Origin of the sequence: Winogradskyella algicola (assembly GCF_005869935.1) — a bacterium.
GTDB lineage: Bacteria > Bacteroidota > Bacteroidia > Flavobacteriales > Flavobacteriaceae > Winogradskyella > Winogradskyella algicola.
Map to the genome: position 1 here is coordinate 1 of NZ_SZQF01000011.1, position 57671 is coordinate 57671.

General features: G+C 34.5%; 46 protein-coding genes and 2 tRNA genes (1 of these 48 running past the window's edge). 20 read left to right on the forward strand and 28 right to left on the reverse strand.

The features are described 5' to 3' along the window. Positions 1-185: 185 nt before the first annotated feature. From FC091_RS14490 to mraZ, 15 genes are all read right to left on the reverse strand, one after another. A tRNA-Arg gene (locus tag FC091_RS14490) sits at positions 186-259 on the reverse strand. 7 nt (positions 260-266) lie between these two features. Further along, positions 267-719: a GatB/YqeY domain-containing protein gene (locus FC091_RS14495; RefSeq protein ID WP_138435020.1), complete on the reverse strand. Its 453-nt coding sequence runs from the start codon at positions 717-719 to the stop codon at positions 267-269. Positions 720-866: 147 nt separating this feature from the next. After that, a complete protein-coding gene (gene ftsZ, locus FC091_RS14500; RefSeq protein WP_138435022.1) occupies positions 867-2789 on the reverse strand; it encodes a cell division protein FtsZ in 1923 nt (640 codons plus the stop codon). 46 nt (positions 2790-2835) lie between these two features. Continuing rightward, a complete protein-coding gene (ftsA, locus tag FC091_RS14505; protein ID WP_138435024.1) occupies positions 2836-4167 on the reverse strand; it encodes a cell division protein FtsA in 1332 nt (443 codons plus the stop codon). 3 nt (positions 4168-4170) lie between these two features. Beyond that, the gene (locus tag FC091_RS14510; protein WP_138435026.1) at positions 4171-4890 is read right to left on the reverse strand and encodes a cell division protein FtsQ/DivIB; all 720 of its coding nucleotides are present in this window, start codon (positions 4888-4890) and stop codon (positions 4171-4173) included. Continuing rightward, positions 4880-6289: a UDP-N-acetylmuramate--L-alanine ligase gene (gene murC, locus FC091_RS14515; protein WP_138435028.1), complete on the reverse strand. Its 1410-nt coding sequence runs from the start codon at positions 6287-6289 to the stop codon at positions 4880-4882. The genes FC091_RS14510 and murC overlap by 11 nt, the downstream gene beginning before the upstream one ends. Continuing rightward, on the reverse strand, positions 6286-7431 hold the full coding sequence (gene murG / locus FC091_RS14520; RefSeq protein WP_138435030.1) for an undecaprenyldiphospho-muramoylpentapeptide beta-N-acetylglucosaminyltransferase: 1146 nt from the start codon (positions 7429-7431) through the stop codon (positions 6286-6288). Before murG ends, murC begins: the two co-directional genes overlap by 4 nt. 97 nt (positions 7432-7528) lie before the next feature. Then, on the reverse strand, positions 7529-8725 hold the full coding sequence (locus FC091_RS14525; protein ID WP_138435032.1) for an FtsW/RodA/SpoVE family cell cycle protein: 1197 nt from the start codon (positions 8723-8725) through the stop codon (positions 7529-7531). 45 nt (positions 8726-8770) lie between these two features. Beyond that, positions 8771-10102: a UDP-N-acetylmuramoyl-L-alanine--D-glutamate ligase gene (gene murD / locus FC091_RS14530; protein ID WP_138435034.1), complete on the reverse strand. Its 1332-nt coding sequence runs from the start codon at positions 10100-10102 to the stop codon at positions 8771-8773. Then, a complete protein-coding gene (mraY, locus tag FC091_RS14535) occupies positions 10102-11343 on the reverse strand; it encodes a phospho-N-acetylmuramoyl-pentapeptide-transferase (RefSeq protein WP_138435036.1) in 1242 nt (413 codons plus the stop codon). Before mraY ends, murD begins: the two co-directional genes overlap by 1 nt. Then, the gene (locus FC091_RS14540) at positions 11344-12807 is read right to left on the reverse strand and encodes a UDP-N-acetylmuramoyl-L-alanyl-D-glutamate--2,6-diaminopimelate ligase (RefSeq protein WP_138435038.1); all 1464 of its coding nucleotides are present in this window, start codon (positions 12805-12807) and stop codon (positions 11344-11346) included. It abuts the gene before it with no gap. Further along, entirely contained in the window at positions 12804-14765 is a 1962-nt protein-coding gene (locus FC091_RS14545) for a penicillin-binding protein (RefSeq protein WP_138435149.1), read from the reverse strand. Before FC091_RS14545 ends, FC091_RS14540 begins: the two co-directional genes overlap by 4 nt. Before the next feature lie 57 nt (positions 14766-14822). Next, on the reverse strand, positions 14823-15146 hold the full coding sequence (locus FC091_RS14550) for an FtsL-like putative cell division protein (RefSeq protein WP_138435040.1): 324 nt from the start codon (positions 15144-15146) through the stop codon (positions 14823-14825). A gap of 77 nt (positions 15147-15223) precedes the next feature. Beyond that, positions 15224-16120 (reverse strand): 16S rRNA (cytosine(1402)-N(4))-methyltransferase RsmH, encoded by an 897-nt coding sequence (gene rsmH, locus FC091_RS14555; protein ID WP_138435042.1) that lies wholly within the window; start codon positions 16118-16120, stop codon positions 15224-15226. After that, positions 16107-16577, reverse strand: coding sequence for a division/cell wall cluster transcriptional repressor MraZ (gene mraZ, locus FC091_RS14560; RefSeq protein WP_076617928.1), 471 nt, complete (start codon positions 16575-16577; stop codon positions 16107-16109). Before mraZ ends, rsmH begins: the two co-directional genes overlap by 14 nt. Before the next feature lie 284 nt (positions 16578-16861). Here mraZ and FC091_RS14565 point away from each other — a divergent pair, with 284 nt between their 5' ends. Continuing rightward, the gene (locus tag FC091_RS14565; protein WP_138435044.1) at positions 16862-17626 is read left to right on the forward strand and encodes an alpha/beta fold hydrolase; all 765 of its coding nucleotides are present in this window, start codon (positions 16862-16864) and stop codon (positions 17624-17626) included. An 83-nt stretch (positions 17627-17709) separates the two neighbouring features. Beyond that, a complete protein-coding gene (gene yihA, locus FC091_RS14570) occupies positions 17710-18324 on the forward strand; it encodes a ribosome biogenesis GTP-binding protein YihA/YsxC (protein ID WP_138435047.1) in 615 nt (204 codons plus the stop codon). A 2-nt stretch (positions 18325-18326) separates the two neighbouring features. On the opposite strand, the gene FC091_RS14575 is transcribed toward yihA, so the two are convergent. Both FC091_RS14575 and FC091_RS14580 read right to left on the reverse strand, forming a co-directional pair. Beyond that, positions 18327-19421: an ABC transporter permease gene (locus FC091_RS14575; protein WP_138435049.1), complete on the reverse strand. Its 1095-nt coding sequence runs from the start codon at positions 19419-19421 to the stop codon at positions 18327-18329. A gap of 50 nt (positions 19422-19471) precedes the next feature. Beyond that, positions 19472-21649, reverse strand: coding sequence for a carboxy terminal-processing peptidase (locus FC091_RS14580; RefSeq protein ID WP_138435051.1), 2178 nt, complete (start codon positions 21647-21649; stop codon positions 19472-19474). Between the two features lie 169 nt (positions 21650-21818). Here FC091_RS14580 and surE point away from each other — a divergent pair, with 169 nt between their 5' ends. The 7 genes from surE to FC091_RS14615 all read left to right on the forward strand — a co-directional run bounded on the left by surE (position 21819) and on the right by FC091_RS14615 (position 30052). Next, entirely contained in the window at positions 21819-22589 is a 771-nt protein-coding gene (gene surE / locus FC091_RS14585) for a 5'/3'-nucleotidase SurE (protein WP_138435053.1), read from the forward strand. A 13-nt stretch (positions 22590-22602) separates the two neighbouring features. Next, positions 22603-22917, forward strand: a complete 315-nt coding sequence (locus FC091_RS14590) for a hypothetical protein (protein ID WP_076617944.1) — start codon at positions 22603-22605, stop codon at positions 22915-22917. A 2-nt stretch (positions 22918-22919) separates the two neighbouring features. Continuing rightward, entirely contained in the window at positions 22920-24038 is a 1119-nt protein-coding gene (gene lpxB, locus FC091_RS14595) for a lipid-A-disaccharide synthase (protein ID WP_138435055.1), read from the forward strand. A gap of 24 nt (positions 24039-24062) precedes the next feature. Then, on the forward strand, positions 24063-24575 hold the full coding sequence (locus tag FC091_RS14600; RefSeq protein WP_138435057.1) for a C40 family peptidase: 513 nt from the start codon (positions 24063-24065) through the stop codon (positions 24573-24575). A gap of 142 nt (positions 24576-24717) precedes the next feature. Continuing rightward, positions 24718-26172, forward strand: a complete 1455-nt coding sequence (locus FC091_RS14605) for an alkaline phosphatase PhoX (protein WP_138435059.1) — start codon at positions 24718-24720, stop codon at positions 26170-26172. Position 26173: 1 nt separating this feature from the next. Further along, the gene (locus FC091_RS14610; protein ID WP_138435061.1) at positions 26174-27979 is read left to right on the forward strand and encodes a cytochrome-c peroxidase; all 1806 of its coding nucleotides are present in this window, start codon (positions 26174-26176) and stop codon (positions 27977-27979) included. A gap of 45 nt (positions 27980-28024) precedes the next feature. Next, on the forward strand, positions 28025-30052 hold the full coding sequence (locus FC091_RS14615; RefSeq protein WP_138435063.1) for a ComEC/Rec2 family competence protein: 2028 nt from the start codon (positions 28025-28027) through the stop codon (positions 30050-30052). Positions 30053-30057: 5 nt separating this feature from the next. Here FC091_RS14615 and FC091_RS14620 read toward each other — a convergent pair whose 3' ends face one another. The 4 genes from FC091_RS14620 to FC091_RS14635 all read right to left on the reverse strand — a co-directional run bounded on the left by FC091_RS14620 (position 30058) and on the right by FC091_RS14635 (position 36238). After that, entirely contained in the window at positions 30058-30627 is a 570-nt protein-coding gene (locus FC091_RS14620; RefSeq protein ID WP_076617959.1) for a thioredoxin family protein, read from the reverse strand. 107 nt (positions 30628-30734) lie between these two features. Further along, complete coding sequence (locus FC091_RS14625) at positions 30735-32510, reverse strand: peptide MFS transporter (RefSeq protein ID WP_138435065.1); 1776 nt, start codon at positions 32508-32510, stop codon at positions 30735-30737. A 70-nt stretch (positions 32511-32580) separates the two neighbouring features. Beyond that, positions 32581-33978, reverse strand: a complete 1398-nt coding sequence (locus tag FC091_RS14630; protein WP_138435067.1) for a peptide MFS transporter — start codon at positions 33976-33978, stop codon at positions 32581-32583. Positions 33979-34006: 28 nt separating this feature from the next. Further along, complete coding sequence (locus tag FC091_RS14635) at positions 34007-36238, reverse strand: S9 family peptidase (protein ID WP_138435069.1); 2232 nt, start codon at positions 36236-36238, stop codon at positions 34007-34009. Between the two features lie 137 nt (positions 36239-36375). Between FC091_RS14635 and FC091_RS14640 the strand changes: the two genes are divergently transcribed. Further along, positions 36376-37692, forward strand: a complete 1317-nt coding sequence (locus tag FC091_RS14640; protein WP_262708979.1) for a hydroxymethylglutaryl-CoA reductase, degradative — start codon at positions 36376-36378, stop codon at positions 37690-37692. Between the two features lie 49 nt (positions 37693-37741). Beyond that, positions 37742-39037 carry a GYDIA family GHMP kinase gene (locus FC091_RS14645; protein ID WP_138435073.1) on the forward strand — a complete coding sequence of 432 codons (1296 nt, stop codon included), beginning with the start codon at positions 37742-37744 and terminating at the stop codon, positions 39035-39037. Between the two features lie 114 nt (positions 39038-39151). Here the strand turns inward: FC091_RS14645 and FC091_RS14650 are convergent, their stop codons facing one another. From FC091_RS14650 to FC091_RS14680, 6 genes are all read right to left on the reverse strand, one after another. Further along, entirely contained in the window at positions 39152-41308 is a 2157-nt protein-coding gene (locus FC091_RS14650; protein ID WP_138435075.1) for a peptidylprolyl isomerase, read from the reverse strand. A gap of 94 nt (positions 41309-41402) precedes the next feature. Further along, positions 41403-42692, reverse strand: a complete 1290-nt coding sequence (locus FC091_RS14655) for a hemolysin family protein (protein WP_138435077.1) — start codon at positions 42690-42692, stop codon at positions 41403-41405. A gap of 233 nt (positions 42693-42925) precedes the next feature. Beyond that, positions 42926-43492: an LPS export ABC transporter periplasmic protein LptC gene (gene lptC / locus FC091_RS14665; protein ID WP_138435082.1), complete on the reverse strand. Its 567-nt coding sequence runs from the start codon at positions 43490-43492 to the stop codon at positions 42926-42928. Then, positions 43492-44856 carry a hypothetical protein gene (locus FC091_RS14670; protein WP_138435084.1) on the reverse strand — a complete coding sequence of 455 codons (1365 nt, stop codon included), beginning with the start codon at positions 44854-44856 and terminating at the stop codon, positions 43492-43494. The genes lptC and FC091_RS14670 overlap by 1 nt, the downstream gene beginning before the upstream one ends. 15 nt (positions 44857-44871) lie before the next feature. Continuing rightward, positions 44872-46200 carry a hypothetical protein gene (locus FC091_RS14675; RefSeq protein WP_138435086.1) on the reverse strand — a complete coding sequence of 443 codons (1329 nt, stop codon included), beginning with the start codon at positions 46198-46200 and terminating at the stop codon, positions 44872-44874. Further along, positions 46200-46928 (reverse strand): type III pantothenate kinase, encoded by a 729-nt coding sequence (locus FC091_RS14680; protein WP_138435088.1) that lies wholly within the window; start codon positions 46926-46928, stop codon positions 46200-46202. The genes FC091_RS14675 and FC091_RS14680 overlap by 1 nt, the downstream gene beginning before the upstream one ends. 102 nt (positions 46929-47030) lie before the next feature. Here FC091_RS14680 and FC091_RS14685 point away from each other — a divergent pair. From FC091_RS14685 to FC091_RS14710, 6 genes are all read left to right on the forward strand, one after another. Then, positions 47031-47106, forward strand: a tRNA-Phe gene (locus FC091_RS14685). A gap of 155 nt (positions 47107-47261) precedes the next feature. Then, positions 47262-49709, forward strand: a complete 2448-nt coding sequence (gene thrA / locus FC091_RS14690; protein WP_138435090.1) for a bifunctional aspartate kinase/homoserine dehydrogenase I — start codon at positions 47262-47264, stop codon at positions 49707-49709. Positions 49710-49715: 6 nt separating this feature from the next. Continuing rightward, positions 49716-50636, forward strand: coding sequence for a homoserine kinase (locus tag FC091_RS14695; protein WP_138435092.1), 921 nt, complete (start codon positions 49716-49718; stop codon positions 50634-50636). Beyond that, a complete protein-coding gene (thrC, locus tag FC091_RS14700; protein WP_138435094.1) occupies positions 50633-51937 on the forward strand; it encodes a threonine synthase in 1305 nt (434 codons plus the stop codon). The genes FC091_RS14695 and thrC overlap by 4 nt, the downstream gene beginning before the upstream one ends. Positions 51938-52085: 148 nt before the next feature. After that, the gene (locus tag FC091_RS14705; protein WP_138435096.1) at positions 52086-52424 is read left to right on the forward strand and encodes a P-II family nitrogen regulator; all 339 of its coding nucleotides are present in this window, start codon (positions 52086-52088) and stop codon (positions 52422-52424) included. A gap of 4 nt (positions 52425-52428) precedes the next feature. Continuing rightward, entirely contained in the window at positions 52429-53724 is a 1296-nt protein-coding gene (locus FC091_RS14710; protein ID WP_138435098.1) for an ammonium transporter, read from the forward strand. 94 nt (positions 53725-53818) lie between these two features. On the opposite strand, the gene FC091_RS14715 is transcribed toward FC091_RS14710, so the two are convergent. Then, positions 53819-56398 carry a phosphoenolpyruvate carboxylase gene (locus FC091_RS14715; protein WP_138435101.1) on the reverse strand — a complete coding sequence of 860 codons (2580 nt, stop codon included), beginning with the start codon at positions 56396-56398 and terminating at the stop codon, positions 53819-53821. A gap of 176 nt (positions 56399-56574) precedes the next feature. Here FC091_RS14715 and FC091_RS14720 point away from each other — a divergent pair, with 176 nt between their 5' ends. The 3 genes from FC091_RS14720 to arsS all read left to right on the forward strand — a co-directional run. Beyond that, positions 56575-57048 (forward strand): nucleoside deaminase, encoded by a 474-nt coding sequence (locus FC091_RS14720; protein WP_138435103.1) that lies wholly within the window; start codon positions 56575-56577, stop codon positions 57046-57048. A gap of 114 nt (positions 57049-57162) precedes the next feature. Then, positions 57163-57498: an arsenosugar biosynthesis-associated peroxidase-like protein gene (locus FC091_RS14725; protein ID WP_138435105.1), complete on the forward strand. Its 336-nt coding sequence runs from the start codon at positions 57163-57165 to the stop codon at positions 57496-57498. Between the two features lie 58 nt (positions 57499-57556). After that, positions 57557-57671 carry the beginning of an arsenosugar biosynthesis radical SAM (seleno)protein ArsS gene (gene arsS, locus FC091_RS14730; RefSeq protein ID WP_138435107.1) on the forward strand. It continues 941 nt past the right edge of the window, so only the first 115 of its 1056 coding nucleotides appear in the window; the start codon lies at positions 57557-57559; its stop codon lies beyond the right edge, outside the window.

Sequence of the window (57671 nt, forward strand, 5' to 3'; positions counted from 1 at the left end):
AGCTCCGCTTTGAACATACTTCAAACAAAAAAATGCTCAAGCAAGCTTGGCAACTAAACAACTTCATTAACAAATCAGAGCTCAATGGATTGCTGACGCATCCCTTGAGCTCCGCTTTGAACATACTTCAAACAAAAAAATGCTCAAGCAAGCTTGGCATTTTTTCTTATTGAAGTATGTATTCGTGACCACGGTAGGATTCAAACCTACGACCGCTGGAGCCGAAATCCAGTGCTCTATTCAGCTGAGCTACGTGGCCAATTACTTTAGTTAGATAGTTTTGCTTTTACGATTGTAGAAATGGTCTTTCCGTCTGCTTGACCTGCCAGCTCTTTACTCACAATACCCATAACCTTACCCATATCTTTCATGCCTTCTGCACCAATACTGTCTATGGTCATTACAACAACTTTCTCAATTTCTTCTTCGCTTAAAGCTTCTGGTAAAAATTGGCTTATTACTTCAGCTTGGTCTAGTTCCGGTTGTGCCAAATCGTCTCGTCCTTGTTCTTGAAAAATAGCTGCACTGTCTTTACGTTGCTTTACCATTTTAGAAAGAATCTTTATCTCTTGTTCTTCTGTTAACTCATCACTACCATCAGAAGCAGTTTTGGCTAATAAAATCTCAGATTTTACAGCTCTTAATGCTGCCAATGCTGTTTGATTTTTTTCTTTCATAGCTGCCTTCATAGCAGTCATAACGTTATCTTGTAAACTCATAATTACCTTAATCTTTTAGAAGTACGAAGATACTAAAAAAGTTAGGTTTCTTCTTGATTAGGAACCTTTGAAAACAAAAAGCCCAAAAAGTTTGAGGGTACTTTTTGGGCTTGACATTGGTGTGATAACACTAAACTGAATTTGCTATTAATCTACGTTATCGTGTAAAAATGAATTATTACTTCTTAACTGAATGTCATCATTATCATCTGTACCAACAGACAGTCTAGAAGCATTGGTCTCAGAAGAATGCTGCGCATCTTCTAAATTTACACCTTGTCTTTTGTAAGCAGGCTCTTTTTCTATTTCGTCAATCTTAGCTGTATTGAACTTATAGTTAAATTCTTTCATGTGCTTTCTGCGTTCGTCTGCACGTGCTTTTATTAAATCTGAAATTGGACTGTTCATTGGGTCAATTTCATCCTCTGAAATGGCTTCTGTTTCTTCAACAGGAAGTACTTTCTTTTCAAAAACAATTTCCTCTTTAACCTCTTTCTCTACCTTTGTATTAATTGAGGATTCATAGGTTTCTACATCATCTAGCGCATAACGCTTTTCTCCTTCTTCATTAACTTCTGTTACTGATATAATTTCTACAGGCTCATTAACTTTGATATCTTTTACGTCTTCATCTAAACTAAAAAACATCATCTCCTCACCAGACTCTGGCTCTTCAATTGTTTCTGGTTCATTATTCGATAAAGGCAAATCAAAAGTTAATGTAATCTGCTCTTCTTGTTCTTCAATAATAGGCTCAGCTTTATTTTCAATTGGTGTAATAATGAATTCCTCTGGCTCTACATTTAGTTCTGCCTTAGCATCTAACACTTCATCATATACTACATCCATATTTCTCAATAAATCTGTAGTAGCGATTATATCCATATTATGCGTTGCTGAAGTTTCTGTGTCATCCTCATCTAAAAGTGTATGACGCACTATCGGATCTTCTTTCTTTTCTTCAAGAACTATATCTGGTGTAATAATCGCTGGCTCTTTTTCTTGTGTACTTACTTCTTCAATTACCTCTTCTTCTAAAGCATGAATTACTTTTTTGGTTTCGGTATTTGAAATTTCGTTTTGCTGATCGATATCAAAACCAGTAGCAATAATAGTTACCGCAATAGATTCTTCTAATGAATCATCTTCGCCAACACCCATAATAATGTTAGCACCATGACCTGCTTCATTTTGAATATGGTCGTTAATCTCACCGATTTCGTCAATAGTAATTTCCTGAGAACCTGAAACGATAAGCAACAATACGTTTTTGGCTCCAGTAATTTTGTTATCATTAAGTAATGGCGAATCCAAAGCTTTCATAATAGCTTCTTGCGCTCTGGCCTGACCAGAAGCTGTAGCCGATCCCATAATGGCTGTTCCGCTGTTACTCAATACTGTTTTAGCATCACGTAAATCGATGTTTTGTGTGTAGTGATGTGTTATAACTTCCGCTATACCTCTTGATGCTGTTGATAAGACTTCATCTGCTTTAGAGAAACCTGCTTTAAATCCAAGATTACCATAAACTTCACGAAGCTTATTATTATTAATTACAATCAGCGAATCCACATGCTCTCTTAGGTTTTCGATACCACGTTGTGCCTGCTCATTACGCATTTTCCCCTCAAACTGAAATGGCATAGTAACGATACCTACAGTAAGTATGTCTAATTCCTTAGCCATTTTTGCGATGATTGGCGCTGCACCAGTACCTGTACCACCACCCATTCCGGCAGTGATAAATACCATCTTTGTGTTGGTATCTAGCATTCTTCGGATATCTTCTAAACTTTCTACTGCTGCCTGTTCACCAACATCTGGGTTAGCACCAGCACCTAATCCTTCGGTTAAGTTAACTCCTAATTGTATTTTATTTGGAACACCACTACTTTGAAGCGCTTGTGCATCTGTATTGCAGATTACAAAATCTACACCTTTAATACCTTGCTGAAACATATGATTAATGGCATTGCTACCACCTCCACCAACACCAATAACCTTAATAACGTTAGATTGGTGTTTTGGTAAATCGAATGCGATGTTTCCAAATTCGTTGCTGTTACTCATATTTTTTGAGATTATGGGATTTTATATTTCTTGATTAATTAATGCTCTACTCTGCGTTATCTAAAAATTCTTTAACACGCTCTGTTAACTTATCTAAGAATGAACGACGCTCTTTCTTAGGTTCTTCTGTTACAATGTCTTGTTGCGCTTCAGAAATTGTTCCTTCCTCTTCAGCCTCAACAACCTCGTCAGCAACTTGTTCAGCTTTTTTACGGTCTTGTCGTTTAAGACCATCCATTACTAAACCTACTGCTGTAGCAAATAATGGGCTGGCAATATCTTCATCGCTATCACCTGCTAAATGCTCATTAGGATATCCTATTCTGGTATCCATTCCGGTAATATATTCTACTAATTGCTTTAAATGTTTTAACTGGCTTCCACCTCCTGTTAAAACAATACCTGCAATCAGTTTTTTCTTTTGCTCTTCGTGTCCGTAGTTTTTGATTTCTACATATACCTGCTCAATGATTTCCACCACTCTGGCATGTATAATCTTCGACAAGTTTTTTAAAGTAATCTCCTTTGGCTCTCTTCCTCGTAATCCTGGAATAGACACAATTTCGTTGTCCTTATTTTCGCCTGGCCACGCTGAACCAAACTTTATCTTTAATAATTCGGCTTGCTTTTCTATAATTGAGCAACCTTCTTTAATGTCTTCTGTAATAACGTTACCACCAAATGGAATGACTGCAGTATGGCGAATAATACCATCTTTGAATACGGCTAAATCGGTTGTACCACCACCTATATCAATCAATGCCACTCCCGCTTCTTTCTCTTCCTGACTCAATACTGCATTTGCGGATGCTAAAGGTTCTAAAGTGATGCCTTCCAAATCTAATCCTGCACTTTTAACACATCGACCAATATTTCTAATTGATGACACCTGACCAACTACAACATGAAAGTTAGCCTCTAGCCTTCCGCCATACATACCTATTGGTTCTTTGATTTCTGCTTGACCATCAACCTTAAATTCTTGTGGTAAAACATGAATAATTTCCTCTCCTGGAAGCATTACCAGTTTATGAACTTGGTTTATTAAACGGTCAATATCTGTTTCATCAATGACCAATTCAGAATTTGGTCTGGTGATGTAATCACTGTGCTGTAAACTACGAATATGCTGGCCTGCAATACCTACGGTTACATCTTCTATCTTTTCTGATGCAGCAGCTTCTGCTTCTTGCACTGCTTGCTGGATAGATTGTATCGTCTGTGTAATGTTGTTTACCACACCACGATGCACACCTAAACTTTTAGATTTACCTACACCAAGTATCTCAACTTTACCATACTCATTTTTGCGACCAATCATGGCCACAATTTTTGTGGTTCCTATATCTAAACCTACCGAAATTTGATGCTTGTCCATAGTCTAAATTTTGGTGCAAATCACTTGTTCGTCAAATTTGAGATTTACAAGCTTATAGTTATCTAAAATCTTATCTTTTAAAGCCTTCTGATAAAAGGCTTTGAAATTATTTATCTTCTTTTGAAGCTGATTTAAGGTTCCTAAGTGAACTTTAAAATTGCTTTTTCTAATTCTAAAATCAATGGTTCCATCATCGTTTTGATGTATTTCAATGACATGCTTTTTTAAGAATTCGTCCTCATCTACAGCCTTTGCAAATTGAAATACTGTATTGAGGTTATTTTTCTTAATATTACCAGTAACTAATGGCACTCTAGCTGCAAAATTTGAAGACAAGGGCATATACGAGCCTTCATCATCAATGTAATACGATGCATTAGTATGCACTCTAGCGATAGGTCGTTTTTGTTCAATTTCTGCTGAAAGCTCACCTTTTACTGACATAAACACCTCTGCTTTCTTTATCATCGGATTAGAATTTAGGGCAGCTTCTAAATCGTTCAAATCTATAATTTCTTTAGGTTGTCCCGTAACTGCGGCTTGATTTTGTATTAACAATTTACTAACAGTTGACTCGGTAATAAATAACTTATTTTCACTTGTAAATTCTATGTTTGGCTCAGACACTTTTCGGTTGTCATTTCTGTAATTAGAAAACGCAAAAAGGAAGCTAACCAAAATCAGCAATACCATGATTTTTATGTAGTTAAGATTAACTCGCAATACTAAAGGCTTCTTTTATATATTTTACTTCTACTCCAATATCTCCTGCACCTATTGTTAAAACAACATGTGCATCAGAAACTTTAATTTCATCTATAATAGCTGACTTAGAAATCAGCTTTTTATTAGGATTTTCAATTTTACTTAATAGCCATTCCGACGTTACTCCTTCAATCGGTAATTCTCTTGCTGGATAAATATCTAACAGCAGTATTTCATCGAATTTTGAAAGACTTTGTGCAAAACCATCAACAAAATCCCTGGTACGACTGTACAAATGCGGCTGAAATATAGCCAACACCTTTTTATCAGGATACATTTCGCGAACTGCTTGGTGCACTGCATTTATCTCTTCAGGATGATGTGCATAATCATCAATAAATACAAAATCTTCAGTTTTAATCTGGTATGTAAATCGTCGTTTAACACCCTTGTAAGATGCTAAACCCTTGGCGAGCTGGTTGTAAGGGCAACCGTAGTCAGCAGCCATCGCCAAGGCGATTATTGCATTCGACAAATTATGTCTACCAGGTAGGTTAAATTGAAAATCTTTATGTGTTCCGTTAGGTGTTTTCAAATCAAACACATAACTACCATTTACTATTCTAATATTTTTTGCGCTATAATCAGCGTTGTCATCCACTCCGTATGTAATACCTTTTAGTGGCAACCCATTTTTTACAAAAAGCTTACCATGAGGTTTTATACATTCAGAAAATGCTTTAAACGTTTTTGTAAGTTCATTAGCATCACCATAAATATCGAGGTGATCTGCATCCATCGAAGTGATGCATGCCAAATCTGGTGATAAGGTCAAAAAAGAACGATCGAATTCATCCGCCTCCACTACGGTAACCTCAGTACCATTTAGGATTAAGTTAGAATTGTAGTTTTCGCTAATTCCACCTAAAAATGCTGTAACTGGAGTATTACACTCATTCAATAAATGTCCTAAAATGCTGGTTGTTGTAGTCTTGCCATGTGTTCCTGCAACAGCAAGACATGTCGTTTGCTTGGTAATTTCACCAAGTATTTGAGAACGTTTATACACCTTGAAACCATTACTCCTAAAGTAGTTTAACTCAGAATGATCTTTTGGAATTGCTGGCGTATACACAACCAATGCCGTTTCTTTATCTAAAAACTCTTGTTTAACCTCTGAAATACTATCACTAAAATGAACCTCAACACCCAACTCTTGTAAACTCGTTGTAATATCTGAAGGTGTTTTATCATAACCAGCAACCTGTTTCCCGTTAGCCACAAAATAACGTGCCAATGCACTCATACCGATACCTCCAATACCGATAAAATAGATGTTAGAAGCCCATCCCAAACCCTTCCCAGAAGGAAGGGCTTTTTTACTGATGCTTATATTTTTTTTGTCTTTTTTATTCATTTGCTTTGAGTTTCTTCCCTTTGGGAAGACGGAAGATGGGCTTTATTCAATAATTTTTCTACCTCATCAACAATATCATTGGTTGCATTCACCAATGCTAAGGCTTCAATATTTTTACTAAGTTCTGTCTGTTTTTCTTCATTAGTAATTAATTCAGAAAAATGCTTCTGAAAGTCATTATCTAAATCACTCTCCTTTATTAAAATCGCTGCATTTTTTTCCGCGACAGCAAGGGCATTCTTTGTTTGATGATCTTCTGCCACATTAGGCGATGGTATAAAAATGGTTGGCTTACCAACAATACAAAGTTCAGAGACTGAAATAGCTCCAGCTCTAGAAATAATAACATCTGCAGCCGCATACGCCATATCCATATTATTCAAAAAAGCATGCACCTGAACATGTTTTAAGTCATTATGTTGCTTGTATCTATCGTAATACAACTTACCACACTGCCAAATGAGCTGTACGTTGTGCTCTTCAAAAAAATCGAGATTCGCCTCAATTAACTCATTGATGCGTCTAGCACCAAGACTACCGCCTAACACCAACAATGTATGTTTACTATGAATAAGATTAAAAGCATCTTTACCTTCAATATGCTTTCCCTTTACAGCCAACAACTCTTTTCTTATTGGATTACCTGTGAGCTTTAATTTTTCTTTTGGAAAGAACTTTTCCAAACCATCATAAGCCACACAAATCGTGTCAACTTTCTTGCCTAACAGTTTGTTTGTAATTCCCGGAAACGAATTCTGCTCCTGTATTAAGCAAGGCACACCTTTGGACGTTGCCATTTGTAATAGTGGTCCGCTTGCAAAACCACCAGTACCTATTACTACATCGGGCTTGAAGGTTTTAATGATTTTTCTAGATCTCAATAAGCTTGTCATTAACTTAAAAGGAAAAATTAAATTCTTTAATGTTAACTTTCTTTGAATACCAGAAATCCATAGTCCTTCAATTTTATAACCTGCCTGAGGTACTTTATCCATTTCCATACGGTCAGAGGCACCAACAAATAAAAATTCAGCATTTGGATAACGCGATTTTATTTCATTGGCAATAGCGATAGCAGGATATATATGACCTCCTGTACCGCCTCCTGAGAGGATGAATTTGTATGGTTTATTGTTGTTCAATTTTTTAAAACACCCCTAAAGTCCCCTCAAGGGGACAATCCATTCAATTAATTTTTTGTTTCAACTTTAAGTACTTAAAACTTTAGACACTTTTAACTTAAATCGTTTCACTTAAAATATCTAAAGGATTATCACCTTCTAAAACTTCATTTTCTTTTATTTCTTGACGCTTTGCGCTCACACTTAATATTATTCCTATTGCCATACAGGTCATCCAAATGGACGTACCACCACTACTTATTAATGGCAAGGTTTGCCCTGTAACAGGAAATAATTCAACTGCAACAGCCATATTAATTAATGCCTGAAATACAATCGGCAACCCAACACCCAGCACCAACAACATACCGAAAGTGGTATCTGCTTTTTGTGACACCACAACAATTCTAAATAACAGCCAAGAGTACATTGTCAATAAAAATATTCCGCCAAACAAACCGTATTCTTCAATGATAATTGCGAATATGAAATCTGATGACGATTGTGGTAAAAAGTTTTTCTGAACACTCTTCCCTGGACCTAATGGCTTTATACCTGTTGCAATTGCAATTTTTGCTTTTTCAATTTGATAGTCTGCTTCTGTATCTTCACCATTTGCAAAATTTTCAATTCTGCTCATCCATGTATCCACACGATTTGGCATGGCATCTGGAAATGCCTTCGCTACCAAAATAAATAGCACTAAAGCCAACAATCCTGAACCAATAATTACTGCGAGATACTTTATTGGATAACCACCTATGAAGGCCAGCATCATTACCATAGTAAAAATGATTGCTGTTGTAGAAAAATTAGCAGGAAGAATGAGAATTAGAACAAAAAAAACAGGCCCCCAAAGTGGTAAAATAGTTTCTTTAAAACTTACACTTTTCTCTCTAATCTTAGAAAGGTATCGAGCCACATAAACCATTAAAACAACTGCCGCAAATGTTGATGTCTGAAACGACATATTTACAATTGGAATTTGTATCCAACGGCTTGTGTTTGTGCCTTGACTGTTAGTTGAGCCTTGTAAAATTGTAATTAAAAGAAGTACTAAAACTACAGGAATCAACACCATAGAAAGTCCTTTGAAATACCTATACGGAATTTTATGAACCGCATACATTATTGCAAAGCCTAATGAAAGATGCATAAAGTGTTTCACAAAAAAAGAAAAGGTATTACCTGTACCACCAACATATGCCAAATTACTGGCAGCACTATAAACTGGCAAAAATGAAAATATCGCCAATAGTGTTGCTATTGCCCATATTGCTCTATCTCCTTTTATTTGTGAAAAAATATTTTGCACGCTTAACCTTTTATCGTTGCCTCCCTAATTCAACGTTTTAAATTTTTATAGGTTTCTCACAGCATCTTTAAATTGACGCCCTCGATCCTCATAGTTTTCAAATAAATCGAAGCTGGCACATGCTGGTGACAACAACACATTATCACCTGCCTCAGCTACTTTGTAAGCAATCTTAACAGCCTCACTCATGTATTGGGTTTCTACAATAACATCTACCATATTACCAAAAGCTTCTATTAGTTTTTTATTATCTACACCAAGACAGATTATTGCTTTTACTTTTTCGTTCACAAACTGAAACAATTCTTTATAATCATTGCCTTTATCAACACCACCAACAATCCATACTGTTGGTGCATCCATACTCTCTAACGCAAAATATGTCGCATTAACGTTTGTTGCTTTAGAATCGTTGATGTACTGCACTTTATTAATTTTAAGCACTTGCTCTAGACGATGTTCCACACCTTGAAAGTTCTCTAAACTCTCACGTATAGTTTGCTTTCTTATTTTAAGCAAATGTGCTACTGTAGAAGCAGCCATAGCGTTTTTAACGTTGTGCTTACCTTCTAAGGCTATATTTTCTGTTGGCATAATTATTTTGTTGTTATCTATTGTTATTATTATTTTATTGTCTTTATAGTATGTACCTTCTTCGATTTCTCTTGTTAGTGAAAAAGGCAACTTTTTAGATTGAATTTGATTGTTTTGCAACCAGTCCATAATCACAACATCATCTGCATCGTAAATGAAATAATCATTTTCAGTTTGGTTTTTTACAATTCTAAATTTTGAAGCGATATAGTTTTCAAACTTATAATCGTAGCGATCTAAATGATCTGGTGTTATATTGGTTAAGACTGCTATTTTTGGTTTGAAATCATGGATGTCATCTAACTGAAAGCTACTCACCTCCAATACATAGTTATCATGGTCTTTTTCCAAAATTTGCTTTGCAAAACTGTCGCCGATATTTCCTGCCAACCCAACACCTAACTCTTGTTTTAACACGTGATGTGTTAGTGTTGCCGTTGTTGTTTTGCCATTACTACCCGTTATTGCAACCAATGTGGCATCTGTATAGTTTGAAGCAAATTCAATTTCGGACACTACTTTAATACCCGCTTCTCGAATCTGCTTCACCAAAGCCACCTTATCTGGAATACCAGGACTTTTCATTACGATGTCTGCATTTAGAATTTTAGTTTCTGTATGCTGTTCATCTTCAAATTCAATCTCATTATTTAAAAGAACGTTTCTGTACTTTTCTTTAATTTTTCCTTTGTCGGACACAAACACGTCATATCCTTTTGCCTTTCCTAAAAGTGCTGTACCTACACCACTTTCTCCACCGCCAAGAATCACGAGCCTTTTCATTACCTGATCTTCAATGTCACTATAGATATTATGGCTAATAGGATTCCTACAATCCAAAAGCGAGTGACTATTTTACTTTCGTGATATCCTGATTTTTGATAATGGTGGTGTAGCGGAGACATCTTAAAAATCCGCCTGCCTTCACCATATTTTTTCTTTGTGTATTTGAAATAACTCACCTGCATCATTACCGATAAGTTCTCAGCTAGAAAGATGCCACATAGCACAGGTATTAACCATTCTTTTCTTACCGCAATGGCTATTACAGCTATGATTCCTCCAATAGTTAAACTTCCTGTATCTCCCATAAATACTTGTGCTGGATAAGCATTATACCATAGGAATCCGACGAGTGCTCCCACAAATGCTGCGATGTATATCGTGATTTCCTCTACTTGAGGGATATACATGATGTTGAGATATTTAGAAAAAATGATATTACCAGATACCCAAGCAAAAATCCCCAAAGTCAATACTACTATAGCAGATGTTCCTGCTGCCAAACCATCAATACCATCGGTTAAATTTGCACCATTGGATACAGCCGTTACAATAATAATGCTCACCAACACGAAAATGATCCAAGCGTAGCTTTCTAAATCTGGGCTTATCCAAGTGATTAAATCAGAATAATCAAACTCATTATTTTTTACAAAGGGAATTGTCGTTTTTGTTGACTTTTCAGCCACATCAAACAATTGCGCTTCTGGTATATTAGGATTTTCAGCCAACAATTCTTGTTGTTGCTGAAGCGGCAATTCTTCTTTTATGGTTACATCGTCATGAAAATATAAAGTCAAACCAACGATAAGCCCTAAGCCAACTTGACCTAGAACTTTAAACTTTCCTTTTAGACCTTCTTTATCATTTTTGAATTTTTTGATGTAATCATCTATAAACCCAATAGTTCCCATCCATAGTGTCGTAATGATGAGTAGAATGATATAGATGTTTTCAAGTTTAGCTATTAATAATACAGGAAGTAACGTCGCCAGTATAATTATAAGTCCACCCATAGTTGGTGTACCTGCTTTTTCTACCTGACCTTCTAAGCCTAAATCGCGTATAGTTTCACCAACTTGCTTTTTACGTAAAAACTCTATAATACGTTTACCATAAATAGTAGAAATCAACAATGACAAAATAACTGCCATTGCCGCTCTAAAGGTTAAGAACCCAAACAGTGATGCCCCAGGAAATTGGAATTGTTTTTCTAAATATTCGAATAAATAATAAAGCATCTACTTCTGTAATTGTTTTAAAAATTCTTGCACTATTTTATAATCATCAAAATCAAAGCGTTCGCCTTTTATTTCTTGATACGTCTCGTGCCCTTTACCAGCAATTAGGATGATATCCTTAGCTTCCGCCATCTGACATGCTGTTTTTATGGCTTGTTTTCTATCTGTAATTGATAATGTCTTTTTGAAATTTTGAGGCTCTACCCCTTTTTCCATATCCTCAATGATTGCCTCAGGAACTTCTGTGCGTGGATTATCGCTCGTAAAAATCACTTTTGTGCTTAATGCCGAAGCAATATGTGCCATCTTTGGTCGTTTGGTTTTGTCTCTATCTCCTCCACAACCAACAACTGTAATTAGCTCTTCATTTTTAGTACGAATACTATTTACGGTTTCGAGTACATTCTTTAGAGCATCTGGCGTGTGCGCATAGTCAACAATAGCAGTTATTTTTTCGTCTGAAATAAAATATTGAAAACGACCAGAGACATTATCTAATTCGCTTATTAACCTTAAAATTTCATCTTTTTCTAAGCCTAATAATTCTGCTGCACCATAGATTGCCAAAATGTTGTATGCGTTAAAACTTCCGATAAGCTTTGTCCACAGCTCGCTATCATTCACCTTTAACAACAAACCACTGAATTCGTTTTCTAAAATCTGTGCTCTGTAATCTGAATAATTCTTTAAAGCATAAGTATATTTCTTCGCTTTAGTATTTTGAAGCATTATCAATCCATTTTTATCATCCATATTAGACAATGCAAATGCATTTTTTGGTAAGTGATCGAAAAATGATTTTTTTACATCTCTGTATTCTGCGAAAGACTCATGATAATCTAAATGATCATGAGATAGATTTGTAAAAATGCCTCCTGTAAATTTTAAACCTTCAGTTCTGCTTTGATGTATACCGTGCGAACTCGCTTCCATAAAGCAAAATTCCACGCCTTCTTCATTCATAAGTTTTAGATACTTATTAATGGTTAAAGAATCTGGTGTTGTATGGGTTGCCTTATATTCGGTATTATCAACCATAATTTTTACGGTAGACAATAAGCCAACTTTATAACCTGCTTTTTTAAACAACTGATACAACAAACTCGTTACTGTTGTTTTACCATTGGTACCTGTAACACCAACAAGTTTTAAATTCTCAGAAGGGTGCTCAAAGTAATTTGCAGCCATAAAAGCCAATGCTTGGTTAGAATTAGCAACTTCCACATAGGTAATTCCATCTTGCAAAGTTTCAGGCAACACTTCACAAACTACTGATGTTGCACCATCTGTAATTGCTTTATCTATATACTTATGGCCATCAGTAAGCGTTCCTCTTACGGCCACAAAAACATCATTGGTTTCAACCTTGCGAGAATCGAATTCAATTTTATTAACAGAAACGCTCGTGCTTCCTGCAACAGCATTTATAGTAACCTTATACAATATGTCTTTTAAAATCTTCATGATGCTTCAAGAACTATTGTTTGGTTAGACTTTAATTTTTGATGTTTTTCAACAGATTGTGATTTTATTGTACCACTACCTTTTAATTTCACCTTAACATCTACCTGAAGATTTTCCAATAATGCCATAGCATCCATCGCTGGCATTCCCACAACACCAGGCATTAACTCCTTGTACTTATTTACATTATCGAAATAATTTTCATAATCTTCATTAACGAACTTACTCTTAAAATCTAATGTTTTTACCTCGTCAACTAATGGTGTGTCTGTGTATATTTTTTGAGCGATTCGTTTAAAAACAGGGCCAGAAACATCTGCACCATAATAGCCTATTTTAGTACTTGGCTTATGAATTACTACAATGCATGAATACTTAGGATTTTCAGCTGGAAAATAACCCGCAAACGATGAGACGTATTTTTTATCTTTTTTCCACTCTTCAAAGTTGGCATAATCTGTCCAAGCAGTTCCTGTCTTTCCTGCCATAGAGAATGTCTCAGAATACATACTTTTACCAGTACCTCGAATAACAACATTCTTAAGAATATCTTGAATTTCATTCAAAGTTTTATCTGAACAAAGCTTCTCAACTAAAACCTCTTTTTGAAAGGTTTCAATGGCCTTATCAAAAGATTTTACTGAACGTATAAACCTTGGCTTAATTAGCTCTCCATCATTGGCTATCGCATTATAAAATGCTAAGGTTTGTAAAGGAGTCATTTTCATATTGTACCCATAAGCCATTGATGGCAAGGCATTTTTACTCCAATTAGCTGCACCTGGTCTTGGAATATCTGGCTTGCCCTCACCAATTATAGACACGCCAAGCGGCTGGTCTAGTTTCCACTTACTTAAGCGATCTAGAAATTTTTCTGGCTTTTTTGAATAATAATCATCTACAATTGTTGCCAAACCAATGTTTGAAGATACCTCTAAGGCTTTTGCAGCAGAAATTTTACCATAACCACCACGATGCGAGTCGCTAATAGTTCTGCCATAAAAATACTTTGTTCCGCTTTTTGTATCAATTATAGTAGCGGTATCTATCACTCTATCTTCTAAAGCAGCCATTAAGGCCATGGTCTTAAAGGTAGATCCAGGTTCATGGCTCTCACCCACAGCATAGTTTAGTTTCTCGTAATATGTTCCTTTAGAAGTTCTTGCCAAATTAGAAATTGCTCTAATCTCACCTGTTTTTACCTCCATAACAACAACGCAACCATGCTCAGCTTCGTAAGTTTCTAGCTGTTTTAAAAGCGAATGATGTGCAATATCCTGAATATTCACATCTATAGTTGTATACACATCATAACCGTCTTGCGGTTCAACTTGATCAAAATCAGCAATTGGTTTCCATTGCCCATTCCCTATTTTCTGTTTTAAGCGTTTTCCTTTAACACCTCGTAAATATTTTTCACCGAAAGCACCATCAATCCCAACTCTGGTTGCATACTGATTCTCATCAATACGCTCATAACCTATGGATCTTGCTGCTATCTCACCCATTGGATGCTCGCGCCTTGTAGTCTGCTCCACAATTAAGCCTCCGCCAATAGCACCTTTATTAAGAAGCGGAAAGTTTCTTAATCTTATATAATCTGAATAACTGATATTTCGAGCTAGCAAAAAGTATCTATTCTTATTTCTACGTGCCTTACGTATAATATCTTTATAGTAACTTGCTGATTTACCTTTGTAAGCTGAAAGCGAATCTGCCAAAGCACTAATATGCTCATCAAAAACGGCTTGCTGAGCTTGTACCGCATCAAGTCTTATATCGTACTTAGGTATCGACGTAGCCAATAAACTTCCATCAGCAGAATACACATTACCTCTATTAGGCTCAATATCAAAATCTTTTACCGTACGCTTTTCTGCCAATTGACGGTATTCTTCACCCTGAATAAACTGAATGCTAACCAACTTAAATACCACAGCAAGTGCAAACACAAACATGCTACCTGCCACAAAGTATAATCTGTTTAATATGTTAGTTTCTGTTGTTGCCAAAGTTTATTTTTCAACTGATGATTTAACTTTAATTTTTGTTGGTGGAATCTCAGAAATGTGGATTCCTTTGTCCGCTACTTTTCTTATTATAGTCGATTCCATTTTTAACCGCATTAGCTTTGAACGACCATCAACGAATGCAGATCTTAATTCTTTTACTTCATTATTCAATTTTGCAATTTCATGTACTTTTTTATCAGCACTATGAGAGCTCGCAATCATTATAATGGCGAGGAACGAAATAAAAATGATGATGCGCCAATTTTTAAACGAATCATCACTGATTAGAAACCTACCTCTTAATATGCTGTAGATACTTTTCTTCATACGACTTACTGCGTAGGCAGGAATCTTTTATTCTTTATTCTATTTCGTTGTGGCTTCGAGAGCCTCAGCCACCACTCTCATATTTTTTCAGCAATTCGAAGTTTTGCACTTCGCGCTCTATTGTTCATTTTTATTTCTGATTCTGTTGGTACAATTAAGCCACCTACTTTTTTTAATGGCACTTCAAAATTGCCAAACACATCGCGTTCTGGCTCTCCTTCAAACATGCCGTTTCTTATAAAGCGTTTTACCAATCTGTCTTCTAGCGAGTGATAAGAAATAAAACTCAACCTCCCACCTTTTTTTAAAATCTCTGGCATTTGCAAAAGCAACTCTTTTAAAACTTCAATCTCTTGATTGACCTCTATTCTTATAGCTTGATAGATTTGGGCTAAAATCTTATTCTCCTTCCTATGATTCAGAAACTTCTTCAACACCAATTTTAACTGCTCACTTGTTTCAATGGGATCATCCTTGCGTTCCGAAACTATCACTCTCGCCATTGCTGGCGCTTGCCTTAACTCACCGTACTGCAACAAAACATCTCTTAGCTGCTCTTCCTCATATTCGTTGATGACCTCATAGGCAGATAACTTCTTATCCTGATTCATTCGCATATCCAACTTTGCTTCAAATCGTGTTGAAAACCCGCGTTCAGCAACATCAAACTGATGCGAAGACACACCGAAATCCGCTAAGACTCCATCAACCTCTTTCACACCATAAAACCTCAAAAAACGCTTGATATACCTAAAGTTTTCATTGATAAGAACAAAACGGTCATCATCAATTTTATTTGCTAAAGCATCTTTGTCCTGATCGAACGCATATAGCTTTCCTTCATCACCAAGTCTAGATAAGATTTCCCGACTATGTCCACCACCACCAAATGTGACATCCACATAAACACCATCTGGTTTTATGTTTAAGCCATCAACCGTTTCTTTGAGTAAAACTGCATTATGATATTCCATTGTCATCATCATCTTGTCCCATTACTTCTTCTGCTAAATCCGCAAAATCAGACGCAGCATCATCAATAGCCTGTTCATATTTGTCCTTATCCCATATTTCAATGATGTTTACCGCAGAAGCTAACACTACTTCTTTTGTAATTCCGGAGAAACCAACTAAGTCTTTTGGAATTAATAAGCGACCTGCACTATCAACCTCTACCACCTTAACACCTGCCGTAAAACGTCTAATGAAGTCGTTATTCTTTTTCTTAAAGCGATTAAGCTTATTAATTTTCGCCATCAAAGCATTCCACTCAGACATAGGATACAACTCCAAGCAAGGTTGAAACACAGCACGCTTAAGCACAAAACCATCTTGTAAAGCAGCAGACATTTGCTTTTTTAGAGCAGCAGGAACCATTAACCTCCCTTTTGCATCTGCTTTACACTCGTATGTTCCAATAAATGAATTCAATACCCTTGATTTTCCACTTTAACGTTTAAGAATCAAATATATTGAAAATTTTACCACATTTTACCACATACTCCCACTTTTGTTGATAAGTTTTAAATTTTCGAATTGAGAAAAATCAAAAAGCACAATGAAATAAACCTCCAGCGCTTCAATTTTGAAGTGGTAATTGTTAACAACGCTCAGTCGCAAAAAATCACTTCAAAAGCATTCAATAGGAATAATTGTATTTATTTTAAAAAGGATTTAGTTATATTTGTTTTTAACACTAAGCACTGATATTATAGATGGCACACCTTTTAAAAAAAGAAAAGGATTATAGATATATTGAAGTAGGAGAAGGCACACCAATCATAGTGCTTCACGGTTTAATGGGAGGTTTAAGTAATTTTGATGCTGTAACTGGTTTTTTTAGTAAGAATGGCTATAAAATTATCATTCCAGAACTCCCAATCTACACAATGTCGCTTTTAAAAACCAACGTTAAAAGTTTTGCAAACTACTTAAAGGATTTTATAGAGTTTAAGGGCTTAGAAAATGTTATCCTTTTAGGAAATTCACTAGGTGGACATATAGGACTCTACCATACTAAATTATATCCCAAAAAAGTAAAAGCTCTAGTAATTACCGGAAGCTCTGGCTTGTATGAAAGTGCAATGGGAAGCGGCTACACAAAGCGCAGTGATTATGAGGTTATTAAGAAAAAAGCCCAAGATGTTTTTTACGATCCTGCTGTTGCTACAAAGGAAATTGTGGATGAAGTTTACGAAACTGTAAATGACAGAAATAAACTTGTAAAAACGTTAGCTATTGCCAAAAGCGCCATAAGGCACAACATGGCAAAAGACTTACCTAAAATGAATACTCCAACGTGTATTATTTGGGGAAAGAATGATAATGTAACTCCACCTGAAGTTGCGGAAGAATTCCACGAACTTTTACCAGATTCTGATTTATTCTGGATTGATAAATGCGGACATGCAGCAATGATGGAACACCCTGAAGAATTTAATAAAATTTTGAATTCTTGGCTTGAAAAGCGTGGATTTTGAACCTCTCGCAAAGTTGCTATGGCAAAGATTATAATTCAATAAGTTTAACTTAAAAGAGATTCCCACTTTCGTGAGAACTAAAGATGAAGATAAAATCAGCTGAGTTTGTAATGAGTAATTCTGATGTGGCAAAATGCCCTAAGAATCGTATTCCTGAATATGCTTTTATTGGTAGAAGTAATGTAGGCAAATCTTCGCTTATTAATATGCTTACGGACAGAAAAAGCTTAGCAAAAACCTCTGGACGACCAGGAAAAACACAATTAATCAATCATTTTATTATTAACGATGAGTGGTATTTGGTTGATTTGCCAGGTTATGGTTATGCCAGAGTTTCAAAAACTTCTAAAAAGACCTTTCAAAAGTTTATAACCAATTATTTTGAACAAAGACAACAATTGGTTTCTGCTTTTGTTCTTGTTGATATTAGACATGAGCCTCAAACTATAGATTTAGAATTTATGCAATACTTGGGTGAAAATGGAATTCCGTTTGGAATTATTTTCACCAAAGCAGATAAGCTAAAACCCAATGCTATAGATAATCATGTTGAAGACTATTGCAAAGAACTATTAAAAACTTGGGAAGAGTTGCCTCCTTATTTTATTACATCGTCTTCTAAGAAGATAGGTCAGGATGATGTTTTAAACTTTATTGAGGCTACTAATGAAGAGATTGAGGCTTTGAAAAACGAATAAGACTAAGTTTTTACATCCAAAGCATCTCGCAAGGCATTACCTACAAGCATAAATGCCATTACCAAAAGCATGATACAAATCCCAGGTATTAATGCCAAATACGGTTTCCCAAGAATGATGTAATTGTAATGATCTTTAATCATTGCTCCCCAACTTGCCATTGGCGGTTGTGCTCCAATACCTAGAAAGCTTAAACCACTTTCTATTAAAATTGCTGCAGCAAAATTAGCTGCGGAAATTACGATTAATGGCCCAAAAATATTTGGTAAAATATGCTTTGTAATAATTCTATAATCCGTGTAACCTAAAGCTCTTGCTGCAGTGACGTATTGCATTTCCTTTGCACTTATTATCTGCCCTCTAACAACTCTTGCAACCTCAACCCACATGGTTAAACCCACGGCAATAAATACTTGCCAAAAGCCTTTACCCAATGCTAATGTTATCGCTATGACTAAAAGTAAGGTTGGTATGGACCAAGTTACATTGATAATCCACATAATTACAACATCTACTTTACCTCCATAATAACCTGCTAAACTACCCATGAGCAATCCCATAACCAATGAAATAAAAACTGCAATAAAACCTATGAAAAAGGAAATACGAGAGCCTATTAATATACGGCTTAAGTAATCTCTACCATATTTATCTGTACCAAAAACGAAACTCCTATTTTCTATAAAAGATTTGTAATCGGAATTAGGAAAACGATCTAAATTTATTGACTTTTCCAAGCCCTGGAGACCATCTGAGGCATATTCAACGTAAGTCAATACGTCATCTTTTACAGCATAAGATTGTATCGGAATTTCGGTATCAGTATTTTCAGAACCAAAAAAAAGTTTAGATAAAAAACCTTGCTCAGATTTAATACTTGAGGGAAGTGTAAGCATCTGCACTTTAAATCCAGGAGGTTTTGAATGAATAGACAAATGCATTTGATTGGCATTCTTAGAAGCATCTGGCGCAAATATGTATGCAAAAACCGAAACCAAACCTATACAAACAATTATCCCCAAACTGAAAACGCCCCAAAAGTTTTTTTTAAACTTTTGAAGCGCTAGACTTGTTAGTGAGTTGGTTCTATTCAAAATTAGCTTATAAAAAATGCTTCGACAAGCTCAGCATGACATCCAAATTTTAATTAATTCTTTACTTCTGCTACTTTATTTTTTATAGCATAGGTCATTTTTAAATCGTGCAGTACATTTAGAGCCTCCTCGATATAAACATCCTTGGCTAAACTTTGATGCCAGCGATTACGCTTTTCTTTAAGCACAGAGTCTTGTTCCATAAGCTTAATTTCGTATGGCAATGAGGTAAAGGTTAGATTTGTTTGATACTCTGATAATTTTTCAAAACGCTTTGCCTCTTCTTCATTGAGCTCCATTTCTCTTTTGTAGTTTTCATAATTTAAAGAATAGCTCTCGCGATCTCTTATTTTCTTTACCCATTTAGCATTAGCATCGATTAACTTTAATTGTTCGTTAGCTGCCATACGTGCCTTGCTTTTAGCAATAGTAGTATCGTAATCAAAATAATTACCCCAAACATCATAATCTACAGCATCTATTTTATCCCAAGGCAGTGGGTTTTCTTGATCTTTTTCACCTATATCGATATAGCTATATCTATCTGGCACTACCACATCACTCTTAACACCTTCTAGCTGGGTAGAACCTCCATTTACTCTATAGAACTTCTGCGTTGTAAACTTTAATGCTCCTAAATCTCCATTGGAATTATTTCGAACCAATCGGTTTAGGTCTAACACATTCTGAACAGTTCCTTTTCCGTAAGTTTGCTTACTACCAATCACTATTGCACGTTTATAATCTTGCATTGCTGCCGCTAAGATTTCAGATGCTGAAGCCGATAATTCATTTACCAAAATCACCAAAGGCCCATCCCAAACAATAGATTTGTCTCTATCTTTTAAAACCTCTTTTGGCTGGCCAGTCTCTTTAACCTGCACCACAGGTCCTTCTTCTATAAATAAGCCTGCTATATCTACAACCGTCTGCAAAGATCCGCCACCATTATTTCTTAAGTCGAGCACTAAACCTTCAACGCCTTCTTGCTTTAATCTAATAATTTCTTGTTTTATATCTGATGCAGCATTTCTGTTCTTATAGTCTTCAAAATCGACATAAAATTTTGGAAGGTTTATGACGCCAAATTTTTTATCATCCTTTATAACAGTAGATGACTTTGCATAGGTTTCTTCCAATTCTACGATATCTCTAGTAATTGAAATATCTTCGATAGTACCATCAACTTTCTTTAGGGTTAAAACTACTGTTGTACCTTTTGGTCCTTTTATCAACTTAATAGCATCATCGAGACGCATACCAACAATATTCACTGGCTTTTCTTCATTTGATTGACGTACTTTTAAGATTTGATCACCTACTTCTAATTCATTAGCTCTCCAAGCAGGACCACCACTAATGATTTCATTTACCATAATAGCGTCCATTTTCTTTTGAAGTCTAGCTCCAATACCTTCAAAATTACCAGACATCGCTACATCAAAACGGTCTTTGTCTTCTGGTGCAAAATAGAATGTGTGTGGGTCAAACTCTTCAACAATGGCATTGATGTAAACCGCAAACCAATCTTTGCGTTGTCTGTCATCAATGAAATCGTATAACTCATCAAGAGAACGTTTTGTTGCTTCTCTTGCTTCCTTTTCTAGGGCTTTTAAAGATTTTTTTTCTTTTGGTTTTGATTTTTCATTTTGAGCTGAAAAGACACTTTCTGGAAGCGCATTGGCCTCTAGATCTGTATTTCGCTGTGAAATGGCATCATCATAATTAGCAATGGTTGAAAACTTAAGTTGTTGCCTCCAACGCTCTTTCATTTCGCGCTTGCTCTTAACGTACTCTAAGGTTTCATAATCAGCCGTATAACTTTCGTCTTTTGTAAAATCGAATGGCTTTTCTAAAATTTCTGCATAAATAGCTTTAGACTCTTCAATTCGCTTTAACAAACGCTCGTGCGTTAAATTGAAAAATGCCACATCGTAATCCTTAATCTGATCATCTAATTGTGTTCTAAAGGCCTCAAATTCCTTGATGTCAGACTCATAGAAATAACGCTTAAATGGATCTAACTGATTTAAGTAATCTTCAAATACATTTTCAGAAAAATTATCATTTAAATCTTGTGGATTAAAATGACCATTATCCAGTACATAGGTAATTAGCTGTATAAGCAATTTATCTTTATCTGGATTATCATCAAATTTCTTACTCGTAAAGCTACATGAGGCAAATGCTATTAAAAATGCCAACAGTAAAAACTTATAATTCCCTTTCATGTTTCTAATTTTTCTAATTACAATAAGTGGATAGTGATTAATGTTACTAAAATAGAAGAAAAAACCATGCCATAAAAAATCATGGCACTAATTTTTTGTTAAAGGTATAAATACTTCTACTTCTTAAGGTTTTTAGTATTTTTACGCTAGTTAAAACCTCTAGTAGATTATGGCAAATCGCCCTTTAATTTTAGTGACTAATGATGATGGCATAACTGCTCCTGGCATACGTACACTAATTAGTATAATGAACGCTATTGGAGATGTTGTGGTCGTTGCACCAGACAGTCCGCAGAGTGCCATGGGACATGCTATTACTGTAAACTCAACACTCTACATAGAAAAAGTAAATATTGACGGAAAACAGCCAGAATACAGCTGCTCTGGCACACCTGCCGACTGTGTTAAACTGGCAGTTAGAGAAATTTTGGATCGTAAACCAGATATTTGTGTTTCTGGCATTAATCATGGTTCTAACTCTTCTATAAATGTGATTTATTCGGGTACTATGAGTGCTGCTTTAGAGGCTGGTATCGAAGGGATTCCAGCGATTGGTTTCTCGCTTTTAGATTATAACTGGAATGCTAATTTTGAGCATTGCAAATCTTTTGTTGAAACCATTACCAGACAAGTTTTAGAACATGGCTTACCTGATGGAGTGGTATTGAATGTCAACTTACCCAACCTTCGCAAAAAAGATATTAAGGGTATAAAAGTTTGTAGACAAGCACGCGCCAATTGGGTTGAAGAGTTTGATAAACGTATTAATCCAATGGGTAGAGAATACTATTGGTTAGCAGGAAAATTTGTGAATATGGATAATGGTGAAGACACAGATGAATGGGCTTTAGAACATGGCTATGTATCAATTGTTCCTGTTCAGTTTGATTTAACTGCTCATCATACTATTCAATCCCTCAATACATGGAAATTGAATTAATCTTCAGAATGAAATGACATTAACACCAACTAAAAATGCAAATTTAAATAAAGATATAGCTATTGGGTTTTTAGTTGCTATTATTGGTACATTTTTAGGGCTTTTAATAACTACACAAATTTTTGGAAATGACGATGATTGGCTATTAGTGTTAAGGCAAAGTGTACATCGTGGTATTTTAACCAAGATGATTAGTCTCGGTGCTTTGCCTAATCTGGCGCTTTTCTTTTTCTTTTTAAGAAAGAAAAAAGATCATAGAGCGCAAGGTGTTCTTATAGCGACAATGTTAATTTTTATAATAACTATGATTATTAAATTTTTTAATTAATAATGAAATATTACATCATTGCTGGCGAAGCCTCTGGCGATTTACATGGATCTAACCTTATGAAAGCTTTATTAAAAGAAGATCGTAAAGCCGATATTCGTTTTTGGGGAGGTGATTTAATGAAAGAGGTTGGTGGTAAATTGGTGTTGCACTATAAGGAGCGTCAGTTTATGGGTTTTGCTGAAGTGATTATGAATCTTAGAAAAATTTCTGGTCATATAAAATTCTGCAAAAAAGATATTGCGCAGTTTCAACCAGATGTCATCATATTTATAGATAATTCTGGTTTTAACTTAAGAATTGCCAAATGGGCAAAAGAACAAAACTTTAGAACGCACTATTATATTTCTCCTCAGGTTTGGGCATCTAGAGCAAGTCGTGTTGAAAAAATAAAACGTGATGTGGATGCTATGTATTGTATCCTTCCGTTTGAAAAAGCGTTTTATAAAACGTATGATTATGATGTTAATTTTGTTGGCCATCCATTAATTGATGCCATTGCAGACCGACCACAAGTTGACGAAACTGAATTTAGAAAAACACATCGGTTAAATAATCAACCTATTATTGCATTATTGCCAGGAAGTAGAAAACAAGAAATCACCAAAATGCTTGGTGTTATGCTGAGCCTGGTTGATGATTTTAAAGATTATCAATTTGTAATTGCTGGTGCTCCGAGTCAAGATTATGAGTTTTACAAAACCTTTATCAAAAAGAACAACGTTAGTTTCATTTCCAATAAAACCTATGACCTGCTGAGCATTTCTTATGCTGCTTTGGTGACATCTGGTACTGCCACCTTAGAAACAGCATTATATAAAGTTCCGCAAGTTGTATGCTATAAAGCAAATGCTATTTCTTATCATATTGCAAAGCGCATTATTACTTTAAAATTTATTTCGCTCGTAAACCTTATTATGGACAGAGAAGTTGTTACTGAGCTTATACAAGGTAATCTCAACAAAAAGCGTTTAAAACAGGAGTTAAACGCTATTTTAAATTCAGATAAACGAGACCAATTATTTTTAGATTATTTTGAACTTGAAAAGAAACTAGGAGGTAAAGGAGCAAGTGCAAAAACGGCTAAACTTATTGTTGAATCAGTAAACAGTATTCAGTAGATAGTATTCAGTATATAAAATCTTATGAAAAAAATTATATTACTTATTTGTGTTATTACCGTCTTAACGAGTTGTAAAGCCAAAAAATCATATTCTACCGCAAACAAGCGACAAACACATACAGTAAAAGTAAACCCAAATATTAAACCTACACAAGAAGGAGTAGCTATTGCCAGATATGCTAAAAAGTTTAATGGCACACGTTACAAGTATGGTGGCACTACAAAGCGTGGTATGGATTGCTCTGGATTGGTCTACACTACATTTAAAAACAATAACGTTTCTGTACCAAGAACAACTGGTAGCCTATCCTCTTATGGAGATTGGGTAGATCTAAAAGAAGTTAATGTTGGTGACTTGGTCTTCTTTGCTACAAAAAAAAATAGCAGAAAAGTTAATCATGTTGGTATTGTAACCAATGTACAAACTGGTAATGTAGAATTCATACATGCCTCAACAAGTAGAGGAGTTATGATTTCTTCTTTAGCAGAAAAATACTGGTATTTTGCATTTGTGCAGGCTAGGCGCGTACTTTAATGATACGACTTATTTATTATCATTCTATTTATTAATAATTAAATAACAAAGTTTACGATAGAAATACTTTTTCTTAATGATGCATTGAAAATGTGTTAATACTGTCCAAGTAGTTTTGTATTAATTAATCAATATAACTACAATGAAAACATTAAAACACATTACATTATTAGTCATTTTTGCTTGTTTTGCATCGTGCAAAAACGATGATAACAACAGCCAACCTCAAAATTTGGTTGAGTTAAACTCTCACTCTCAGACACCAGTTTTTTTAAAACTAGAACCTGAGTTTTCTAACGTAAGTATCTATAATTTTTTATCTTCCGAAGATCAGCTAGCAGACACACCAAACTTTGTATATGGTTCTATGGCAGATGGTGCTGGCCTCTTAAAAAACTCAGACAACACTTACACGCTTATAAATAATATTGAGGCAGATTACTCTATTGCTAGAGTTACATTAGATGAAACTTTTAAACCTATCGCTGGCGAATATATACTTAATGCCGCTGCCACTGCTGCTACTGCTCAATGCTCTGGCTCTTTAATCACAATGGAAGAGCATGGATTTGGCCCACTATATCTTTCTGGTGGTGAATGGGGAGGTGCATCCAAAGGTGTATTTGCAACAGACCCTTATAAACCTGCAAACTCTGCCTCTTCTGCGTTAATGTTGCCTGCTTTTGGGCAATGGTCTACAGAAAATGCTGTGGTAATAGGCAAAGATGCTTACCCAAATAAAACGGTTGCTTTTATTGGCGACGATCATTCAGACAACGCAATTCCTTCTGGACAATTAGGTATGTATGTTGGTGACTTTGCTGATTTAAATGGTGGACAGCTTTACGGACTAAGAGTAACACAAGCTGGTATTAACTTTGAAATGGATATGCAAGAAGGGCAATCTTACCCAATTGATTTTGTTGCTTTAAACGAAACTAATATCGATTTGTTAGATGCTGAAGCTAAAAACAAAGGGGTAATGGGCTTTTCTAGACTAGAAGATATTGATTGGAGAAGAGGCTCTGCATCAAACAATAGAGAAATTTATTTCTGTGTTACTGGCAGAAAAAAGCCAGATTTAGTAGGTAAAGGGACAATTTACGGCCGTATATATAAAGTTGTTTTAAATGATAATGATCCTACAGGTGCTGGTACAATAACATGCGTATTAGACGGTGATTTACAAAATGGCATCGCTAAAGCTTTTCATAGCCCAGACAATATTTTAGTAACAGAAAACTATGCGTACATTCAAGAAGATCCAAATGGTTACTTTGATAATGCAGACAAAATGCACTACGCTCGTCTATATCAATATAACCTAAATACTGGTGCCCTAAAAGTTGTACTAGAATGCGACCAAGAAACAGCTTCTGCTCAAGGCTACGGTACCACTACTGGTGTTTGGGAATTAACTGGTATGATTGATATCTCGGATATCATTGGTATAGATGAATCCTTTGTTTTAATTACCCAAAATCACGGTTGGGAACCTGCAGATGGTTCTGCTTTTACTGACCCTAATGCCAACCCAGCAGCAGATAGCAGAAAAGAAGGAAGTATGTTATACGTATTACAAGGATTAGATAGATAAGATGAATATAACCACATTAAAAAAGGCATACATTTTACTGGTATGCCTTTTTGCTTTAAATTACAGTTGCAAAAACGACAAAGATTATACTGCTGTATCTCAAAATGAGAAAGCAACTCCACTTGCGCTTTTAGAAAACCACTATAAGACAAAGTTGAGCCAATGCATTAACGCTCTTGAGGCACTTGAAAATGCAACAAGTTTTGAAACCGCTCTTTCTAATTACAAAGATGCTAGAAACAATTTTAAAAGTATTGAACCTATTTTGGCATTTGTAGACAAAAACAATTACATGTCCTTAAATGCACCTAACATTTTAAAAGTTGAAGAGGAAGACGCGACAGACATAAAAATCAAAAAACCATTTGGTTTTCAGGTTATAGAAGAAAAACTGCACGAAGAACCTTTAGACCTTAAATCTGTTGCAAAAATTACCGAAAAAACCAAAAATAGATTACAGCTTATTGAACAAAACACCTATGTAAAGCTTAAAGATTATCATGTCATTTGGCTTATTAGAGATCAAATTGCTAGAATTGCTCTAACTGGTATTACTGGTTTTGATTCGCCCGTATTAGAAGCTTCTTTAACCGAAGCTCAACTGGGTTATTCAACCATAGAAAGTATTTTTAATACATATACTGAAAACTTTTCTGACCCAGCGTTATTAAAAAAGTGGAATACTGAAATTAACGCATCAATTAAAGCACTTCAAGGAGACTTTAATAGTTTTGACAGGTATCATTTCATTAAAAATCATACACATAAGCAACTAGCACTACTCAATAATACTGTGAAAGATTGGAATGTAGAGTTCCCTTTTGAATTAGCTTTCAACAATACAATGACATCGCTATTTTCTAATAACACTTTTAATATCGATTTTTTTGCAGACTATATAGAAGTTGATTCTTTAAAACAAAATAAACAACAGCTAGGAAAGGCACTTTTTAATGACAAGAAACTATCAGCCAACAATGCGATGAGTTGTGCAACTTGCCACAAACAAGAATTAGCGTTTACAGATGGTTTAAAGATTTTTCCAAAGCAGAAACGCAATACACCAACGTTAACCTATGCTGCATTGCAGCAAAGCTTTTTCTACGATGGAAGAACAGGTAATTTAGAAGGGCAAATTGTAGATGTGGTAAACAATGTTAACGAGTTTCATAGCGATTTATCAAATTTGCAAACGGTAATAAAAACGGATAGCACTTACGTTAAATTCTTCAACAAACTATATCCAAATGGTGTTACAGATGCTAATATTAGAAATGCTATTGCAGTATACATTAGAAGTTTGAATACATTCAACTCTAAATTTGACAATAGCATCAACGACATTGAGCAAACTATTAGCCAATCTGAGATTAATGGTTTTAATCTATTTATGGGCAAAGCAAAATGTGCTACTTGTCATTTTGCTCCAGTATTTAATGGTACAGTGCCTCCAAGTTTTACAGAAACCGAGTTTGAACTGTTAGGTGTACCAAAATCAACCAATTTGCCTGCTATTGCAGACACAGATTTTGGAAGGTATGATGTGTTTAAAACCGAAGAGCGAAAGCACTTTTTTAAAACACCAACGGTTAGAAACATTTCTAAAACTGCACCATATATGCGCAATGGTGCTTACGCAGATTTAGAAACCCTAATGGATTTTTATAATAACGGAGGTGGTGCTGGTCTGGGCTTAGAATTTGAATACCAAACTCTCCCTCCAGATTCATTAAACTTACAACCAAATGAAATAAAAGATATTATTGCATTTATGAATAGCCTAGAAGATAAACAACCTATACTATAAATAAGAAACAGACTACAAATTTTATTATATTAGTAACTCACAATCATGAAGTTACTAAATTTTACCATAATAAAACTTACAGTTTGTCTTATTCTAGGCATTTGTATTGCCCATTATTTTAAACCAATTTTTAGCATAGCCATTTACCTATCCTTAGGTTTAATGGCTATACTTTTTCTCTACTATTTAATACTAAAAGGCAAGCATAGCAAACAACCACTCTTTGGATTAATTTCTTATTTCTGCATGATAAGCCTAGGAATTAATGCTTATAATTTTGAGAACGAGAAGATCCAACAAACCCATTACAGCAACTTAGATTTTAATGCCTCAATTGAATTAAGATTAAAAATCAAAGAGCGCCTAAAATCAGATCTCTATAACGATAAGTATATTGCTTCATTGATTTCTGCTAATAAGCGTGAAGCATCAGGACAACTACTTATTAATATTAAAAGAGATTCTTCATCAAGCCCACTATTTGTTGATGCTATTATTTACACTAAATCAGTTTTAAAAGATATTCAGAAACCGCTGAATCCGCATCAATTTGATTATAGCAGATATTTGGAACTAAGACAAGTTTATAGTCAAATTTATCTTCAACACAATCAATTCTTAATTCTTTTTGACCAACCTAATACTGTTTATGGTTATGCTGACTTATTTAGGACTTCCATCAACAAAAAATTGATTGATGCTGGTTTTAAGGATGAAGTTTTAAGTATTATTAACGCATTACTTTTAGGTCAAAGACAGACAATTGATAAAAGCATCTATAATAATTATGTGAATTCTGGCACTATTCATATTCTAGCGGTTTCTGGTCTGCATGTTGGAATTTTATTACTGATTCTCAATTTTGTTTTTAGACCTCTACTACTCTTTAAATACGGATACGTTCTTAGACCAATAATTATTATTACTATACTTTGGTTATTTGCCGTTATTGCGGGTTTGTCACCATCTGTAACAAGAGCAGTTGCAATGTTTAGTATTATAAGCATTGCCATGCATCTTAAACGACCTACAAATATTTACAACACACTAGCCATTTCAGCCTTTTTTATTCTACTTGTAAAGCCTACATTTTTGTTTGAAGTTGGTTTTCAGATGAGCTATTTAGCGGTTTTAGGCATTGTGAGTATTCAACCTATTTTATATAGACTCTGGCAGCCCAAATATTGGATTTTAGATAAACCTTGGCAAATATTTACAGTAACATTAGCAGCACAAGCTGGTGTTCTACCGATTAGTCTATTCTATTTTCATCAGTTTCCTGGCTTGTTTTTTATATCTAATCTTGTGGTGATTCCGTTTTTAGGATTAATTCTTGGTTTTGGTCTTTTTGTAATTGCTATGGCTTTAGTTGGTTTTCTTCCTAAACCTATAGTTGAAATTTATAGTTTAATTATAGAATCGTTAAACGGATTTATAGCTTGGGTAGCTCAGTTTGAAGACTTTTTATTTAAAGACATTCCCTTTACTTTAACTCAGGTGTTGTGTGCTTATAGCATAATAATAAGCGGTATTCAGATTTATAAATTAAGAACTTTTAAATGGTTGGCTATTTGCCTTGTTAGCATTATTGCTTTGCAAGGCACTTATCTTTTTAATAAGTTTCAAAATAAAGATGAAGCTATTATCGTTTTTAACAAAAGTCGCTTTTCTGTTGTAGGATTTAAACAGAGAGACAGACTTGTGGTTCATCATAATCTAGATACTTCAAAACTTAAAAATGATAACATTATCAAGAATTATAAAGTTGGGGAATTAATTGACAGTGTAGCTCAATCTAATCTGCAAGGTATTTATCAATTCAGAAACAAGCGATTATTAATTATAGATAGTTTAGGAGTATACAGAAATCTGTCTTTTCAACCAGACCTCATCTTACTTCGTGATTCACCAAAAGTTAATTTAGAAAGAGTTATTGATAGTATTAAACCTGAGCAAATTATTGCAGATGCAAGTAATTACAAGTCTTACATAAAACGTTGGAAAACTACATGTAGAAACAAAAAAATCCCTTTCCATTATACTAATGAAAAGGGAGCATTTATCTTGAAATAAAACCACTACTCCTTAAAAGAAGGTTCGAAGTTTTTATAATACTCATTAAACTTCTCTTGGGTATCCATTTCTTTGTACTTATCTGTCTTAAATAGTTTTAAGTACAATTCTATTTGGCGTGGTTTTAAATATCCAGAAATTGGGGCAATATACTCACCCTTTTCGTCAAAAAACACCATTGTTGGGTATGCTCTTACACCAAGTGTACGCGTTAGCTCGTGGGCACTATTACGTCTATTTGCCTTTGCAGGATCGTAATTAGGATTGGAGTATGTTTTGTCTTTATAGGTTACGGTGTCATTACCTTCACCATTAAATTTTACGGCATAATAATGCTTATTTATATAATCTACAACATCCGCATTATGAAATGTGTGTTTATCAAGCATTTTGCAAGGGCCACACCAATTGGTGTACACATCCATAATAATTTTTTTAGGTGCTTTTTCCTGAAGCTTAATAGCTTCCTCTAAAGTCATCCAATTAATCTCTTTTTCTAAGGGTTCACTTGCGTTTTGAAACGAAACCAATGTTCCAAAAGCTATAAAGGCTATAAGTAATTTTATTTTTTTCATTTTTATGCTGAATTTATTTCAGTAACTAATTTGTTGCAAATCTTGTACCGAACTTACAAAAAATGCTCCTAATGTGGAGCATTTTCTATTATTTTTAACGGTAAGTACTAACGTACTCCGTGCATTAAACGCTTTAATAATGGATGTAATGCAAATGAGACCAGTCCTAATGCAATTGGCACAACTGTAAATATTAAGAAGAAATATGACAGACCATCTTCTTTTGTAATTTTCTCAATATCACCACCTACATAATGCGCCATTTTATTACCTATCGCTATTGCTAAGTAATATACACCAAACATAAATGCCACCATTCTAGCTGGCACTAATTTACTTAGGTATGATAATCCCATTGGTGACAAACATAATTCACCAAGTGTGTGAAATAAATAAGCCAGCACTAGCCAAATCATACTCAACTTTGCTGTTTCTGCACCTAAAGGTACATTTCTGGTAGCAAAGGCTAACAACCCAAAGCCAATAGCCATGATTATGAGGCCCAAACCGTATTTTACAGATGCTGGCGGGTTGTATTTACTATCCCACCATTTTGTAAATAATGGAGCAAAAACAATAATAAATAATGAATTAAGAATTGCGAACCATGTTATTTCAACTTCTTTAGCTTCTGCACTAAAATTGATATAAAGCTTATAGATTACCAAAGCCCAGATAATAACAAAACTTATTGCTAAAACAATATTTGAAAAACCTATTCTACTAAATGTTTGTCTAAATAAGCTTATTAAAACATAGGTTATAATTCCGATAGGCACAATAGTCACAATTGCATCTATTATTTTGAATATTGAAGCTGCGTTTCCTTCTAAAACTCTATCAGTAAAATCTCTAGTGTAAATCGGCAATGAACCCGCTGCTTGCTCAAAGGCTGCCCAAAAGAAGATTGTAAAAATACAGAAGATCGTAAAAGCAATCATTCGGTCTCTAACAACTCTTTCGTAACGAGGAATTCTTACAACTAGAATTATAACAAATACAATTGCAGCTAATAATGCAAAAAACAGTGAGTCAGTCATACCTGCAACTGTAAAATTAAGTGTATTGATGCCACCTATTTTACTCAATGGATCGTTAACTATAAAAATGAGTACAGAAATGATAAAAACACCTATTAAAACATAATCAACAGTCACAAAATGATTCAGCTTACCACTTATCTTTTCTTTAGAAGCTTCTAAACCTTCAGACAATGTATCTATTATACCCTTCTTCTCATTTTTAGGTCTGGCGCCTACATCTCCAAATAATGGCTGAGCATAATAAAACTGAACCATACCTAAAAACATAAAAATACCAGCTAATCCAAAGCCATAACTCCAACCTACGTTTTCGCCAAGCCAACCGCAAAGCATAATTCCTAGAAAAGCACCAGCGTTTACTCCCATATAAAAGATATTATACGCGCCATCTTTCTTTTCATCATGACCTTCATACATTTTAGATATTATTGATGTCATATTAGGTTTAAAAAAACCGTTTCCTAATATTAAAAGGGCAATTCCTATGTAAAGAAAAGTAGGTGTTTCTACTGCCATAGATGCGTGTCCAAGTGTCATAAGCAGTGCACCTATAACAACAGCTAATCTATAGCCAATTTTATTGTCTGCTAACCAACCACCAAGAATTGGTGTTAAATAAACAAACATAGCGTACGTTCCTAATAGCGATAAGGCTGCTGGCTTATCCCAACCCCAACCAGGATTATCACCAACAAGAGCACCTGTTAAAAATATGACAAGAATAGCGCGCATTCCGTAATACGAAAAACGCTCCCACATTTCGGTAAAGAATAGAACAAATAAACCTGCCGGATGTCCCATTACTTTAGTTTCGAAGAAATTTTCGGATGAATTATTCATAAATCTTAAAGTATTTAGTTAGTAGAGAAAACCCTTGTAAAAGAAAATCTATAAGGGAATTGATTTATTGTTAGTTATTAATGTCTGGATCTGCTATTTCGTACTTTTCTGCTTCAAGCATTTCATGCTCGTTGTCTTCCGCACCGTGTGTTAATTTTTCTAATTTCTTTCTGAAAACCATGACCAGTAGCCCAAATGCAACACAAAAAACTGCAATACCTGTAAAGATGGTAAACTCACCTAACTTTTCTGACGCCTCACCTAATAATCCTGCTAATTTATTTCCAAAGCCAGTCATAGCAAAGTATACACCCATCATTAAAGAAGCATACTTCAATGGCGCTAACTTCGTTATATAAGATAATGCTACTGGCGAAATACAAAGTTCACCTACAGTATGAAACAAGTAGGCTAAAACTAACCAATACATTGCAGAAGACCCTGTACTTTCAAACTGAGCTGATGCAGCAGACATAAAGAAAAACCCTGTTCCCATGATTATGAGACCAATAATCATCTTAAATAATGATGTTGCTGTTTTTCCCTTTAATTTTCGGCTAGCCCAATAGCCTGCAACTGAAGTCCCCAAGAATATTATAAACATGGCATTTAAGGATTGAAACCACGATGCAGGAACTTCCCATCCCATTAACATCCTATTGGTATTGTCCATAGCATATATATTCATTAAACCACCTGCTTGCTCAAAAGCGCCCCAAAAAACGATAACTAATAAAAACGAAATGAATAGAACAACAACTCTATCTTTTTCAACTTTAGTTAACGGTCTTTTCATAGCGGCTTTTTCTTCTTCATCTTCAGAATCTCCAGAAAAATTCCCGACAGTCTTTAAGTATTTTTGACCTATTAGATATTGCAATAATCCTAGAGCCATTCCAATACCAGCAAGACCAAATCCGTAATGCCAACCATGTACTTCCCCAACATAACCGACAATTAAACTTGAAAGGAAGGCTCCAATATTTATACCAATGTAAAAAATCGTAAACCCTTTATCACGTCTAATATCCCCTTGTTTATACAATCCACCAACCATTGTAGAAATGTTTGGTTTTAACATTCCAACACCGGCAATAATTAGACCTAAACCTGTGTAAAACGCCCACATTTGTTCTATTGCAAGGATACTATGACCAGCTACCAATAAGATACCTCCATATAAAACAGATTTCTTTTGACCCAAAAACTTATCTGCTATCCATCCACCTGGTATAGAAGCTACGTACACCAACATAGTGTACCAACCATAAAGCGCTAGTGCCTCCCCATTGGTCCAACCCAAACCTGCATTATCACTAGTAGTCTGAGCTACTAAATATAATACTAGTATGGCACGCATACCATAGTAAGAAAAACGCTCCCACATTTCGGTAAAAAACAAAATGAATAAACCTACTGGATGCCCAAATAGTTCTTTTTGATGCGGTTGTTTAATTGCTGTTGACATATAATTTAATTTAGTTAGTTATTATTAGCTAGCCTTTAATCTTAGATGACTCTTTTTCTTCTTTAAGAGTATTTTCTCTTTTATCACCTAAAGTTTTATGGATAAAATTTGTCATCTTTTTATAAAGGTGTAATCTTGTGTTACCACCATATATTCCATGATTTTTATCTGGATAAATCATCCATTCAAATTGCTTATCTGCTTGTATTAAAGCTTCAACCATACGCATGGTATTCTGCACATGTACATTATCATCTCCTGTACCATGTACTAATAAGAAATCACCTTTTAATTTATCGACGTGGTTTATTGGAGAATTGTCGTCATAACCACTAGGATTTTCATCTGGTGTGGTCATATAACGTTCTGTGTAAATAGTATCATAAAACCTCCAACTTGTAACAGGTGCTACTGCAATGGCCATTTTAAACACGTCATTGCCTTTAAATAAAGCATTACTACTCATAAAACCTCCATAGCTCCAACCCCAAATTCCGATGCGAGAAGCATCTATATAAGGCAGTGACCCTAACTTTTTAGCCGCTTCTATTTGGTCTTCAACTTCATATTTCCCTAATTCTTTCTGCGTTACTTTCTTAAAGTCTGCTCCTTTAAAACCTGTTCCTCTACCATCAACACAGACTACAATATAGCCTTGTTGTGCCAGCATTTGATACCAATAATCATTAGCACCATTCCAACGGTTGGCAACCTGCTGAGAACCTGGACCCGAATATTGATACATAAATAATGGATACTGCTTATTTTCGTCAAAATCAGCAGGTTTTATCATCCACATATTTAAATCGTTGCCATTAACATTTATAGTACTAAACTCTTTTTTAGACGTTACATAGTCTCCTACTTTTTGAGCTAAGCGATCGTTATCCTTAATTCCTTTTACAAGATTTCCATTCTTAGAATCATGCAAGGTATATTCGTAAGGTGTGGTTGCACTAGAATGCGTATTGATAAAATAAGTAAAATCAGCACTGAAAGACGCACTATTAGTGCCTTCGGTTTTTGTTAATTGTGTTTTATTCTTACCATTTAGCTTAATGGAATACACATCTCTGTTTATGGAACCGTTTTCAGTAGATTGATAATAAATAGTATTGGCCTTTTCATTAAAGCCATAATAATCTGTAACTTCCCAATTGCCATCTGTTACCTGATTGATTAACTTTCCTGATTTGTCATAGTGATAAATATGATTAAAACCATCTTTTTCACTCGTCCAGATAAAGCTATTATCTTTCAGGAATGTTAGATTGAAGGTTACATCGATATACGCATCATCCTTTTCTTGCAAAACTAATTCATAATCTATAGCATAGGTATCTATAAACCAGAGGTCTAATTCATTTTGATGACGGTTCATGTATTGGGCACTTAGCACATTAGGATCGTTTGTCCACTTTATTCTTGGAATATAAAAGTCCTCATAAGTCTTATCAACCTCAAGTTCTTGTAGTTTATTTGCCTGTAAATCGTATAAATGAAGTGATACTTTAGAGTTTTTCTCACCAGCTTTAGGATACTTAAAAACCTGCTGTGTTTGATAAAGACCAGAACCATAAACATCCATAGAAAACTCTGGCACTTCAGATTCATCAAAACGTATAAAAGCGATTAAGTTGCTATCTGCATTCCAATCAAACGCCCTCACAAAACTAAATTCTTCCTCATAAACCCAATCTGTAATACCATTGATAATTTTATTCTTCTCACCATCATCAGTGATTTGTGTTACTTTACCTGAATTTAAATCTTTTATATAGAGATTATTTTCAAACCCATAAGCAATTTTAGTTCCATCTGGCGATAAAGTTGGTTCTTGCACCATTTGATCAGACACCTTAGTCAACTGCTTCGTATTGATATCGTATACATAATATTCACCTAAAGCAGATCTTCTGTAGACAGGAATTTCGTTGGTTGTTAAAACCACTTTAGACTCATCTTTGCTAAACGTATAATCAAAAAAACCTCGTATCTCTGGTATATCTTCAGAAGACACCAAGGTTTTTACCTTTTCTAAGGTTTTGTAATCGTAAATATCTATGGTAGCTGTACCGTTTTGTCTGTTGTAGTTTAATACGGAATACTGCGTACCGTTATTCATAGAATGTAAGGCTTGCATGCCTTCTGTTCTAAAGGCTCCACTCCAAATATCTTCGAGGGTAATTTGTTTATCCTGACTGTAAATCAAGGAGGTAGTTAGAAATCCAACAATGGCTACGAAGTATCTCAATTTCATATTAATCTTTTTTCAATAAAGCAATGCCAAGTTTACTAAAAAATATGCAAAAATCAGGCATTATTAACAGTAAATCGGCAATAATAGTGGAATAGGGACACATTTTATGCCAATCCTAAGTATCTTTGCAATTCAAAATCAATTTAACTATGCCAACCGCTATTTCTGGCTTCTCTAAACTATCTAAATCTAAAAAGATCGAATGGCTTTTAGACACTTATTTCTCAAACAAGGAAAGTGCTCGAAACCTAGTGCAACAGTATTGGAATTCCGATGCAAAACTTCAAAAGCTTCATGATGAGTTTATAGAAAACACCATTACTAATTATTATTTACCTCTTGGTGTAGCACCTAACTTTTCGATTAACAACAAGCTTTACACTATACCAATGGCAATAGAAGAGAGTTCTGTGGTTGCAGCAGCTAGTAAGGCGGCAAAATTTTGGCTAGATAGAGGTGGCTTTAAGGCTGAAGTGATTTCGACAGAAAAAATTGGTCAAGTTCATTTTACATATACTGGTAATTTCGAAGCGTTACAATCTTTCTTCGAAATTGTAAAACCAAAACTTATTGAAGACACCAGAGCCATCACTAAAAACATGGAACGTCGTGGTGGTGGTATTTTAGATATTGAACTTAAAAATAAAACCCAAGACTTAGAGCACTACTACCAATTGCATGCTACGTTTGAAACACTAGATGCAATGGGTGCCAACTTTATAAATTCTTGTTTAGAACAATTTGCTAAAACCTTTAAGGCCGAAGCGCAAGCACAATTAGAAAACGACGTAAATATCGTAATGAGTATTCTCTCTAACTATGTACCTAATTGTCTGGTTAGAGCTGAAGTGTCTTGCCCTATCACTGATTTAAAAAGTAAAGACATAACAAACCCATCACTGTTTGGAGAGAAGTTTAAACAAGCGGTTAACATCGCTGAAATTGAACCTTACAGAGCTGTAACACACAACAAAGGTATAATGAACGGTATCGACGCTGTGGTTTTAGCAACAGGTAACGACTTTAGAGCAGTTGAAGCTGGTGTGCATGCATACGCTTCAAAAGATGGAAAATATAAAAGCTTAACGCACTGTTCTATTGAAGACGATACTTTTAAATTTTGGATTGAAATTCCACTTGCTTTAGGTACAGTAGGTGGCTTAACAAGTTTACATCCATTAGTAAAGTTTGCTTTAGAAATGCTTGAAAAGCCATCAGCAAAAGATTTAATGCAAATTGTTGCTGTAGCAGGTTTAGCTCAGAATTTTGCTGCTGTAAAATCCTTAACTACTACTGGTATTCAAGAAGGTCATATGAAGATGCATTTAATGAATATATTAAATCAGTTTGAAGCTACCTCAGAAGAAAAAGAAAAAATAGTAGAGCATTTTAAAACTAATGTGGTAACACATAGTGCAGTTGTTGAAGCCATTGAAAATATAAGGGAAATTTAATTTAAACTGGTGACTGAGCGTAGTCGAAGTCACATTATTAATCATATAAATGCCAAAAGGATACGTTTATATATTAGAATGCGCTGATGGTTCTTACTATACTGGTAGTACTATTGACGTTGAAAAACGTATTGCAGAACACAATGAAGGTAAAGGTGCTAATCATACAAAAAAGCGTCTACCTGTAGCGCTAAAATATATTGAAGAGTTTCAAAGAATAGATGATGCTTTTTACAGAGAGAAACAAATTCAAGGTTGGAGTAGAGCGAAAAAAGAAGCTTTAATAAACAACAACTCTGATAAATTACCAGAACTTTCTTTGGCTTATAGAGATAAGAAAAATCAAGATGGTGGCTTCGAGAACCTCAGCCATCAAAAATACGAGGACAACAATAAGTTGAACAAACCGGTGCCTGAGGCACTCGAAGGCACATTATATTATAAAAGCAACGGAAAATTATTAATCACTGGTGAATACGTTGTGCTTGATGGTGCAAAATCATTAGCCATACCAACAAAATATGGTCAAAGTCTTAAAATTGAAGAAGACAACAACAATACCTTAATCTGGAAAAGCTATGATGAAAAGGGAAATGTTTGGTTTGAAAATAGTTTCACTTTAGAAAATGGTAAGATTCTTAAAACCATTGGGAATGATAATGATATTTCTTCTCGATTAGTACAGATTCTTGAATCCGTTCAGCAACTAAATCCTAACTTTTTAAAAACTCTAAAAGGGTATAAGATTTCAACGCATTTAGAGTTTAACAGAAAATGGGGTCTGGGAACCTCCTCTACATTGATAAACAATATTGCGCAATGGGCAGATGTTAATGCTTATCAACTTTTAGAAAAAACTTTTGGCGGTAGTGGTTACGATATTGCTTGTGCTCAGCACAACACACCAATTACATTTCAGTTAAAGCCAACTAATTCGCCTATTGTTAACGCAGTTGAGTTTAATCCATCTTTTAAGAACAACCTATACTTTGTCTATCTCAACCAAAAGCAAAATAGTAGAGATGGCATTAAAGCTTACAGAGCATTAAATAAACTAAATAGTAACATAATTAGTGAAGTCATTTGGCTTACGGAAAGTATTATCAATTGCACTGAACTTTCTATTTTTGAAAATCTGATAACTAAACATGAAGAACTAATAGGTCAATTAATTAATCAAACACCTATTAAATCAAGATTTTTTAGTGATTATAATGGATGCATGAAGAGTTTAGGTGCTTGGGGAGGAGACTTTATCTTAGTAACTTCAGAAAGTGATCCTAGCAACTACTTTAAATCAAAAGGACTAGATGTTATCATTCCTTTCACTGAAATGGCAAAATAATAGGTTTTAGACTTTTAGATCTTTAGATTTTTAGATTTTTAGACAAATAGCAAGTTATTAGAAATAAAAAAGGCTTCACATTTCTGTGAAGCCTTTTTTATAATGTACTATATTTTAGTAAACTGTTTTCGCTCTGTTATCTTCGATATCTGCAGCTTTTTCTAATGCCTGATAAACTTTTCCTTGTACAGCACCACGTCTTGTTGCGTTTAGCCTGTTCATTATAGATGTGTAGTTGTCTAACTCAGTAGCTTCAGTTACTTTGGTAACTTCAATTACATAAACACCTTTTTCTCCATCTATAGGTTTAGACGTTTTACCTTGCTCTAAACCAAATGCAGCACCAATTACTTTTGGCTCCACACCAGCACCTGCAAGCGTTGTGTTCTTTAAAGTAAGAGCTGCAGCTGTTTTAGGACTCTGACCTTGATTCTTAGCAATTTCATCTACAGAAGATGCCTTAATCTTCTCACGAATCATTTGAGCCTTCTTCTCTTTTCTAATTTCTGGTAAAGCAGAAACTGACGCATCTTCAACACTCATTAAACCTTCTTCGTTCTTCTCAACTAATTTTGCAACGATAAATCCAAAACCAGAGATTGGGAAATTTTTGTAATCGCCAACATCTGTAGTTTCTTCAAATGCCCAACGTACAACCTGTCTCTGACTTCCTAAACCTGGAATATTTTCATCTAATTCTTTAAACGTTATTGGTTTTACAGCCAACTCACGTTCCTTAGCTAATTCTGTGAAATCACCATCCTTTGCAGCGATTTCAAACTTAGACATACTGTTGAATACCTCATCCAATGTTTTTTGAGATGGTTCTATTTTTCTTGCTAATGTTCCAATTTTATAAGTATCGTTAAAGTTCTTTTGCTCTAATATTTCAATAATATGATATCCAAAAGATGTACCAACAACATCAATATCACCTTTCTTGTTATCAAAGGCAAATGCTTTAAATTCTGGTGCCATTCCTGCATTGTAAGCAAATTCTATTTCACCATCATCCTCATTACTTACTTTATCTGATGAAAGTTCTAATAAATCTAAGAACTTAGTACCACTTTTAATTTTTCCTAATATACTATCTGCTGTTTTCTTAGCTTCTTCTGGTGTTTTAGTAATAGACGCGTCTGCTCTCTGGCCACCAGCAAATGGTATTAAAATGTGTCTTACTTTTACCGTATCTGGCATTTGCTGCTTAGCAAGCATTTTTGAAAGTTTAAAATACTCACCATCTCTGTAAGGTCCATAATATTCACCTACCTGCAACTTCATTAAACTATCTTTAGCAACAGCAGGAATTTGTGCTGCTCTTAAAAATGTATCATTAAATTTAATGTCTGAATTAGAGTTAATGAACTCAGCAACATCGGTAACACTATCAAAACCTGGAATAGTATCAGTATTTCCACTACTATCGTTATATTCTGCAGTATCACTTTTTAATTTTAAAAGTGCGGTTTTAATAGCTTCCTCGTCTTCTTTAGATGCTTCCTCTTTAAATTCTACATAAACAACTTCTCTATTTGCATCTGCTTTAAATTGCTCTTCATGATCTTTCATGTAAGCCTTAATATCAGACTTAGACACTTGCACTAAACTATCTGCAATAGTTGTATATGGAATTTGAACAAAGCGAATATCTACATTTTTAGCATCAGCTAAGTACTCGTCTTCTGCCTCAGCTATAGTAGTACTTACTCCAGCCTTAATCATATTGTAATACGTTTGCTGAAGTGCATTTGTTGCAATAGATTGCTCGTTATTAGTCCAGATATCGTAATTGATATTGAATGATTGTCCTGCAGAAGTTAATGGAGCAGAATCTGGACTAATATCTTTTAAGTTACTAATGAAAGCGTTTAAACGGTTCACATCAAAATTACCGTTTTCATCCTGAAACTCTGGGTAAGACTGAAAGCTGTTTTTAAGTAAATCGCGCATTTCATCTTTTTCTACAGACAAACCAAGTGCCTCATACTCTTCAGTTAGAATGATATTGCGTAACTCTTGATTGTAGATAGCATTCATCGCCTGAGTTGAAGAAATTCTTCCACCAGCTCTATCTTGGTAATTCTTCACTTTTTGCTGAAATTCAGTTCTATCAATATCCTTTCCATTTACCGTTGCAACAACACCTTGAGAACCTGAGAATGCATTTGGATTATCAATTACTCCTTGTATAACAAACGCAAATAGTGCTAATGCTATTACTAATATTAAGATTAGTGAACGTTGTCTAATTTTATTTAAAATTGCCATTTCTTAAATTTTTCGTATAAATAAGTCTGCGAAAATAGTATTTTCTAAGAAATAATAAAAGGAGAAGTATAGTTTTTGTAAGCTATTGTTATTATTAGTCTACATCGAGGATTTTAAGTCTTACAATATCTATTTTGGTTGAAGACACTTCTTCAATGGTAAACTTAAAATTATGAATTAAAATATCTTCGTTTTTTTCAGGGATTCCTTCGGTTTCATCAACGATTAAGCCACCTAAAGTTTCATAGGTTTCACCTTCTGGAAGGTCTAATTTATAAGCTTCATTTATATAATCTACTTCTAACCTTGCTGAGAATCTATAGGTGTTTTCGTCAATTTGTTCTTCGGTCATTTCTAGAGTATCATGTTCATCTTCAATCTCACCAAATAATTCTTCAACAATGTCTTCTACAGACATAAGGCCAGACGTACCACCATACTCATCAATAACTACCGCAATACTTTGACGCTTCTTGGTTAAAATATTAAGTACATCTTTTATCAAAATAGTTTCAGGAACAAAACTAACAGGAATAATAATAGACTTAATATCCTTTGGTTTTTTAAACAACTCAAAGGCATGTACATAGCCTAAAATATCGTCTATGTTATCTTTGTAAACAATGATTTTTGTTCGCCCTGTTTCGATGAAAAGTTGCGTTAAATTATCAATAGATTCTGAAATATCTACAGCAGAGATTTCTGTACGCGGCACCATAACTTCTCTGGCTTTTACTTCGGAAAATTCCAACGCATTTTGAAAAATCTGTATTTCACTGTCAACCTCTTCATGGTCTTCGACAGATTCCATTTGCTCACTAATATAATTTCCTAGTTCTACCTTGGTCATTGCCAGTACGACATCTTCACCTTTAGCTTTAAAAACATATTTTAAAACCGCATCAGATATCCAGAGTACAAAATCAGAAATCCAACTAAAAATTATATAAAACACATAGGTTGGTAGTGCCAAAATTTTCATTAAGGTATTCGCATAAATTTGAAAAAACACCTTTGGTAAAAATTCGGCAGTGATTAAAATAATAAACGTTGATATTACAGTTTGGGTTAACAATTGTAAATCATAAAAAAGATAGTTTAAAACCGTACTGTCTGATGGCAACATGGACTGAAACCATTTTACTAAGACATCACCCATTTTTAGACCATAAATAACCAATGCTATATTGTTACCAATTAGCATTGTAGCAATGTATTTAGACGGTTTTGCTGTTAACTTGGTTAATATTTTTCCAAGAAAATCTTCCTGTTTTTTCTCAAGCTCAATATGTATTTTATTTGAAGACACATAAGCTATTTCCATCCCAGAAAAGAATGCTGAAAATATAAGTGTAACTATAATTATGACTATATCTAAAGTCATAAGTTAATCTTTGTTTCTATCTTGAAATTTGCTTGCGAAACGCTTTCTAAAAAAGAACATGAACACTGCCAGTGCAACAAAAAATAAAGACATGTATGACCTGTTTCTATCTACAGACCAATTTGTGATTGCATCCCAAAGAAATAGAATAGCAAAGATGATGTAAGCGAATTGAAATATCTTAAGAAGTTTCATGTGTAATTTATCTAAGTAAAACTAAGTTACAAAGATAGTTAATTATCGAGTTCAAAATCACCACCCATTTCCAACATCTGAAAATTCTTAAAGTCTTTATCAGAATCGAACCCTATTCCATGCAATGGACCTTGAGATCTATTAAACACCCAAGGTTCGTTTGTAAATACCCACTCTAACTTTTCGTTGTAGTACAACTGATCTGTTACCAGTTTTTCGTTTTGATGTGTTGTTATAGTAACATTACCTCTTAAATCTATAATATCTGTATCTGTATAAAAAATAGCATAACGTGAGGTAATGGTTGTCATTTTACCGTCATCGTCATAGAGTTTTAATAAAATTCCTTCTGGGAATTCAGAAAACGCAAAATCTCGATTAGAATAATCGAGCATTTTAGAGCTAATTAGATTTGCTTTTAGTCTTACCGAATCTTTAATAAATTCAGTATACTTTAAATCGATACTTTCGGCTTCACCTATAGGTTGATTTTGAAGAACTCCTACATTCTTTACATCGTTAAAGTTATTTTCACACGAAAAAAACAAAGTCACAGCTAATGCTGTGACTAAGTCTAATATAATATGTGAGTTTTTGATTCTCATTAAATATTTGGCACTGTTACAGAACGTCCTATCCAACATCCAATTCTAATAGTTTGCCCTGCATTACCTTCTGTAAATATATCTGATTTAGAAGGTGCACTTGCTCTATAACTAGCGGCAGATTTTGCTGCGGCAGATTTTAAACGACCATCTACTCTACCTGCTTTTTCTGCTTCTAAAGCTGCTAACCAGAATACTGCTCTTTTGTTAAAGTTAGTGTCACCACAACTGTTAGCACTCTTTGCGTACATTGCTGAGATCGCTAAATAAGGTGAACCGTCAGATGGATTTAATTTCATAGACTCCATGTAGTACTGTCTAGCTCTGCCATAGCTTCCTTTAGCCTTTAACTCATTAGCTAATTTTTTGTAAAGCTTTGCTTTCTTTAAAGGATCTGACTCTAAATCTAAGGTTTGATCAAAATACTTCTGCTCACCAGTTAAAAGATATAAGTAGTACGATGTATCTGCACTTGGCTCAATACTGTTCTTTTGCTGAACTAACTTTAAGAATAAAGGATCTTCTTTACAGCCTTTAGCATACATACGGTTCATTGCTCTTTGTAACCAAATACCATCAGTTTTGTTATCTTCATAATTCTTTTCGTACAAAGGAATTAATACATCGCAAGTAGCTCTATCTCCCAACTTCTTGTCCATACTTGGTATAACTTGTTCTTCAAAAGCGTTTATACTAGATTCATAATAATTTTTAAGTCTTCCTTCTTTTTTACTTAAGGTATTACCGCCTTCTTCTTTTTGCACCAATGCATTCAGCTTTGAAGTGTTCTCATCAACAATATTTTCTATGATTTCAATTATATCATCATACTTATCAAACATTTTTTGCGCTGGTAATATACCTAGGTCAAACAAATCTACCGCTAAAGAAAAATATGTGTAAAGTCCTTTTGCATTAGTAAAGCTCTTTTTATCTTTATCAAAAGCTTCTTGAAACATTTTATATTCATCTTCAACAGAAATTCCAAGTTCATCTCTGTACTTGTAAGCTAAGTTTGCTTTATCTACTAAAACTTCACCTAAATCGTATTTTGATGGAAAAAACTCTCTACTCTGGTCGTAAAGTTTCATTAAGTCATTAATGTGAGCAACTTGTTCAGTTCCTGTTGAATTTTCAATTTTATGTGTTAAAATTTTCTCACCATGAACATAAATAGCTCTGTTAAATTTTGGACACTTCTCACGAACTATTTTCCATGGTTCGTAGGCATCATCATATTTTTTTGTCTTTACATAACTATCAAAAATCGATAAGTTATTCATGCACTCCTCATCTTGCTGAGCTAAACTAATATTGAAGCTTACAAAAAGAGCCGCTAGTAGTATAGTAATTCTCGTCTTCATCTTTTTTTATTATTGTTAGTTGTACTTCTTTTGTCTAAACCATCTAGAGTTTAAAGATAAACTTACATTGAAGTTTATAAAATTCTCTTGAATTAAATTATTGTTAGTTGTTCCTCGTTTTCCAATTTCAAGACCTAGGTTTAAATTTGAGAATGGATCCCGAGATCTTTGACCAACTGGTAATCCTAAACCAAAAGATATGCCAAACTCTTTTATCGATTCATTTTTTACTACCAAGCCTGTATTTGCAAAGTTAATTCCTGCCCTGTAAACAACACGTTTAAAATATCCTGTAAAAGCATCATAATCAGGGATAAAAAATCCTCCTAAAGAAATTTGCGAGGCATTCTCAAAGGAAGAAACATCATTAGTATAAAATGGATTAGAAAAATCACTTGTGTTCTGAAATGTATACTCTGCTCCTACAAACCAAGATTGTGGTTTACCAAGACCTGTTCCAATAGACCATCTTGAAGGTAATGTTAAATCTGTTTTTTCTAAATTTTGACTTTCTAAATCTATTTCAATAGTATTAAGTACAATTTCTGAATCTGTTGTTAAGTCCAAAACCTCGACAGTTGATATAGAACGCCTATTATCTGACTTTAGTTTACTCTGAGGAGCAAATGTAGCCGTTGCTGATAATTCTAGTTTATCGGAAATCTTTGTTTTATACGCCAACCCAAAGTTAAGATTCAGACCGCTTAAATCAGACCTACTATCTTCTCTAGTTTGAAGCTCTACCAACTCACCATCTTGCGTGTAAGCAAACTCAATAGCTGAATTTTGGATATTACCAAAATTATAGTTTACATCAACTCCTGCACTAAATTTATTAGAAATTTGATATCCAAAACCTGCAAACACTCTGTTTACGCCACCCTCACCTCTAAAGCGATTAACAATATCATCATTATCGTTAATGTCATCTAGTTTATATCCCACTGAGGTATATGGCATAAGTCCAAAACCAAGACCAAATTTACCGATTGGAACTGACAATGCGATGTAATCGAAGGTAGAACTATTGCCTTCTGCTTCTCCTGAATCGCCTTTTAAGGTTACATTAGATGAAGTACCTGCTACAGCAAATTTTACTGGTCTACTCTCGCCATCATATGGATAAGCGTCTATATTTTTACCAACGTATGATGCTGGATTTCTAAGGTTAAGGTGAATACTATCTAAATAAACACTAATACCTCCCATACTACGATTTTCTACAGTGCCCTTAAACTTAAGGCTACCTATTCCGTAAAATGAATATGGTGATGCTGTACCCTGTTGTGCAAAAACACTAGAACTTATAATTGCAATACAAATTACAATGAGTCTCTTTATCATTATTTTGAATTAAAATCTAGAATATAATTCAAACCCTCCAATAGAAAATTTGAATTCGCAAATATGCTATTTTTTAATTGGTTTGACAAAAAATTGGTGTCACCACCTGTTAAAATAACTGTTAAATCTTGGTGTTCAGCTGTATATTGGTCTACAACACCATCAATTTCTTTAACAACTCCTATAATTACACCAGAGTGTATGGAGGATTCGGTCGAACTACCAATTATGTTTTCTGGTTGGTGCTTTTCTAATAACGGAAGGTTTGCAGTTAAATTATGAAGCGCATGATATCTTAGTCTAATTCCAGGAGAAATAGCACCACCCAAATACGCATTTTTATCAGTTACAAAATCATAGGTTATACAAGTACCAGCATCTATAATTAACACATTATTATCTGGAAACTGACTTACCGATGCACTTACCAATGCTATACGGTCTACACCTAGAGTTTGTGGTGTTTCGTAAAGATTTTTAAAAGGTAATTTTATCTTATGGCTTAATTCCAAAACTTTTAAATCTTGCTCAACTAAATCTATTTGCTTTTTAGATAATTTACCAACAGAGGAAATAATAGCCTGTTTTAATTTCGGAAAATCCTTTTTTAGCTTTTTATATTCCTTTTTAAATTCCAAAAGTTTAAAGCTAACCTTATGAATTAGCTCATCATTCTGAAAAACAGCTAATTTCACAAAAGTATTACCGACATCAATGATAAGATTCATATGCTTTTTATATGGAACAAATTTATAAAATCAAATTTTACAATTTTCTTTTTGGTAATACTAAAAATGAATTTATATTTGCATCCGCTTAATTAAGCAATTGGTGCCTTAGCTCAGTTGGTAGAGCAAAGGACTGAAAATCCTTGTGTCCCTGGTTCGATTCCTGGAGGCACCACCATCAAAAACCCGATTCGAATGAATCGGGTTTTTTGGTTTTTACAGATTACCGCTTTTCAAAAAACATCACGACCTTAGTTTTTATGTAATATATTTACTTAGACACCAATCTCTTTACACAATTTTTAATATACTTGTTAAAAGAATGATTTACAAGTGAAAGTACTTAAGTTCGGCGGCACTTCAGTTGCCAATTCAGAAAACATATCAAAGGTTATAAAGATTCTAGAAAGTGAATCTAAAAAAAATAAGATTGCAGTTGTTGTTTCAGCTTTAGGAGGCACAACGGACCTACTTATTGAAGCCGGAAATCTTGCCACAAATAAAGATGAAAAATACTTAGAAGTATTTCAAAACATTGTCAATCGTCACATTAACACTGTTGAAGAATTAATTGAAGACAAAAACAAAATAGCAGTATTAAATGAAGTCAACACCAAACTTGAAGAATTAAGACAAATTCTTCAAGGGCTTTATCTTATAAACGAATTTTCCAACAAAACCATTGATAAGATTGTAAGTTTTGGAGAACTTTTATCCTCTTTCATCATTTCTGAAGCATTACAACAAACTGTAAAAAACGCTTCTTTAAAAGACAGTAGAGAACTGATTTTAACGGATTCAACATTCACTAATGCAGCAGTAAAAACAAAAGAAACTACAACTAATATTTCTTCGTTTTTCAAAAAGAATAAAGACAAAATTGTTATCCTGCCAGGTTTTGTTTCCAAAAACAAAAATAACGAAACCACAACATTAGGAAGAGGTGGCTCTGACTACACAGCAGCTTTAATTGCCTCAGCTGTTAAAGCAGATATATTAGAAATTTGGACTGATGTTAGTGGCATGTACACCGCAAATCCCAAATTGGTAAAACAAGCATTTCCGATAGAAGAAATATCATATCAGGAAGCGATGGAACTGTCTCATTTTGGCGCAAAAGTACTGTATCCGCCAACTGTTCAGCCAGCCTTGCAAAAGAAGATTCCGATTCTGATAAAAAATACTTTTTCACCAGATGAAAAAGGCACTTTAATTACCAAAAAAGGCAAAGACAAAAAGCAACCTGTTAAAGGTATAAGTCATATTGAAAACATAGCTCTATTGACTTTAGAAGGTAACGGTATGGTTGGTGTCCCAGGGTTTTCTAAGCGTTTATTTTCCGCGCTATCAAGAAACAACATCAATGTGGTTTTAATTACCCAAGCGTCATCAGAACATTCTATTTGTGTTGGTGTTTTTAGCTCTGAATCTAAAAAGGCAAAACACGTTGTGGATGAAGAATTTGTTTACGAAATTTCAAAAAAGAAAATAAAGCCTTTACTCATTGAAGACAGCCTAGCCATTGTTGCTGTTGTTGGAGATAACATGAAAAATCACCAAGGTATTAGTGGCAGAATGTTTAGAGCTCTAGGCAACAACAATGTCAATGTTAGAGCTATTGCTCAAGGCGCTTCTGAGCGAAACATTTCAGCCGTTATTTCGTACAAAGACATAAAAAAAGCACTCACAGCATTACACAATCGCTTTTTTGAAAAACAGATTAAAACACTCAATCTTTTTATTGTTGGTGTTGGAAATGTTGGTGGTATTTTATTGAACCAAATCAGAAAACAACACGATTATCTTAATGAAAATCTCCTACTTAATGTTAGAGTTGTTGGCATAAGCAACTCTAAAAAAATGATTTTTGAAGAAGAAGGTATTGACCTAACTACATGGAGCGAACAGTTACAAAAAGGCAAAAAGCAATCTCATAAATTATTTTTTGATACCATAAAAGAACTCAACCTCAGCAATAGTATTTTTATAGATGTTACAGCAAATGAAGACGTTGCAAAAACCTACAAAAATTATCTAATGGAAAGTATTTCAGTAATCGCTTGCAATAAAATTGCTTGTTCTTCAAAATATTCAGATTATAAAGAATTGAAGGATTTATCAAGAAAATACAATGCTTCATTTTTATTCGAAACCAATGTTGGCGCAGGTTTACCTGTAATCAACACACTAAACAACCTTGTTAACTCAGGTGATAAAGTCACTTCTATTCAGGCTGTTTTATCTGGAAGTCTGAATTTTATATTCAATAATTTTGATGATACGAGCAGTTTTCATGACATCGTAAAACAAGCTCAAGAAGAAGGCTATACAGAGCCTGACCCAAGAATAGACCTCAGTGGTGTAGATGTTGTCAGAAAGATTTTAATTCTCACCAGAGAAGCCGGTTATAAACTCGATTTAAAAGACATTAAAAACCAATCATTTTTGCCTAAAGAAAGCTTAGCGGCTAAGACTGTTGACGACTTCTACAATACTTTAAAAAGCGAAGCTTCACACTTTAGCAAGCTATACAAATCAGCACAAAACAACGATTGCCAGCTAAAATATGTTGCCGAATTTAACAATGGGAAGGCAAGTGTAGGATTAAAAGAAATTGACAAAGAACATCCTTTTTACAATCTAAAAGGAAAAGACAATATTGTATTATTCTTCACCGAACGATACACAGAACAACCACTAATTATAAAAGGTGCTGGTGCTGGCGCCGAAGTTACAGCCTCTGGTTTATTTGGAGATATCATTACTTTAGGAAGAAATTAAAAAATCATGAATCAAATTAGAGTATTTTCACCTGCAACTGTTGCCAATGTATCGTGCGGTTACGACGCCATGGGTTTTGCATTAGAAACTTTGGGTGACGACATGATTTTCACTAAAACAGATAGCAAAGACGTTGTCATTTCTAAAATCGAAGGCGCAAATCTCCCATACGAAGCCAATAAAAATGTTGCTGGAGTTGTTGCTCTGCTTATGCTTGAAGACAGTAAGGCCAACTTCGGATTAGACATCCAAATTTTCAAAAACTTTAAGCCTGGTAGTGGATTAGGGAGTAGCGCTGCAAGTGCTTCAGGCACTGCGTTTGCTGTAAATCATTTATTAGGCAATAAATATTCAAATTTAGAACTTACTAAGTTTGCTATGCAAGGTGAAGTAGCTGCTTGTGGTTCTGCAATTGCAGACAATGTAGCAGCAGCAATTTACGGAGGCTTTATTCTGGTTAAAAACTACGAACCTTTAGACATAGTCAGCATACCAACACCTACAAATTTGGTCGCCACTATTATTCACCCTCAAATTGAAATTAAAACTGAAGATGCACGTAAAGTTGTACCAACACAAATCGATTTAAAAACAGCTATTACACAATGGTCTAATGTAGGTGGATTAATAAGTGGTTTACACAGAAATGACTTTGATTTAATTGGCCGTTGTTTGGTTGATTTGGTGGCAGAACCAAACCGGAAAAAATTAATTCCACTTTTTGACGATGTTAAACAATCTGCAATTGCCGTAGGTGCTTTGGGAGCTGGTATTTCTGGTTCTGGACCATCAATTTTCGCACTAAGTAAAAATCTTGAAACGGCGCAAAAAGTTGAAGCAGCAATGGATGCCGTTTATAAAAACTCTGGCATTGATTATAACACTTACGTATCTCATATAAGTAAAACAGGAACACGAATTCAATGACATATTTTAGCCTTAACCATAACTCACCAGAAGTTTCACTTGAAGAAGCTGTTATTAGAGGATTGGCGCCTGATAAGGGTTTATATTTTCCAAAGACAATTCAACAATTACCAGATTCTTTCTTTCAAAATATTGAAAACCTGAGTCATGTTGACATTGCTTACGAAGCCATAAAACAATTTGTTGGAAATGAAATTCCTGAAGAAGATTTAAAACCAATTTTAAAAGATGTTTTAAGTTTTGATTTCCCAATAGTTGAAATTGATGAAAACATAGCTTCATTAGAATTGTACCACGGACCAACTATGGCATTTAAAGATGTTGGCGCTAGGTTTATGGCACGTTGTCTTGGTTATTTCAACAGTAAAAATCAAAACACAAATAAAATTACGGTTTTAGTAGCTACTTCTGGTGACACAGGCGGAGCTGTTGCTAGTGGTTTTTTAGGTGTAGATGGCGTGGATGTTGTAATCTTATACCCAAGTGGAAAGGTTAGCGATATACAAGAAAAACAACTTACAACGCTTGGTCAGAATATTACAGCACTTGAAGTTGATGGAGTTTTTGATGATTGCCAAGACATGGTTAAGACGGCATTTTTAGACCAAGACTTAAAAGGCAAACGTAATTTAACTTCAGCAAACTCAATTAATATTGCGCGATGGCTACCACAAATGTTTTACTATTTCTTTTCATACAAAACATTAAAACAAAAGGACAAAAAACTGGTCTTCTCGGTACCAAGTGGTAATTATGGGAATATTTGCGCTGGCATGATGGCACAAAAACTAGGCTTACCTATTCATCATTTTGTTACAGGCACCAATGCAAACAATATTATACCTGAATACTTAAAAACAGGTAACTACCTAACTAAAGCCTCTATTGCTACAATAAGTAATGCTATGGATGTTGGTGCACCAAGTAATTTTATAAGGATTGAAGCACTTCACAACAACAATTTTGAGCAATTAAGAGCAAATCTTTCTGGCTACAGCTACACAGATTCTGAAACACTTGATGCCATAAACTTTTTAAAAACGCAGTACAATTATACAGCTGATCCTCATGGATCTATTGGCTATTTAGCATTAAAAAATTACATAACTCAACATCCTGATTCTTATGGTATTTTCTTAGAAACAGCACATCCTATTAAGTTTTTACCAGTAATGCCAAAACAAATAGCAGACCAAATAGAAATGCCTTCTCAGATTAAATCTATTCTACATAAAGAAAAGAAGAGTGTCAAAATTTCTAGCTACAACCAACTAAAACATTTTCTTTTAAACAACCCTTAATTTATTTTAACTTATTTTCAAATTACAAACCTCTTAATTTTTAGGGTTAAAATTTGATTATATCATAATTATATGTGATGACCCCTAAAAATTTAGGGGTTATATTTTTATTTATTATAAATTTGAACGCAAATCAAAATTTATTTCAATGAAAAAAGTTGAAGCCATTATTAGAAAATCAAAATTTTCGGCTGTTAAAAGCGCACTGCATGAAGTTGGTGTAAATTTCTTCTCTTATTGGGACGTTACAGGTCTTGGTAATGAAAAAGAAGGCCATGTTTACAGGGGCGTTTCATATAGTACTAGTGACATACAAAGACGTTATCTATCTATTGTAGTGAATGACGATTTTGAGGAAGTAACTATTAATGCCATTTTAAAATCTGGAGCTACAGGACAAGTTGGTGACGGTAAAATCTTCGTATCTGACATTAAGGAATGCTACAGAATACGAACGGGGGAAAAAGGCGGTCAAACTTTAAACTAAAACAATGGAATTATTTACTACAAACAATGTTTGGATGATGATTTGCACTGCCCTGGTTTTCTTTATGCATCTTGGGTTTGCTTTCTTAGAAATAGGATTAACACGTCAAAAAAACACATTAAACATATTATTCAAAAACATTTTTATCATCACATCTGGTCTTTTACTTTATTACCTTATAGGTTTTAATCTCATGTATCCTGGCGAGTTTAACGGTTTCATAGGATTCTCTGGTTTCGGGTTAGATGCACCATTGACAGATTCTGGTACTTTAGACTTAACCTATAATGAAGGCTACACGTATTGGACAGACTTTTTATTTCAAGGTATGTTTGCAGCAACCGCAGCTACTATCGTCTCTGGAGCCGTTGCAGAACGCATTAAGATTGGTCCATTTATGGTTTTTGCAGTTTTATATGTAGGATTAATTTACCCTATAGCTGGCTCTTGGAAATGGGGAGGTGGATTTTTAGACAAGCTTGGATTCTACGACTTTGCAGGCTCAACGCTTGTACACTCAGTAGGTGGTTGGGCTGCATTAGTTGCTGTATGTTTATTAGGTTCAAGAATCGGAAAATTTAAAGACGGAAAACTACAAGCTATACCTGGTCACAACATACCAATCGCCACTGCAGGAGTACTAATCCTATGGTTAGGCTGGTTTGGATTTAATGGTGGCTCTGTACTTTCTGCAAATCCAGAAGCGACATCATTAACACTTGTAACTACATGTCTTGCCGCAGCTGCCGGAGGTGTTTTTTCTGCCATAACCTCAACAATTATGTTCAAAAATCTTGACCTTACTATGTTTTTGAATGGTATACTTGGCGGACTAGTTGGTATCACAGCAGGAGCAGATGTTATGAGTCCTACAGATGCTATTATCATTGGCGCCGTATCCGGAATTATTATTGTACTAGCTGTTAGTTTTATTGACAAACTTAAACTAGATGATCCAGTTGGAGCTATAGCCGTACATCTTGTATGCGGTATTTGGGGAACTTTAGCAGTAGGGATTCTTGGTTTTAAACCATTAACTAATGATGCAGGTGATTTTTTAAATACAAACGGTAATGTGGTAGCTTCTGCATTAGAAGCCGCTAACGAACTATCATTTTTGCCTCAACTTTATGGTGTCTTGGCTTATGCTGCCATCTGCCTTGCGTCTTCATTTTTAATCATTTTTTCTTTAAAGAAAACTGTAGGTATTAGAGTTTCTGAACTTGAAGAATTAGAAGGTCTTGATGCACATGAACATGGCATGGATGCTTACCCAGACTTCAGATTGAACGAACATTAATCGTTATATAACTTGTTTTAATTTAAATTGTAAAAAACACCCTCTAACTAATTTTAGAGAGTGTTTTGTTTTATAAATTTTTCTGTCTGCTTTCTTAAGCAGAATTTCTACTTGCATTGATATTTCCGAACAAGGATCTTGTTACCATTTTTTCAAATACTGCAATCTTAGCTTCATCCTTCTCACCTGCATTTTTTAATTCTTGCATCTTCTTTAATGCATACTGCTGAATGGTCAATAATGGTAATACTATAGATTCTCTTACAGCAATAGAGGCCTTAGCCACAGGCTCATCTTCCATTAATTCTTCAAAACCAGTAAGTTTTAAAATAAGACGTTTTGTAGTTTCATATTCTTTGTAAATCAATTTCCAGAAATCTCCGTATTCAGGATCATCTGCCATATAACGCGTTAGGTCAAAAAATGACTTAGACAAGGACATCATGCTATTAGCAATTAAAGTTCTAAAAAATCGTGATTCTTTATACAAATGCTGCACTTTTTCAAACTCATCCTTATCTTCATAATGCTTTAGAGCTGTACCAACACCAAAGAATCCAGGTACATTTTGTTTTAACTGACTCCAAGAACCTACAAAAGGGATGGCTCTAAGATCATTAAAATCTAAGCCTTCAGACTTACCTCGCTTTGAAGGTCGACTACCAATATTTGTCTTAGCATAATACTTCAAAGTACTCATATGCTCTAAGTAAGACAAAAATTTAGGATGCCCTTTAAAATCTACATAAGTCTGATAACTCAACTCAGCTAAGTGATTCATAACCGCTTTATCTTCTGGAGCCATTTCTGTATTCTTATCATTAAGTCGATTCATAATACCCGAACTTATAAGTTGCTCCATATTGTATTGCGAAGAATCTAAAGTTCCGAAGTTAGAACTAATTGTCTGCCCTTGAATTGTCAACTGAATTTCTTTATCCTCTATAGTTGGACCTAAAGATGCATAAAACTGATGTGTTTTTCCGCCTCCACGCGCAGGTGGCCCACCTCTACCATCAAAGAAAATAACATCAATATCATACTTTCTAGATAACGTTGTTAAGGCTTCTTTCGCCTTAAAAATTGCCCAGTTAGCCATAAGATAACCACCATCTTTGGTACCGTCACTAAACCCTAGCATTATAGTTTGTTTGTTATTTCTATTTTCTAAATGTGCACGGTAATGCGGATTGGTGTACAACTCCTCCATTACTTTTGGTGCAGCAATTAAATCAGTCACAGTCTCAAAAAGCGGCACCACATCAGCGGTTAAATTATCATTAAATGCTACAATTTTTAGCATAGCAAACAATTGTAACACATTCATTGTGGTTTGATTATTACTAATAATGTAACGACTACAAGCTATTTCGCCATTAGTCTCTTGAATAGACTTCATAGCTCTTATGGTTTCTACAATATCTTGAGAAAGTTCTTCTTTAAACTCTATTGTACCAATTGAACCTTTTAAAGAGGCCAAATGTAATTTTTGGTCATCCTCGGATAATTCAAAGAAATGCTTCGGAAACAAATCACTTTCATTATCAATTAATTCACCTACGAGCGATCTAAACATTTTATCATGCACACGACTATCTTGTCGTATATCTAGACTCGCAAAATGGTAACCGAACAAAGTGGTTTTATTAATCATTGAAGTTACCTTGTCCAAATACAAAGACTGATGTTCTTCGACAAGTCGTGTTCTTATCTGATTCAAAGCTGTCTTTAATTCTTCAAGCGTTATTTGATTTTCCCTATTTAACAATGTATTATGAAGCTTATGGTTCACATCTATAATGTGCTCTCTAATACCTTTAAAGGTTAATCGTCTCCTTAAGTATTTAATGTCCTTAATGTAATTTTTTACAATAGATTCCTTTAATTTCTTAGCAACATTAAGTGTAATTTGAGGCGTCACAAACGGATTACCATCTCTATCTCCTCCAGGCCAGAATCCAATATTTACAATAGAATTATTAATATCTTGATAATCAAAAATGTTCTGCTGAACATAATCATAAATACTTCCGAATGAATGGTAGAAAACATTTTTCAAGTACCAAATTAGGTTAACAGCCTCATCATAAGGAGTTGGTTTATGATCTTTAAAGAAAGGGGTTTTTCCTAGTTGCCCTAATAGCTCACTAATCTCTGTTAAATTATCAGTCTTTATTGCTTCGGCTAAGTCTGTTATAATACCTAAAACAGCCCCAGGATAAAACTGAGTAGGGTGCGCTGTTAAAACAATTCTTACATTAAAAGATTCTAAATACTGTTTCAGCAACTCCTTTTTGTGCTGAGCAGTCGCATTTTCTTTTAAGCTTCTTAAAGAACCTACTCCTTCCATATTATTTACAATCGAAAATGCAGCATCTTCTACAGCATCAAATAACACAACCTGACGCTCTATATATTGAATAAAACGAAATAATAAGTCTATCTGTCCTTTTTCATTCAGCTGACTTTGGTATTTTTCAAAAAAGCTATTTACTATGGTCGTTGGGTCATTTTTTTCTTCAAAACCTATTTTACAAGTTTCATAGAATAACGGTAGTAACGCTACAGTTTTTGATAATGTATCAAAAGGAAGCGTCATAAATATACTATTGTAAATCTGATATTTAGACAACACATTTTGGTTGAAACGTGCTAATTTTGGCTCAGTGTGCATATGATTTTGGTTAAATTTTAAACAACAATTTCATTGGTGAATTATTAAAGATTAAAGATATTATTTTTAGATGTAACGCTAAAGCAAATACCTATTTTTAGTCATTAAATAATTGTTATTCAACATATGCATTACTTATTTTTACGTTATAAACAAGATTAACGATAGACTGACTTATGACAGAGAAAGAAAAATTTATGCTAGAAGCTGTAAATGCAGCTTTAAAGGGAATGCACAATAATGAAGGTGGCCCTTTTGGTTGTGTAATTGTAAAGGATGGAAAAATAATAGGCAGAGGCAATAATAAAGTAACCTCAACCAACGACCCAACTGCACATGCAGAAGTAACAGCTATTAGAGATGCATGCAAAAACTTAGGCTCTTTTCAACTCGAAGGCTGTACGGTTTACACCTCTTGCGAACCTTGCCCTATGTGTCTAGGTGCTATTTACTGGGCAAGACCAGATAAGGTGTATTACGGAAGCAACCAAGCAGATGCAGCAAACATAGGATTTGATGATGAATTTATATACAAGGAAATCCCATTACCATATAACAAAAGAAGTATTCCGTTTGAACAATTAGCACCAGAGATTGCCATTAAACCCTTTAAAGAATGGGAGAAAAAAGAAGATAAAACAGAATATTGATTAACTACAAGTTTAATGCTTCTCGTTTTTTTACTCGTTTTCTGTAATCTTTAAGAATTAACCTCGACAAAAAGCATTATATTGATTTTTCGTACAATTTTAAAACTATTTTGAATGTCTAAAACCTATTACGACCCAGCCGATTTAAGAAAATTTGGAAAAATATCTGACTGGAATGAAGAACTTGGAAGCAAATTTTTTGAATATTATAATTCTGTTTTTAAGGATGGAGCACTTTCAGAAAGAGAAAAATCATTAATTGCACTCGCTGTAGCACATACGATTCAATGTCCATATTGCATAGATGCTTACACCGGAGATGGTCTACAAAGAGGTATTACCAAAGAAGAAATGATGGAAGCTTTACATGTAGCTGGTGCTATAAGAGGTGGCGCATCTTTAGTTCATGGTGTGCAGATGATGAATAAGGTAAACAAATTAGATGGTTAAAAGTAAAACTCCCCAACCCTTATTCTCGTAGATATATACAAAAAAGATAAATTAATTAATGGCTACCAAATCTTTACATAAACACAAGAGTGATTTAGCAAATAGTAATCGACAGCTTGAAATTCTTTCAAATGGAATTTTTCAAAATGGTGAATTACCCACTTTTAAAGACA

Coding starts and splice junctions, on each gene's coding strand:
- FC091_RS14580 (WP_138435051.1), bottom strand. CDS start 21,649: ATGAAAGGGAATTATAAGTTTTTACTGTTGGCATTTTTAATAGCATTT.
- FC091_RS14545 (WP_138435149.1), bottom strand. CDS start 14,765: ATGTTTGTGTTTGCACTTGCTGTGGTATTTAAGTTGGTTAGCATTCAG.
- FC091_RS14725 (WP_138435105.1), top strand. CDS start 57,163: ATGTCTAAAACCTATTACGACCCAGCCGATTTAAGAAAATTTGGAAAA.
- ftsA (WP_138435024.1), bottom strand. CDS start 4,167: ATGGACAAGCATCAAATTTCGGTAGGTTTAGATATAGGAACCACAAAA.
- surE (WP_138435053.1), top strand. CDS start 21,819: ATGGCAAATCGCCCTTTAATTTTAGTGACTAATGATGATGGCATAACT.
- thrC (WP_138435094.1), top strand. CDS start 50,633: ATGACATATTTTAGCCTTAACCATAACTCACCAGAAGTTTCACTTGAA.
- murD (WP_138435034.1), bottom strand. CDS start 10,102: ATGAAAAGGCTCGTGATTCTTGGCGGTGGAGAAAGTGGTGTAGGTACA.
- FC091_RS14715 (WP_138435101.1), bottom strand. CDS start 56,398: ATGCACACTGAGCCAAAATTAGCACGTTTCAACCAAAATGTGTTGTCT.
- lpxB (WP_138435055.1), top strand. CDS start 22,920: ATGAAATATTACATCATTGCTGGCGAAGCCTCTGGCGATTTACATGGA.
- FC091_RS14705 (WP_138435096.1), top strand. CDS start 52,086: ATGAAAAAAGTTGAAGCCATTATTAGAAAATCAAAATTTTCGGCTGTT.
- FC091_RS14710 (WP_138435098.1), top strand. CDS start 52,429: ATGGAATTATTTACTACAAACAATGTTTGGATGATGATTTGCACTGCC.
- FC091_RS14550 (WP_138435040.1), bottom strand. CDS start 15,146: ATGAAGAAAAGTATCTACAGCATATTAAGAGGTAGGTTTCTAATCAGT.
- FC091_RS14600 (WP_138435057.1), top strand. CDS start 24,063: ATGAAAAAAATTATATTACTTATTTGTGTTATTACCGTCTTAACGAGT.
- FC091_RS14615 (WP_138435063.1), top strand. CDS start 28,025: ATGAAGTTACTAAATTTTACCATAATAAAACTTACAGTTTGTCTTATT.
- FC091_RS14645 (WP_138435073.1), top strand. CDS start 37,742: ATGCCAAAAGGATACGTTTATATATTAGAATGCGCTGATGGTTCTTAC.
- FC091_RS14630 (WP_138435067.1), bottom strand. CDS start 33,978: ATGTCAACAGCAATTAAACAACCGCATCAAAAAGAACTATTTGGGCAT.
- ftsZ (WP_138435022.1), bottom strand. CDS start 2,789: ATGAGTAACAGCAACGAATTTGGAAACATCGCATTCGATTTACCAAAA.
- FC091_RS14670 (WP_138435084.1), bottom strand. CDS start 44,856: ATGAAGACGAGAATTACTATACTACTAGCGGCTCTTTTTGTAAGCTTC.
- FC091_RS14605 (WP_138435059.1), top strand. CDS start 24,718: ATGAAAACATTAAAACACATTACATTATTAGTCATTTTTGCTTGTTTT.
- FC091_RS14675 (WP_138435086.1), bottom strand. CDS start 46,200: ATGATAAAGAGACTCATTGTAATTTGTATTGCAATTATAAGTTCTAGT.
- FC091_RS14695 (WP_138435092.1), top strand. CDS start 49,716: ATGAATCAAATTAGAGTATTTTCACCTGCAACTGTTGCCAATGTATCG.
- FC091_RS14680 (WP_138435088.1), bottom strand. CDS start 46,928: ATGAATCTTATCATTGATGTCGGTAATACTTTTGTGAAATTAGCTGTT.
- FC091_RS14625 (WP_138435065.1), bottom strand. CDS start 32,510: ATGAATAATTCATCCGAAAATTTCTTCGAAACTAAAGTAATGGGACAT.
- mraY (WP_138435036.1), bottom strand. CDS start 11,343: ATGCTTTATTATTTATTCGAATATTTAGAAAAACAATTCCAATTTCCT.
- FC091_RS14610 (WP_138435061.1), top strand. CDS start 26,174: ATGAATATAACCACATTAAAAAAGGCATACATTTTACTGGTATGCCTT.
- FC091_RS14590 (WP_076617944.1), top strand. CDS start 22,603: ATGACATTAACACCAACTAAAAATGCAAATTTAAATAAAGATATAGCT.
- FC091_RS14540 (WP_138435038.1), bottom strand. CDS start 12,807: ATGAAGATTTTAAAAGACATATTGTATAAGGTTACTATAAATGCTGTT.
- FC091_RS14635 (WP_138435069.1), bottom strand. CDS start 36,238: ATGAAATTGAGATACTTCGTAGCCATTGTTGGATTTCTAACTACCTCC.
- FC091_RS14495 (WP_138435020.1), bottom strand. CDS start 719: ATGAGTTTACAAGATAACGTTATGACTGCTATGAAGGCAGCTATGAAA.
- FC091_RS14655 (WP_138435077.1), bottom strand. CDS start 42,692: ATGACTTTAGATATAGTCATAATTATAGTTACACTTATATTTTCAGCA.
- yihA (WP_138435047.1), top strand. CDS start 17,710: ATGAAGATAAAATCAGCTGAGTTTGTAATGAGTAATTCTGATGTGGCA.
- lptC (WP_138435082.1), bottom strand. CDS start 43,492: ATGAGAATCAAAAACTCACATATTATATTAGACTTAGTCACAGCATTA.
- rsmH (WP_138435042.1), bottom strand. CDS start 16,120: ATGGAATATCATAATGCAGTTTTACTCAAAGAAACGGTTGATGGCTTA.
- FC091_RS14650 (WP_138435075.1), bottom strand. CDS start 41,308: ATGGCAATTTTAAATAAAATTAGACAACGTTCACTAATCTTAATATTA.
- FC091_RS14565 (WP_138435044.1), top strand. CDS start 16,862: ATGGCACACCTTTTAAAAAAAGAAAAGGATTATAGATATATTGAAGTA.
- murC (WP_138435028.1), bottom strand. CDS start 6,289: ATGAATAAAAAAGACAAAAAAAATATAAGCATCAGTAAAAAAGCCCTT.
- FC091_RS14720 (WP_138435103.1), top strand. CDS start 56,575: ATGACAGAGAAAGAAAAATTTATGCTAGAAGCTGTAAATGCAGCTTTA.
- FC091_RS14620 (WP_076617959.1), bottom strand. CDS start 30,627: ATGAAAAAAATAAAATTACTTATAGCCTTTATAGCTTTTGGAACATTG.